Source organism: Exiguobacterium sp. s59 (genome assembly GCF_018617475.1).
Taxonomy (GTDB): Bacteria; Bacillota; Bacilli; order Exiguobacteriales; family Exiguobacteriaceae; genus Exiguobacterium; species Exiguobacterium aestuarii.
The window spans coordinates 1-57,671 of sequence record NZ_JACSKG010000006.1; the positions used below are offsets into that span (position 1 = coordinate 1).

59 protein-coding genes and 1 pseudogene (1 of these 60 running past the window's edge) are annotated in these 57,671 nt (G+C 45.8%); 28 read left to right on the forward strand and 32 right to left on the reverse strand.

Annotated elements, in window-relative coordinates:
• Positions 1–336: 336 nt before the first annotated feature.
• Both KNO91_RS12115 and KNO91_RS12120 read right to left on the reverse strand, forming a co-directional pair.
• Positions 337–1,509, reverse strand: a complete 1,173-nt coding sequence (locus KNO91_RS12115; protein WP_214818186.1) for a PstS family phosphate ABC transporter substrate-binding protein — start codon at positions 1,507–1,509, stop codon at positions 337–339.
• A gap of 38 nt (positions 1,510–1,547) precedes the next feature.
• Positions 1,548–2,486, reverse strand: coding sequence for a nucleotidyltransferase-like protein (locus KNO91_RS12120; protein ID WP_251126198.1), 939 nt, complete (start codon positions 2,484–2,486; stop codon positions 1,548–1,550).
• Positions 2,487–2,589: 103 nt separating this feature from the next.
• Here KNO91_RS12120 and KNO91_RS12125 point away from each other — a divergent pair, with 103 nt between their 5' ends.
• A complete protein-coding gene (locus tag KNO91_RS12125) occupies positions 2,590–2,949 on the forward strand; it encodes a YgzB family protein (protein ID WP_031421140.1) in 360 nt (119 codons plus the stop codon).
• A 36-nt stretch (positions 2,950–2,985) separates the two neighbouring features.
• On the opposite strand, the gene perR is transcribed toward KNO91_RS12125, so the two are convergent.
• Positions 2,986–3,417: a peroxide-responsive transcriptional repressor PerR gene (perR, locus tag KNO91_RS12130; RefSeq protein WP_031421138.1), complete on the reverse strand. Its 432-nt coding sequence runs from the start codon at positions 3,415–3,417 to the stop codon at positions 2,986–2,988.
• Between the two features lie 191 nt (positions 3,418–3,608).
• On the opposite strand from perR, the gene KNO91_RS12135 reads away from it, so the two are divergent.
• The 3 genes from KNO91_RS12135 to KNO91_RS12145 all read left to right on the forward strand — a co-directional run bounded on the left by KNO91_RS12135 (position 3,609) and on the right by KNO91_RS12145 (position 6,707).
• Positions 3,609–4,907, forward strand: coding sequence for a glutamate-1-semialdehyde 2,1-aminomutase (locus KNO91_RS12135; RefSeq protein WP_214818187.1), 1,299 nt, complete (start codon positions 3,609–3,611; stop codon positions 4,905–4,907).
• A 118-nt stretch (positions 4,908–5,025) separates the two neighbouring features.
• Entirely contained in the window at positions 5,026–6,258 is a 1,233-nt protein-coding gene (locus KNO91_RS12140) for an MFS transporter (RefSeq protein WP_214818188.1), read from the forward strand.
• A gap of 53 nt (positions 6,259–6,311) precedes the next feature.
• Positions 6,312–6,707, forward strand: coding sequence for a thiol-disulfide oxidoreductase DCC family protein (locus KNO91_RS12145; protein ID WP_214818189.1), 396 nt, complete (start codon positions 6,312–6,314; stop codon positions 6,705–6,707).
• A gap of 33 nt (positions 6,708–6,740) precedes the next feature.
• On the opposite strand, the gene KNO91_RS12150 is transcribed toward KNO91_RS12145, so the two are convergent.
• The 4 genes from KNO91_RS12150 to mutY form a co-directional block, all read right to left on the reverse strand.
• Positions 6,741–8,489, reverse strand: a complete 1,749-nt coding sequence (locus tag KNO91_RS12150) for an ABC transporter ATP-binding protein (RefSeq protein ID WP_214818190.1) — start codon at positions 8,487–8,489, stop codon at positions 6,741–6,743.
• A 39-nt stretch (positions 8,490–8,528) separates the two neighbouring features.
• The gene (gene ntdP, locus KNO91_RS12155; RefSeq protein ID WP_015880896.1) at positions 8,529–9,071 is read right to left on the reverse strand and encodes a nucleoside tri-diphosphate phosphatase; all 543 of its coding nucleotides are present in this window, start codon (positions 9,069–9,071) and stop codon (positions 8,529–8,531) included.
• Positions 9,072–9,160: 89 nt separating this feature from the next.
• Positions 9,161–9,586: a hypothetical protein gene (locus tag KNO91_RS12160; protein WP_214790484.1), complete on the reverse strand. Its 426-nt coding sequence runs from the start codon at positions 9,584–9,586 to the stop codon at positions 9,161–9,163.
• Positions 9,573–10,607, reverse strand: coding sequence for an A/G-specific adenine glycosylase (gene mutY / locus KNO91_RS12165; RefSeq protein WP_214796454.1), 1,035 nt, complete (start codon positions 10,605–10,607; stop codon positions 9,573–9,575). The genes KNO91_RS12160 and mutY overlap by 14 nt, the downstream gene beginning before the upstream one ends.
• Before the next feature lie 88 nt (positions 10,608–10,695).
• Here mutY and KNO91_RS12170 point away from each other — a divergent pair, with 88 nt between their 5' ends.
• Positions 10,696–11,679: a metal-dependent hydrolase gene (locus KNO91_RS12170; RefSeq protein WP_026826711.1), complete on the forward strand. Its 984-nt coding sequence runs from the start codon at positions 10,696–10,698 to the stop codon at positions 11,677–11,679.
• Between the two features lie 26 nt (positions 11,680–11,705).
• Here KNO91_RS12170 and KNO91_RS12175 read toward each other — a convergent pair whose 3' ends face one another.
• Positions 11,706–12,239 (reverse strand): YceI family protein, encoded by a 534-nt coding sequence (locus tag KNO91_RS12175; RefSeq protein WP_214790487.1) that lies wholly within the window; start codon positions 12,237–12,239, stop codon positions 11,706–11,708.
• 223 nt (positions 12,240–12,462) lie between these two features.
• Between KNO91_RS12175 and adh the strand changes: the two genes are divergently transcribed.
• The 3 genes from adh to KNO91_RS12190 all read left to right on the forward strand — a co-directional run bounded on the left by adh (position 12,463) and on the right by KNO91_RS12190 (position 14,860).
• A complete protein-coding gene (gene adh / locus KNO91_RS12180; RefSeq protein WP_214790489.1) occupies positions 12,463–13,983 on the forward strand; it encodes an aldehyde dehydrogenase in 1,521 nt (506 codons plus the stop codon).
• 1 nt (position 13,984) lies between these two features.
• Positions 13,985–14,347, forward strand: a complete 363-nt coding sequence (locus KNO91_RS12185) for a DUF779 domain-containing protein (RefSeq protein WP_214796452.1) — start codon at positions 13,985–13,987, stop codon at positions 14,345–14,347.
• 177 nt (positions 14,348–14,524) lie between these two features.
• On the forward strand, positions 14,525–14,860 hold the full coding sequence (locus tag KNO91_RS12190) for a transposase (protein ID WP_371816666.1): 336 nt from the start codon (positions 14,525–14,527) through the stop codon (positions 14,858–14,860).
• A 106-nt stretch (positions 14,861–14,966) separates the two neighbouring features.
• On the opposite strand, the gene KNO91_RS12195 is transcribed toward KNO91_RS12190, so the two are convergent.
• From KNO91_RS12195 to recX, 12 genes are all read right to left on the reverse strand, one after another.
• A complete protein-coding gene (locus KNO91_RS12195; RefSeq protein ID WP_214790495.1) occupies positions 14,967–16,037 on the reverse strand; it encodes an ABC transporter substrate-binding protein in 1,071 nt (356 codons plus the stop codon).
• The gene (locus tag KNO91_RS12200) at positions 16,034–16,828 is read right to left on the reverse strand and encodes an ABC transporter permease (RefSeq protein ID WP_214790497.1); all 795 of its coding nucleotides are present in this window, start codon (positions 16,826–16,828) and stop codon (positions 16,034–16,036) included. The genes KNO91_RS12195 and KNO91_RS12200 overlap by 4 nt, the downstream gene beginning before the upstream one ends.
• Positions 16,825–17,646 carry an ABC transporter permease gene (locus KNO91_RS12205; protein ID WP_214790499.1) on the reverse strand — a complete coding sequence of 274 codons (822 nt, stop codon included), beginning with the start codon at positions 17,644–17,646 and terminating at the stop codon, positions 16,825–16,827. The genes KNO91_RS12200 and KNO91_RS12205 overlap by 4 nt, the downstream gene beginning before the upstream one ends.
• Positions 17,633–18,739, reverse strand: coding sequence for an ABC transporter ATP-binding protein (locus KNO91_RS12210; protein ID WP_214796446.1), 1,107 nt, complete (start codon positions 18,737–18,739; stop codon positions 17,633–17,635). Before KNO91_RS12210 ends, KNO91_RS12205 begins: the two co-directional genes overlap by 14 nt.
• A gap of 21 nt (positions 18,740–18,760) precedes the next feature.
• Positions 18,761–19,300, reverse strand: coding sequence for a helix-turn-helix domain-containing protein (locus KNO91_RS12215; protein ID WP_214818192.1), 540 nt, complete (start codon positions 19,298–19,300; stop codon positions 18,761–18,763).
• Between the two features lie 151 nt (positions 19,301–19,451).
• Entirely contained in the window at positions 19,452–19,721 is a 270-nt protein-coding gene (locus tag KNO91_RS12220) for a YfhJ family protein (RefSeq protein WP_214818194.1), read from the reverse strand.
• The gene (locus tag KNO91_RS12225) at positions 19,718–20,032 is read right to left on the reverse strand and encodes a YfhH family protein (RefSeq protein WP_074033104.1); all 315 of its coding nucleotides are present in this window, start codon (positions 20,030–20,032) and stop codon (positions 19,718–19,720) included. Before KNO91_RS12225 ends, KNO91_RS12220 begins: the two co-directional genes overlap by 4 nt.
• 72 nt (positions 20,033–20,104) lie before the next feature.
• Positions 20,105–21,283 (reverse strand): RtcB family protein, encoded by a 1,179-nt coding sequence (locus KNO91_RS12230; protein ID WP_214818197.1) that lies wholly within the window; start codon positions 21,281–21,283, stop codon positions 20,105–20,107.
• 9 nt (positions 21,284–21,292) lie between these two features.
• Positions 21,293–23,338 (reverse strand): ABC transporter ATP-binding protein, encoded by a 2,046-nt coding sequence (locus tag KNO91_RS12235; RefSeq protein WP_214818199.1) that lies wholly within the window; start codon positions 23,336–23,338, stop codon positions 21,293–21,295.
• A gap of 22 nt (positions 23,339–23,360) precedes the next feature.
• On the reverse strand, positions 23,361–25,085 hold the full coding sequence (locus KNO91_RS12240; protein WP_214790512.1) for an ABC transporter ATP-binding protein: 1,725 nt from the start codon (positions 25,083–25,085) through the stop codon (positions 23,361–23,363).
• 320 nt (positions 25,086–25,405) lie between these two features.
• Positions 25,406–27,046 carry an L-lactate permease gene (locus KNO91_RS12245; RefSeq protein ID WP_214790514.1) on the reverse strand — a complete coding sequence of 547 codons (1,641 nt, stop codon included), beginning with the start codon at positions 27,044–27,046 and terminating at the stop codon, positions 25,406–25,408.
• Between the two features lie 48 nt (positions 27,047–27,094).
• Positions 27,095–27,907 carry a recombination regulator RecX gene (recX, locus tag KNO91_RS12250; protein WP_214790516.1) on the reverse strand — a complete coding sequence of 271 codons (813 nt, stop codon included), beginning with the start codon at positions 27,905–27,907 and terminating at the stop codon, positions 27,095–27,097.
• 145 nt (positions 27,908–28,052) lie between these two features.
• Between recX and KNO91_RS12255 the strand changes: the two genes are divergently transcribed.
• The 5 genes from KNO91_RS12255 to KNO91_RS12275 all read left to right on the forward strand — a co-directional run bounded on the left by KNO91_RS12255 (position 28,053) and on the right by KNO91_RS12275 (position 33,118).
• Positions 28,053–28,961 carry a TIGR01777 family oxidoreductase gene (locus KNO91_RS12255; RefSeq protein ID WP_214818201.1) on the forward strand — a complete coding sequence of 303 codons (909 nt, stop codon included), beginning with the start codon at positions 28,053–28,055 and terminating at the stop codon, positions 28,959–28,961.
• A 12-nt stretch (positions 28,962–28,973) separates the two neighbouring features.
• Positions 28,974–30,128 carry an amidohydrolase gene (locus KNO91_RS12260; RefSeq protein WP_214790520.1) on the forward strand — a complete coding sequence of 385 codons (1,155 nt, stop codon included), beginning with the start codon at positions 28,974–28,976 and terminating at the stop codon, positions 30,126–30,128.
• 177 nt (positions 30,129–30,305) lie between these two features.
• Entirely contained in the window at positions 30,306–30,872 is a 567-nt protein-coding gene (locus KNO91_RS12265; RefSeq protein ID WP_214796434.1) for a GNAT family N-acetyltransferase, read from the forward strand.
• A 168-nt stretch (positions 30,873–31,040) separates the two neighbouring features.
• On the forward strand, positions 31,041–31,730 hold the full coding sequence (locus tag KNO91_RS12270; RefSeq protein WP_214796432.1) for a response regulator transcription factor: 690 nt from the start codon (positions 31,041–31,043) through the stop codon (positions 31,728–31,730).
• Complete coding sequence (locus KNO91_RS12275; protein WP_214818203.1) at positions 31,727–33,118, forward strand: sensor histidine kinase; 1,392 nt, start codon at positions 31,727–31,729, stop codon at positions 33,116–33,118. The genes KNO91_RS12270 and KNO91_RS12275 overlap by 4 nt, the downstream gene beginning before the upstream one ends.
• Positions 33,119–33,141: 23 nt before the next feature.
• Here the strand turns inward: KNO91_RS12275 and KNO91_RS12280 are convergent, their stop codons facing one another.
• Complete coding sequence (locus tag KNO91_RS12280; protein WP_214796431.1) at positions 33,142–33,429, reverse strand: hypothetical protein; 288 nt, start codon at positions 33,427–33,429, stop codon at positions 33,142–33,144.
• Positions 33,430–33,547: 118 nt separating this feature from the next.
• On the opposite strand from KNO91_RS12280, the gene KNO91_RS12285 reads away from it, so the two are divergent.
• Complete coding sequence (locus tag KNO91_RS12285) at positions 33,548–33,754, forward strand: hypothetical protein (protein ID WP_214790529.1); 207 nt, start codon at positions 33,548–33,550, stop codon at positions 33,752–33,754.
• Between the two features lie 31 nt (positions 33,755–33,785).
• Here KNO91_RS12285 and KNO91_RS12290 read toward each other — a convergent pair whose 3' ends face one another.
• The 3 genes from KNO91_RS12290 to KNO91_RS12300 form a co-directional block, all read right to left on the reverse strand.
• Positions 33,786–34,193, reverse strand: a complete 408-nt coding sequence (locus KNO91_RS12290; RefSeq protein ID WP_251125702.1) for a cytidine deaminase — start codon at positions 34,191–34,193, stop codon at positions 33,786–33,788.
• Between the two features lie 92 nt (positions 34,194–34,285).
• The gene (gene rlmD / locus KNO91_RS12295; RefSeq protein ID WP_214790532.1) at positions 34,286–35,662 is read right to left on the reverse strand and encodes a 23S rRNA (uracil(1939)-C(5))-methyltransferase RlmD; all 1,377 of its coding nucleotides are present in this window, start codon (positions 35,660–35,662) and stop codon (positions 34,286–34,288) included.
• Positions 35,659–35,868, reverse strand: coding sequence for a hypothetical protein (locus tag KNO91_RS12300; RefSeq protein WP_015880867.1), 210 nt, complete (start codon positions 35,866–35,868; stop codon positions 35,659–35,661). Before KNO91_RS12300 ends, rlmD begins: the two co-directional genes overlap by 4 nt.
• Before the next feature lie 85 nt (positions 35,869–35,953).
• Here KNO91_RS12300 and yfkAB (KNO91_RS12305) point away from each other — a divergent pair.
• A pseudogene (gene yfkAB, locus KNO91_RS12305) lies at positions 35,954–36,598 on the forward strand (radical SAM/CxCxxxxC motif protein YfkAB); the annotation flags it as partial.
• Between the two features lie 58 nt (positions 36,599–36,656).
• On the opposite strand, the gene KNO91_RS12310 reads toward yfkAB (KNO91_RS12305), so the two are convergent.
• Positions 36,657–36,803 carry a hypothetical protein gene (locus tag KNO91_RS12310; RefSeq protein WP_214818205.1) on the reverse strand — a complete coding sequence of 49 codons (147 nt, stop codon included), beginning with the start codon at positions 36,801–36,803 and terminating at the stop codon, positions 36,657–36,659.
• A 150-nt stretch (positions 36,804–36,953) separates the two neighbouring features.
• Between KNO91_RS12310 and KNO91_RS12315 the strand changes: the two genes are divergently transcribed.
• A complete protein-coding gene (locus KNO91_RS12315) occupies positions 36,954–37,463 on the forward strand; it encodes a hypothetical protein (protein ID WP_214818207.1) in 510 nt (169 codons plus the stop codon).
• Between the two features lie 14 nt (positions 37,464–37,477).
• On the opposite strand, the gene KNO91_RS12320 is transcribed toward KNO91_RS12315, so the two are convergent.
• Together KNO91_RS12320 and KNO91_RS12325 are read right to left on the reverse strand one after the other, a co-directional pair.
• Complete coding sequence (locus tag KNO91_RS12320; protein ID WP_214818208.1) at positions 37,478–37,852, reverse strand: hypothetical protein; 375 nt, start codon at positions 37,850–37,852, stop codon at positions 37,478–37,480.
• An 83-nt stretch (positions 37,853–37,935) separates the two neighbouring features.
• Positions 37,936–38,523, reverse strand: a complete 588-nt coding sequence (locus tag KNO91_RS12325; protein ID WP_214818209.1) for a hypothetical protein — start codon at positions 38,521–38,523, stop codon at positions 37,936–37,938.
• Between the two features lie 2,360 nt (positions 38,524–40,883).
• Here KNO91_RS12325 and KNO91_RS12330 point away from each other — a divergent pair.
• Positions 40,884–42,029 carry a Shedu immune nuclease family protein gene (locus KNO91_RS12330; protein WP_214818211.1) on the forward strand — a complete coding sequence of 382 codons (1,146 nt, stop codon included), beginning with the start codon at positions 40,884–40,886 and terminating at the stop codon, positions 42,027–42,029.
• 233 nt (positions 42,030–42,262) lie between these two features.
• Here KNO91_RS12330 and KNO91_RS12335 read toward each other — a convergent pair whose 3' ends face one another.
• Entirely contained in the window at positions 42,263–42,526 is a 264-nt protein-coding gene (locus tag KNO91_RS12335; RefSeq protein WP_214818213.1) for a type II toxin-antitoxin system HicB family antitoxin, read from the reverse strand.
• A 176-nt stretch (positions 42,527–42,702) separates the two neighbouring features.
• Between KNO91_RS12335 and yfkAB (KNO91_RS12340) the strand changes: the two genes are divergently transcribed.
• Genes yfkAB (KNO91_RS12340) through KNO91_RS12350 form a run of 3 tightly spaced genes read left to right on the forward strand, consistent with a single transcriptional unit; the run spans position 42,703 to position 45,323 of the window.
• On the forward strand, positions 42,703–43,890 hold the full coding sequence (yfkAB, locus tag KNO91_RS12340; protein WP_214818345.1) for a radical SAM/CxCxxxxC motif protein YfkAB: 1,188 nt from the start codon (positions 42,703–42,705) through the stop codon (positions 43,888–43,890).
• Between the two features lie 53 nt (positions 43,891–43,943).
• Positions 43,944–44,138, forward strand: coding sequence for a hypothetical protein (locus KNO91_RS12345; RefSeq protein ID WP_214785678.1), 195 nt, complete (start codon positions 43,944–43,946; stop codon positions 44,136–44,138).
• 42 nt (positions 44,139–44,180) lie between these two features.
• Complete coding sequence (locus tag KNO91_RS12350; RefSeq protein ID WP_214818215.1) at positions 44,181–45,323, forward strand: MFS transporter; 1,143 nt, start codon at positions 44,181–44,183, stop codon at positions 45,321–45,323.
• 35 nt (positions 45,324–45,358) lie between these two features.
• On the opposite strand, the gene KNO91_RS12355 is transcribed toward KNO91_RS12350, so the two are convergent.
• Together KNO91_RS12355 and KNO91_RS12360 are read right to left on the reverse strand one after the other, a co-directional pair.
• Positions 45,359–45,661: a hypothetical protein gene (locus KNO91_RS12355; RefSeq protein WP_214790540.1), complete on the reverse strand. Its 303-nt coding sequence runs from the start codon at positions 45,659–45,661 to the stop codon at positions 45,359–45,361.
• Positions 45,662–45,795: 134 nt separating this feature from the next.
• Complete coding sequence (locus KNO91_RS12360; RefSeq protein ID WP_214790542.1) at positions 45,796–46,740, reverse strand: DMT family transporter; 945 nt, start codon at positions 46,738–46,740, stop codon at positions 45,796–45,798.
• Positions 46,741–46,939: 199 nt separating this feature from the next.
• Here KNO91_RS12360 and KNO91_RS12365 point away from each other — a divergent pair, with 199 nt between their 5' ends.
• The 4 genes from KNO91_RS12365 to KNO91_RS12380 all read left to right on the forward strand — a co-directional run bounded on the left by KNO91_RS12365 (position 46,940) and on the right by KNO91_RS12380 (position 51,415).
• Complete coding sequence (locus KNO91_RS12365) at positions 46,940–48,847, forward strand: heavy metal translocating P-type ATPase (RefSeq protein ID WP_214818217.1); 1,908 nt, start codon at positions 46,940–46,942, stop codon at positions 48,845–48,847.
• A 116-nt stretch (positions 48,848–48,963) separates the two neighbouring features.
• Entirely contained in the window at positions 48,964–49,890 is a 927-nt protein-coding gene (locus tag KNO91_RS12370) for a carbohydrate kinase family protein (protein WP_214790546.1), read from the forward strand.
• A 68-nt stretch (positions 49,891–49,958) separates the two neighbouring features.
• On the forward strand, positions 49,959–50,396 hold the full coding sequence (locus tag KNO91_RS12375) for an NUDIX hydrolase (RefSeq protein WP_214818219.1): 438 nt from the start codon (positions 49,959–49,961) through the stop codon (positions 50,394–50,396).
• 65 nt (positions 50,397–50,461) lie between these two features.
• Positions 50,462–51,415 carry a YihY/virulence factor BrkB family protein gene (locus KNO91_RS12380; RefSeq protein ID WP_214790550.1) on the forward strand — a complete coding sequence of 318 codons (954 nt, stop codon included), beginning with the start codon at positions 50,462–50,464 and terminating at the stop codon, positions 51,413–51,415.
• Positions 51,416–51,454: 39 nt separating this feature from the next.
• On the opposite strand, the gene KNO91_RS12385 is transcribed toward KNO91_RS12380, so the two are convergent.
• Together KNO91_RS12385 and KNO91_RS12390 are read right to left on the reverse strand one after the other, a co-directional pair.
• Positions 51,455–51,988, reverse strand: a complete 534-nt coding sequence (locus KNO91_RS12385) for a beta-class carbonic anhydrase (RefSeq protein WP_074033130.1) — start codon at positions 51,986–51,988, stop codon at positions 51,455–51,457.
• Between the two features lie 37 nt (positions 51,989–52,025).
• Positions 52,026–52,925, reverse strand: a complete 900-nt coding sequence (locus KNO91_RS12390; RefSeq protein ID WP_214818222.1) for a 1,4-dihydroxy-2-naphthoate polyprenyltransferase — start codon at positions 52,923–52,925, stop codon at positions 52,026–52,028.
• A 168-nt stretch (positions 52,926–53,093) separates the two neighbouring features.
• Between KNO91_RS12390 and KNO91_RS12395 the strand changes: the two genes are divergently transcribed.
• The 4 genes in view from KNO91_RS12395 to menB are tightly spaced (at most 13 nt apart) and all read left to right on the forward strand, a layout consistent with a single transcriptional unit that may run on beyond the window.
• The gene (locus KNO91_RS12395) at positions 53,094–54,461 is read left to right on the forward strand and encodes an isochorismate synthase (RefSeq protein WP_214790554.1); all 1,368 of its coding nucleotides are present in this window, start codon (positions 53,094–53,096) and stop codon (positions 54,459–54,461) included.
• A 13-nt stretch (positions 54,462–54,474) separates the two neighbouring features.
• Positions 54,475–56,124: a 2-succinyl-5-enolpyruvyl-6-hydroxy-3-cyclohexene-1-carboxylic-acid synthase gene (gene menD, locus KNO91_RS12400; protein WP_214818226.1), complete on the forward strand. Its 1,650-nt coding sequence runs from the start codon at positions 54,475–54,477 to the stop codon at positions 56,122–56,124.
• Positions 56,121–56,900, forward strand: coding sequence for an alpha/beta fold hydrolase (locus KNO91_RS12405; protein ID WP_214818229.1), 780 nt, complete (start codon positions 56,121–56,123; stop codon positions 56,898–56,900). Before menD ends, KNO91_RS12405 begins: the two co-directional genes overlap by 4 nt.
• Position 56,901: 1 nt before the next feature.
• Positions 56,902–57,671, forward strand: the 5' portion of a protein-coding gene (gene menB, locus KNO91_RS12410) for a 1,4-dihydroxy-2-naphthoyl-CoA synthase (RefSeq protein WP_026826750.1). It continues 55 nt past the right edge of the window; only the first 770 of its 825 coding nucleotides appear in the window; the start codon lies at positions 56,902–56,904; its stop codon lies beyond the right edge, outside the window.

Here is a 57,671-nt window from a genome sequence, read left to right on the forward strand (position 1 = left end):
CGTCCTGAGCCAGGATCAAACTCTCCAAAGAATTTGATATAGCTCTTAAATTGACGAAGCTTGCGCTTCATTCAAAAATTGTAAAACTTTTTTTGCCTCATCGTTCAGTTTTCAAAGTTCGTCTGTCGCTCTTGGCGACTTCATTAATCTATCACGTTTCAACCATTTCCGTCAACAACTTTTTTCACAAATTGTTTTTCTGAAATAATCTTTTGCCGTGACAACGTTTATAACTATAATCTCTATTTACCACTTCGTCAATACAAAAAACGATAAAATTTTAAAAAAAATCTACTTTCCGTTTATATGACGAAAAGTAGACCTCTATCACCTAATTTATTTGAGACGGACGTAACCGGTCTTTTCGACCAAAGTCTGCCCATCCTCGCTTCCTAGCCATTCTAGAAATTCAGCAAATTGTTCTGCTTTTTCTTTAGTCGTGACCGCGTAGAATTCAGAGGTCAATGGATATGATCCATCTTGAATCGTTTCAACGGTCGGTTCGATTCCTTCTATACGAAGTAACTTGATCTTATGATCATTGACCATTTCTGTCGCATAGTATCGGAATGAGAACCCAATTGCATTTTTATGGTTTCGATACGATGAAGTTTGTTGAATGATTCCGCCCATTCCTTCAGGGACATCTTCGACTGGCGCCTCCATCAGTTTTCGTTCACCCATCATCTTTTGCAATGCCGTTTGACTACCGCTATCTTCTGGTCGTTGAAAAGCACGAATGGTTTCAGAGTGACCACCGACCTCTTGCCAATTGCGAATGTCCCCCGCATAAATTCCACGGACTTGTTCCATCGTCAAAGACTCGATCGGATTATCTTCATGAACGAAGAAAACAAATGCTTCTCTACCAATCGGTGTCATATGTAGAGATACGTCCTTTTGCTTTGCGACTTGCAATTGACGATCGGACGGACCCGCTACAAAAATCAAGTCAGTTTGATCATTCATCAATCGACTGTACGCTTCTGGCGTTGTCGTCGAGACGACTTTACTCGCCTGATCATTATATGGGTCATATGTTCCCGAGTTCGGATATACCGCTTCTACAAATGAAGCATACATTGGATAGAGGGCTGTCGCACCGTCCAATCGCGGCACACCGTTTACGAATGAAACCGATGTTCGATGATTCAATTTTGCCAATCGCTCCGAATTTGTAAATGGCTGATAATCGATCAACTCTACACCGCGCTCTTCAATTTTCAAATAATCTTGATACATGTAGTACCCTTTGACAGAAGCGAATACAAGCACACCTGACAAAGCCCCCCAACCGAGAATCCGTTTCACTTTCCGATTTGAGAGAGGCGAAAAATCATAAAGCCCCATACACACAATCAACAGGGCAGCCATATACCAAATCGTCCAAAGAATGGGACGTCCTTGCGTGATTGGTTCTCCCATCGTAAAGAGAGCGACAACAACGGAAATCATAAACGTGACAAATAGAATGAAAATCGTTCCGATGCTAAACTTCAAAAATTTCATGCGACGTATCGTCTCCTCATCATGCTTTCGTGTAGGGATTAGGCAATCTCATAAAGTACTGCTTCTACTCCAACTCCCTTTGTCGGTCTCGTGACCGTACGAACATATCCTTTTTTCACTAAAAATCCGATGATACTTCCGAGGTCGACACGAAGTTCATTTAAGTTCGGGTGATCCATCAATTCCGAGAATGTCCAAGCTCCTTCTTTCTCTTGCATCGTCTGAAGTAACAAAAGTGTTCCCGGCAACACTTTTGATTGAATCAAGTGTTCCATTCCAATCACAACAAGGTGGATTCGTTGTTCGAGCGTCTCCTGTCCTCCAACCAGTTCTTCATGCAACTTATAAATCTCAAGGTCGATTGCCCGAACTTGTTCCCACATCACGATTTCAGGATGAATCCCCGCTTCGAGAATCGATAGCCGCGCCAAGTGTGTAAGCGCATGGTGAATCTGTGTAAAGGCGTCTTGGAATTCCCCTTCTAAAAATAAATACCGACCATCTTCAAAACGGCGCAATAGTTTCGCAAATGAAAGTGATAATTGTAGGCGTTGCTCTCTATTCGTCAAATTACGATTCCGTTGTCGTAATTCTAAGATGTATTCATTCCGCTCAAATAGAACAATCCCATCCTCAATCCAATGAATGGCGCGTCGGTTCTCATTTAAAACAATCCATCTGTCCATCATCGAATCACTCACGACGTGCAAGACGATTCTTTCTTGACCAACCTGATAATGCTTCACCGTCCAAAACGGTTCCTGTCTCGCTTCAATTACAATGAGCAGACGGTCTGACTGATCCGTCAAAGGATCACGTGCTCGTTTCTTCTTCACTTCAATAATACCGAGTGTCGTTTTTAGTGCAGCATATTCTGAATAAATAGTGCGAGTCGCATATTCCATCGTCATCTGGACCCCTTCTCTCCCAATCGTAAGTTGACTATATATGACGATTGTCATTTTCGATACGAACAAGATTCGCCCTCTTTTCAAAAAACTCCTGCCGAAAAAGTTCAGGAACTTCTCACTCGTTTGAAGATGAGCTATGATAGAGACAGACTATTGGAGGGATTCACTCATGAAAAAACGGGGGAACAAAATCAACCGCGCACGTAATATAGCATTACTCTTAATCTTCGGCGGGATCGGCGTCATGTATCTCGGACTTCTCGCAAAATCCATCACGTGGCTGATGATCATCTTCATGCTTCTAGGATTTGTTATGGTACTCGCAAGCTCTGCCCTTTACTTCATTGTAGGTATGGCATCTACGAAAGCGATTATCGTGACCTGCCCGAACTGCGAAAAAGAAACGAAGATGCTCGGGCGCGTCGACTTATGTATGCATTGTGACGAACCACTAACGATTGACCGCTCACTCGAAGGTAAAGAGTTCGATGAAAAATACAACAAACGTCAGTCACAACAAACCGACTGACACAAAAAACCACATCCGAGAGCTCGGATGTGGTTTTTAATGTGTCTGCGATTGTTCAGATTGGCAAGATGGGCACGTTCCATACACTTCAAGACGGTGACGATCAACTTTGAATCCAGTCAATTGAGATGCAACCGATTCGATTTCATCTAATACCGGGTAGTTGAAGTCGACGACTTTTCCACACGTGTCACAAATGATGTGATAGTGCTTCGACGTCACAAAGTCAAAGCGACTTGAGGCGTCTCCGTAATTCATCTCTTGAACAAGCCCTACTTCTTTAAAGACGCGCAAGTTGTTGTATACAGTAGCCACACTCATGTTTGGAAACCGTGCGGCAAGTGCCTTATAAATGTCATCCGCTGTTGGGTGACTATGCTCCGTGACGAGGTACTCCAAAATGGCCTGGCGCTGAGGCGTCATTCTGACTCCATGTTCCCGGAGCGACTGAACAGCATGGTCAAGCATTTCGCTTCCCACGTCAATCCCTCATTTCTTCTATAAAATTCATGCGAAATAGTTTTGAACATTAACTTATTTCTTACATAGTAATCTTTATAAATAGTGTACTGATTTCTCAACTACTCGTCAAACACTGAGCTTATGCGGTTGACGGCTATGATACAATAAGTGCGAATTTGAATAAGGAGGCAATACATATGACTACTTCATCAAATCGTCAGTCATCCGATGCATTATATCAAGATGCAATCACTCACATCGTCGGAGGTGTCAACAGCCCATCTCGCTCATTCAAAGCGGTTGGCGGCGGCGCTCCTGTTTATATGGAACGTGGCGAAGGTGCCTATTTCTATGATGTAGACGGCAATCGCTACATCGATTATTTGGCGGCATACGGCCCAATCATTACCGGCCATGCCCACCCTCACATTCATGAAGCACTCATGAACGCTTCTGCTAAAGGCTTACTTTACGGGACACCCCACCGCCTTGAAGTCGAGTTTGCGAAGAAATTAAAACAAGCTATTCCTTCTATGGATAAAGTACGCTTCACCAACTCCGGAACGGAAGCTGTTATGACGACAGTCCGAGTCGCCCGTGCTTACACCGGTCGTGAACTCGTCGTGAAATTCAGTGGCTGTTACCATGGACATTCGGATCTCATGCTGATTGCAGCAGGTAGTGGTCCGGCAACACTCGGTTCTCCTGACTCGGCAGGTGTGACAAAAGCCACAGCTAAAGAAGTCATCACCGTCCCGTTCAACGACGTCGAAGCGTACCGTGAGATGATGAAAGAATGGGGAGACCAGGTCGCATGTGTCCTCGTCGAACCGATTGTCGGGAACTTCGGGATTGTAGAACCGAAGCCAGGCTTCCTTCAGGCCGTCAATGACATCACGCATGAACATGGCGCTCTCGTCATCTATGATGAAGTCATCACTGCATTCCGCTTCACATACGGAAGTGCACAGCAAGTGTATGGCATCGAACCGGATATGACGGCACTCGGAAAGATTATCGGTGGTGGTCTACCAATCGGCGCTTATGGCGGAAAAGCTGAAATCATGGAGACGGTCGCACCACTCGGACCTGCGTATCAAGCAGGCACAATGGCAGGAAACCCTGCCTCGATGGCGACAGGAATCGCTTGTCTCGAAGTACTCGAGCAACCTGGTGTTTATGAAAAATTAGATACGCTTGGTGCACGACTTGAGGCAGGAATTCGTGAAGCGGCAGAGAAACATGACGTGACGATCACGATCAACCGCTTGAAAGGTGCACTCACCGTTTACTTCACGGATGAAATCGTCACTGATTACGATGGTGCAGAAAAATCGGACGGTGAGACATTCGGACGATTCTTCAAGTTGATGCTTGAAAATGGTGTGAACCTGGCTCCATCGAAATATGAAGCTTGGTTCCTGACAACAGAGCATACCGAACAAGATATCGACGAGACAATCGAAGCGGTCAATCGCTCGTTTGCCCAACTTTAAGAAGGAGATGCGCGAGCATCTCTTTTTTATTGTCTAAAAGGGGACATCTTCATCAAAAGTGTCTCTTTTTATCTTGCATCGTCCCCCATTACAGTAGAACCAAGGAGGTGCTCACAATATGAAATTTAAGGATTTTCCATTAAACGTCCGCTTAAGGCTTATTTGCGGATTTTGCATTCGAATCGTTGGCTCTGCCATCTTCCCATTCATGGCGCTCTATTTTTCGGAGGAATTAGGCAAAGTGCCCGCTGGAATCATCATGACCTCATTCGTGATCGTCGGTTACTTGACCGGTCTATTTGGTGGGTACTTTTCCGATCGGTTCAATCGGAAGGTTGTCTTACAAATTGGTCAGGTGATTCAAATCATTTGCTTCCTTGGCATGACTGTTTCCATTCACCCTTCGAACAACTGGGCACTCGTCGTTGCCATCCTTTACTTCGGCCACGCTGTGTCGAATGGTTTGAACTATCCGGCACTCGAAGCCATCGTCATCGATTCGATGGAAGAGTCGAATCGAAAAGCCATCTATGTGTATGACTATTGGCTCGTCAATTTGGCGATTGCCGGAGGTGTCATGCTCGGTGGCGCCTTTTATCGAGATCATCGGTTCGGTCTCTTTATCGGTATGACAATCGTGCTCACGGTTACAACTATCGTACTTCAACGCTATTTGGTCGATACGTATAAGGGTAACCGTTCAACTCCATCAAACCCGATTCACGGAGTCATCGAAAACTATAAAATCGCCTTACGCGACCGACGCTGGATCACGTTCGTCCTCGGAAGTATGCTCGTCTTTTCGACCGAGTTCCATATGGCAAATTATATCGGGGTTCATTTAGCAGAGTCATTTGAAAGTCGTCAACTTCTTGGCATTTCAATTGACGGGGTACGCATGATGGCGTTTATGCAACTCGAAAACACATTACTCGTCGTTGCCATCACGTTCGCCGTCACAGCGTTCGTCAAACGTTTTAAAGAGAAGGCCGTCTTTTTCGTCGGATTATCGTTATACGTGACGGCTTATGCCGCCATCACATCGATGAACTCATTTATCGTTCTCGCCGCGCTCGCAATTGTCTTTACGATTGGTGAGCTTCTCTACTCTCCGATTCGACAAGTGAAACAAGTCGATTTGCTCGATCCTGAACGGCGTGCTTCGTATCTCGCATTCGGTGGACTGACGTTCCATGGAGCCAAACTCGTGGCGGCGGCCGGCATTGTCGTCGGTGCTTTCATCGGTCCTGTTTTGATGAGTGGGTATATCTTTATCTTCGGGGCACTTGGTGCATATTTGTATTATGTTTCCCTCTACAAGATGCAAGCAGCTCGCCAACTTGCGGCTTGAGGTTTACCATGAAGACAAAACGGTAAAACAGTACGATGAAGGAGGCGAAGCACTTGCCTGCGATTGTGTTATTCGATGGAGACTGTAACTTCTGCGACGCCAGTGTCCAGTTCATTATTCGTCATGACCGACATGCCTCGATCCACTTCGCATCACTTCAAAGCGAGGTCGGGCAGTTGTATAGAACACGACACCGGATTCCAGAATCAGTCGACAGTATCGTCTACATTGAAGAAGGTGTTCCTTACTTGAAATCAGATGCAGCGATTCGGATTGCCGAGCACCTTGATGGCCGTTGGCGCCTGCTCCGGTTCATCCGATTCGTACCTAAACTGATTCGTGATCGCGGCTATGATTTCTTCGCCAAACATCGGACGCGTCTATTCGGGAAAAAGGAAGTGTGCACGCTCCCTTCCCCGGATGTTCGTAGACGATTTTTAGACCGCTAAAAAAGTCGAGCCCACAAGGACTCGACTTTTTCGTTATTCCACTACAGCTAAATCTTGAATCATATACAGGTCGTAATACGCTCCACGACGACGCATCAGTTCTTCGTGCGTCCCCGTCTCCATGATTTGACCGTTCTCGACGACAACGATTTGATCGGCGTCGGTGATGGTCGACAAGCGATGGGCAACGATTAACGTCGTCCGCCCCTTCGTCAGACGAGCAAGCGAGTCTTGAATCATCGCTTCACTCTCTAAATCAAGCGCACTCGTCGCTTCATCTAAAATCAGAATCGGAGGATTTTTTAAGAACACACGCGCAATCGCGAGTCGTTGCTTTTGTCCTCCAGATAGTTTGACACCCTTCTCCCCGACCGGCGTCGCATATCCGTCTTGCAGCTTCGAAATAAATTCATGAGCGTTTGCCGCCTTCGCCGCTGCAATGACTTCTTCGTCCGTCGCATCCGGTTTCCCCATGCGGATGTTCATCGCGACCGATTCACTGAAGAGGACTGAGTCCTGCATCACCATTCCGATTTGATCACGAAGTGCACGTAATTTGAAATCGCGCACATCGACCCCGTCGATTTTGATGCTTCCATCCGTCACGTCATAGAAACGAGGAATCAAGCTGACGAGTGTCGACTTTCCACCACCGGACATCCCGACGAACGCCACGCGTTCCCCGGAGCGGATTTGGAGGTTCACGTCGTTCAACGCCCGTGTCCCATCCTGTTCATAAGAAAAACTCACATGCTCAAGGTCGATTTTACCCGCTGTTGATAATGGAACGAATCCGTTCGGTTTCTCCTCGATATCATACGTCTCATCCAAAAACTCAAAGACACGGTCCATCGAAGCGACCGACTGCGTGAGTGTCGTCGCCGAGTTGACGAGACGACCGAGCGGTGCGTAAAGACGATCGATATAAGCGATGAACGCAACGAGCGTCCCGAGCGATACCGCCTCTTGAAGGACGAGCCATGATGCCGTCGTGAAGATCAGAATCGGTGCGATATCGGTGATCGTCGATACGACGACATACGTCTTGGCGTTCCAACTCGTATGTTTTAGTGCCGCATTTAAGAATCCACCGTTCTGTTGTTCGAACGCTTTGTTTTCGTATGGCTCTAGCGCAAAACTCCGAATGACAGCCATCCCGTTCACGCGCTCTGTCAAATGACCTTGAAGGTCAGCGAGCGCCGCTGACCGTTCGCGCGTCAAACGTCGCAACCGTCCATAGAAATAACGGACTGCGATTGCATAAAACGGAAGTGGTAACACGGCAATCAATGTGAGTTGTGGGTCAATCGTATACATGATCCCAATGGCGATGAGGATGGTGACCATGTCTAGCCATATATTCATCAGACCGGTGATGACGAAGTCTTTCGTCTGTTCCACGTCGTTGATAATCCGAGAAATGATTTGCCCCGTCTTATTATTTGAATAATAGCGAAGTGACAACTTCTGGACGTGGTCGAACAATCGGTTCCGCACATCGAACAAAACACGCGTTGCGGCCCACTGTGCCAAATATTGACGCAAGTATTCAATCGGTGGCTTGAAGACCAGGAAAATGAAGAAGACGATGCTGAACAGCCAGACGAGCGTCGTGTAGTCCTGTTTCGGCGCGTCTTCTACCAAATAATTATCGATGACATATTTATAAAGTAACGGTAATCCGAGCGGAATCGAAAACTTTAAAATCCCGACGAAAATCGTTAGGGCAATTTGTTTTTTATACGGCTTAACAAATTGCATATAACGTTTAATACTACCCATAGTGCCTCCTTCTTTAAGAAAAAAAGCGGAGATGAGGAATCATCTCCGGTAACGTGCTTCGTATTCGCGATACCATTCATCGACGAATGTTGGGTTGAACGGCCCTTTCCGTCCTCGAATCCAGTTGATCAGCTCTTGCACGTTCTGCTTCAAGATTCGATCAATCGCTTTCGGATAATTCATCTCGCGACGATGCCGCTCATATTCATCTTCATCTAAAATCGTATACGACATATCCGGGAACACCTTGATGTCCAAATCGTAATCGATGTATTTGATGGCACGTTCATCCCCATCAAATGTAGTCGGCGAACCTAGATTACAGTAGTAGTAAATCCCGTCTTCGCGAATCATACAGATGACATTGAACCAATACTCAGATGAAAAGTAGCAAATTGCCGGCTCTCGCGTTCTCCATTGCCGACCGTCTGACTCGCTGACCATGATGCGGTCATTGAATCCGATCATATCCGTTTTTGACGACTGAAGGACGAGCGTTTCTTCCCAAACGCGATGCAAAGTTCCGTTGTGCTTGTAGCTCTGTATCTCGATTTTGCTACCTGCTTTGGGAAATAAGCTCATAAGCTCCTCCTTTCCGCTATGATGCTATACAATTCTCATATTTAATTATAGCGACTTTCAGAACCAATGAAAAAGGAAATCTCTTATTTTCATGAATTTAGTGTTTTTTGGAAGGCTCGTGCCCGTTCCTGAAACATTGGACGAAGCACGAAATATTCGACGAGTATGTTCGGAACATAGCTATCAAACGTCACTTCGTCAATCATCACCGCTTTTCCGTCACGTGACTCGACCCGGTGCACGTGCGTAAACCGTTTGAACGGAAACGGCAGTCTCTTCCCTTGATCGCAGAATGCCTGTCTTCCTGAAATCGTAATGGCACTATTCCAAGGCAGCTCGATAGGACCGACTCCGACGAACAACTTCACTTCATTGCCTTCGACCGAGGCACCATCCCCTACTAGACGTACTTTAGGAAACTTCGTCAGTTTCGTCAAAAGCGAAGCATCCTGCAATAAATCCCATAGCGTATCGACCGTCGTATCGTATGTCGATTCTACATCAAATCGTCTCACTTTCACCACCTGCCAATCGTTCTAGTTTTTGTTGAGCCACAGAAACCGTCTTCACTTCTCGCTCCGAAGCATCTAACCAGACGACATCATCGTTCGGGAGCGTATCGACTCGATATAAATCGATATACCAGACGATATGGGAGAAGACGTGTTTCACTTGCCCGAGATAAGTTCCGTTTACCTGTTCCCCCGTTCCTCGTTCGGTAAGCGGGTATTGCCACATCCCAGCAAGTAATCCTTTTTCCGGTCGCTGTTCATAGGCGACTTTCCCGTCTTTCTCGATGCATAACGCATCATACATTTCGACACGTGCTGCCCCTTTTTTCGTTTTGACCGGCAGCTCATCTTGTACATGATGGGCATATGCGTAACAGGTGTCTTGAACAGGACAGAGCGAGCACATCGGATTTTTCGGTGTACAGACCGTTGCTCCTAACTCCATGACGCCTTCATTAAAATCAGACGCATGGCGCGGGTCCATCAAGCGCCGAACAACCTGTTCAAACAGTTTACGCGTCTTCGGTACAGCGATGTCGTCATAGATTCCGAATTGACGTGACATCACGCGCATGACGTTTCCATCGACTGCTGGCTCCGGTTGATTGTACGCGATCGACAGCACCGCTCCCGTCGTATACGGACCGACTCCTTTTAATTTTTCAAATCGTTCTTTTTCTTCTGGGACAATCCCATCGTACACGGAAGCGACTTCTTTGACCGCTTCATGTAAGTTTCGGATGCGTGAGTAATAACCGAGCCCTTCCCAATATTTGACGACTTCGTCTGTTTCAGCAGAAGCGAGCGCCTCAAGCGTCGGGAATCGTTCCATAAAACGGTTGTAATAAGGGATGACGGTATCGACTCGCGTCTGTTGTAACATGACCTCACTCACCCAGACGCGATATGGATTTTTCGCATGACGCCAAGGTAAATCACGTTTTTCACGATTGAACCATGTAACCAATTCCTCATTGAATTGATGAATATTATAATTTGTGAACAATTTATCAAGATTAAGCATTGTGTTTCCCCTCGTTTTAAAAATATTGTATGATAAATAGGAATAGATGACGTTATATTGTGTTTATTGATGGAGGTGCTGAAGCACATTGGATACTGCGACACACATTGGTATGGGACTTGGTTTAAGTGCCATCGCGACGCTCAGCCCGGAGGTGTCAGGTGATGCACAGATGTTTCTGGCCATGACAGCCACGGCTCTCGTCGGCTCGCATGCACCAGACTTCGACACCGTCTTTAAGTTAAAAGGAAATAGTACGTATTTACGCCAGCATCGCGGTCGTTCACACGGAATCACCGCACTTCTTGCTTGGCCGATTATCGTCAGCGCCGTCATCGGTACGGTTCTTGGCGTCAATCCCGCCTCCCTATGGGTAATGGCTCAAATCGCCGTCTTGTTACATGTCACGGTCGACTTGTTCAATGCTTACGGGACGCAAGCGCTACAGCCGTTTTCGAAGAAATGGATCGGCTGGGGTGTCATCGGAACGTTTGATCCGTACTTGTTCTCCGCTTATTACGGTGCATATGCATTATGGATGATTACCGGTGCGACTGTCCCTATTTTTGCATTGCTTATTGCGCTTGTCATTAGTTACTATGCAATTCAGTTTAAATTGCGTAACCGTGCGCTCGCCACTGTGGCACGACACTTTGCTGGTGCACACGAATTATTCATCTCACCAGGAATCGGTTGGGATGACTGGCACGTTGCTGTTCGTTTCCGCGATGGGCTCGGAGCGGTGAAAGTGAAGAAAGGGAAAGTCATCGAGTGTGGTCGCTTCCGCGATAAACCGATGCCAGGGGAAGAAGACCTTCATTTCGTCGAAGCTCGGAAAAATGCAGATTTACAGGCGTTCCTCGAGTTTTCCAAAATTCACACGTATACTGTGACACGCCATAACGGAATGATTGAATACCGTTTCACGAACTTACGGTATTTCTCGAAAAATATGTATCCGTTCGTCGCTGTCGTCATCGTAGACGAGCAGTCGAATGAAGTCTTGTCTTCATTCACTGGATGGGTATTCAGCGAAGACAGTCTTCAGAAAAAATTAGTGTATGAACAATAAAAAGTCGCTCTCACGAGCGACTTTTCTTATGCCTCGGATTCAGTGAATTGAAGCTCGAACTCGAATTTGACTTTCTTGTCGACGAGGACGCCCCCCGCTTCGAGCGCTTGGTTCCACGTCAATCCGTAATCTTCCCGGTTGAGAGAGCCTTCTCCAGAGAAAGCATGCTTCATGTTTCCCCACGGATCTTTTGCGCTTCCCTCATACTCCACTTCGAACGTTTCTTCCCGAGTCGTTCCTCGAATCGTTAAATCTCCTGTCAATTCGAACTCTCCGCCCCCTTTGGAATGGAAAGATGTCGATTGAAACACGATATGTGGATATTCTTCCGCATTGAAGAAGTCTCCTGAGCGGAGATGGTTGTCTCGATCTGAATTATTCGTATCCACGGACGCCGCCTGAATCGTCACTTTTACGCTCGCATTTGCCAAGTCGTTCGGATCACCGTTTGCTTCGATATCGAATTCTTTAAATTCACCTTTCACTTTTGAAATCATCATATGCTTGACAGTAAATGTGATGGAACTATGCGCTGGGTCAACTTGATATGTCTTTGCCATCTTGATTCACTCCTTATGCGTAATTGAATAATGTACACAATGTACTGATTACCACAAATCTTGACTTCAAAACGTTTTTACAAAAGATTGACAAATTATTGTCAAAAAATTTTGACTTTTATCACAACATACCGTTACGATGAAAAAAGGGAGTCGTTCGCCTACTGAAAAATGTAAGCGCATACATAACTCCTCTATCTCGTATGAAAAGGGAGGAACGAACATGATTTATGAAGTACCGAACTCAGCAGGAACGAAAGTACAGTTTAAGGACCGTTACGAGAATTTCATTAACGGAAAATGGACCGCACCGGCTGGTGGGGAATACTTTGAAAACACATCTCCTGTAAATGGGAAAGTATTATGTGAAGTCGCCCGCTCAACGAAAGAGGATATTGAACTCGCATTGGATGCTGCACATGCAGCAAAAGACGATTGGGGCAAAACGTCCGTCGCGGAACGTTCTGTCATCTTGAATAAAATTGCAGATCGCATGGAAGAAAATTTAGAGATGCTTGCGTACGCAGAAACGTGGGAAAACGGTAAGGCAGTTCGAGAAACACTGAATGCTGACCTTCCGCTCGCAATTGACCACTTCCGGTACTTCGCCGGTGTGATCCGTTCACAAGAAGGCGGTATCAGTGAACTCGACAACGATACGGTCGCCTATCATTTCCATGAGCCACTCGGCGTTGTCGCTCAAATCATCCCGTGGAACTTCCCGATCTTGATGGCGGTATGGAAACTCGCTCCGGCACTCGCAGCGGGGAACTGTGTCGTCTTAAAACCAGCTGAACAAACACCTTCTTCAATCATGGTCCTCATGGAACTCATTGAAGACTTATTGCCACCAGGTGTCGTCAACATCGTAAACGGTTTCGGTCTTGAAGCGGGTAAACCTCTCGCATCGAGCGACCGTGTCGATAAAGTCGCTTTCACAGGAGAGACGACGACGGGCCGGTTAATCATGCAGTATGCTTCACAAAACATCATCCCGGTCACGCTCGAGCTCGGTGGAAAATCACCGAACATCTTCTTCGCGGACATTATGGAAGCCGATGATGACTTCTTCGACAAAGCAATCGAAGGCCTCGTGATGTTTGCCTTGAACCAAGGGGAAGTATGTACGTGCCCGTCTCGTGCATTGATTCAAGAATCCATCTACGACAAATTTATGGAGCGTGTGCTCGAGCGCGTCAAAGCGATCAAGCTTGGAAACCCGCTCGATGCTGACGTCATGATGGGGGCACAAGCTTCGAACGAACAAATGGAAAAAATCCTCTCTTATCTTGAAATCGGGAAAGAAGAAGGCGCAGAATGCTTAATCGGTGGCGAACGCAACATGTTAGACGGAGACCTAGCGGATGGTTACTACATTCAACCAACTATCTTTAAAGGTCACAACAAGATGCGCATCTTCCAAGAAGAGATTTTTGGACCGGTCTTATCGGTGACGACGTTCAAAGACGATGCGGAAGCACTTGCCATCGCGAATGACACACTTTACGGACTTGGTGCAGGCGTGTGGACGCGAGACATGAACCGCGCGTATCGTTTCGGACGTGAAATCCAAGCGGGTCGCGTCTGGATCAACTGTTACCACTCTTATCCGGCACACGCTGCATTCGGTGGTTACAAAATGTCCGGGATTGGTCGGGAGAACCATAAGATGATGCTCGGTCATTATCAACGGACAAAAAATATGCTCGTCAGCTACAGCGAACAGAAGCTCGGGTTCTTCTAAGATGGTGAAACGAGTCGAGGCCACCCCCGCCGCGCTCGAACTGATCGAACGTCTAAGATCGAAGCACGGCCCGCTTCTATTTCATCAATCTGGAGGTTGCTGTGATGGGAGTTCACCGATGTGCTTTCCTCGCGACGAGTTCATGGTGGGCGATCACGATTTACTCCTTGGTGAAATCGGAGACACGCCGTTCTATATCCACGAGAAACAATATGATTATTGGAAACATACACAGCTGATTATCGATGTGGTTGATGGTCGGGGTGGTATGTTCTCCCTCGAAGGTGTTGAAGGGAAACGATTTTTAGGACGTTCTCGAGTCTTTACAGAAGAAGAGCGTGAAGCGCTAAAGCATGAAATATGATTACGAGGACCCATTTCGGTGGGTCCTTTCTCATTTCATCAGAAAAAACGATTGTCCTCAACTATGAAAAATATATATTAATGATGGGTCACGTTACTTCGTATTAAGAACATTGAATCGGTCTACGACCTTTAGAACGGAACAGACCTCAGCTTGACAGAAAAAAATTCAGAATTCGTGAAATCGATTTATGAAACGGTCATTAAAGAAAGTCTGGCTGAATTAAAAGAAACTTACAGAACATCAGAAATCACTTCGAACATGGAGGAATATTGGAGACAGGCACTTGGTCTATATCAGGGATCTGATAACGAAGGACAAGAGACTCTTTTGAAAATAATGGAACAGACCATGATTGATACGGTTTCTCATATGCTAGGTATTATTGATGGCAGTTCTACTTTGAATGATAGTGAGCTCGAACCGATTCTATTGCTCGACTCTCAGGATACAGAAAACGAGTTGCAGGATACGTTCTTAGAATTTATAGAAGAGAATGAACTTTATCCATAATACGCACACACATTATGCTCTAGTTGAAAAAAAGCGATTGATCCGGAATGAACACCGAATCAATCGCCTCTATCTTTCTAACTCTCAAACAAAATAAAATATTTTATTATTTACTTTGCATTTTAAAGCGTAAATACAATTCGTTATAGTAAGCGTTCATCCGCTTGCCTAAGTTTTCATACACCTCGAGCTCTTGCGTCACTTCGCGAGATGGGTAGAAACGTTCATCTGACGTCACTTCCTCATCTAAAAACTCGAGTGCCGCTTCGTTCGGTGTCGAATAGCCGACATAATCCGTATTACGGGCAGCGATTTCGGCATCTAGCATGAAGTCGATGAACTGATGTGCACCGTCCACATTTTGTGCGGTACTCGGGATGACAAGGTTATCGAACCAGAGATTCGTCCCTTCTTCCGGAATGACATACGTCAGCTCTTCATTTTCATACATGATTTCCGATGCGTCCCCAGACCAGACGACCGCAGCCGCCGCTTCACGGTTTGCCATCAACATTTTAATCTCGTCTCCGACGATGGCTTTAATGTTCGGCCAAAGTGTTTCTAGCTTTTGTTCCGCTTCAATCAACTCATCTTTGTTCGTCGTATTGAGCGAATAGCCAAGCGAGTTCAAACCAAAGCCCATCACTTCTCGTGTTCCGTCCGCAAGGAGGATATCATTTTCAAGCGGCATCTCCCATAAGTCGTTCCACGATGTAATCTCACCATCTACTAGTTCAGGATTATAAACAATCCCGACCGTTCCCCAGAAGTAAGGGACCGAGTATTTGTTACCCGGATCGAACGATTTATCGAGGAAGCGTGGGTCGATATTATCAAAATTCTCAAGTTTGTCGTAATCGATTGGTAGCAATAAGTCGTCTTCAATCATCTTACTAATCGCATAGTCTGATGGGACGGCAACATCGAACGCCGTACCCCCCTGCTCGATTTTCGTGAGCATCGCTTCGTTCGAATCGAATGTTTGATAAACGACCTTCAATCCACTCTGTTCTTCGAACTCACCAATCAAGTCCTCGTCGATATAATCTCCCCAGTTATAGACGACAAGCGTATTGTCGCCACCAAATCCTTGCGCAGCATTTAGCTGCTGAATCCAAAGAAGGAGACCGAAGCTGACAATCAATGGGACAGCCAGCATGATGATTAATTTTTTCATCGTCTAACCTCCTTTGTCCCTCGTTGCGCCAACACATAATATCCGATGACAAGGATGAGAGTGAAGACGAACAAAATTGCAGACAACGCATTGATTTCAAGCGAGATTCCTTGTCGTGCCCGCGAGTAAACTTCTACTGCAAGCGTTGTAAATCCGTTCCCTGTCACGAAGAACGTGACGGCAAAATCATCTAACGAGTACGTGAGTGCCGTGAAGAACCCGGCAAACACACCTGGTGTGATATATGGGAGAATGACTTTCGTCAATACATCCCACGTACTTGCCCCTAAGTCACGCGACGCATCAATCAACGTCGGGCTCATCTCTTGAAGTTTCGGCAACACCAAGATGACAACAATCGGAACCGAGAAGGCGATATGTGACAAGAGAACCGAATAGAAGCCTAACTGAATCCCGAGCATCGTGAAGAGAATCAAAAACGATGCCCCGATGATGACGTCTGGGCTGACAATCAAAACGTTGTTCAACGACAAGAGGGATGTCTTTGTATATTTTTGTTTTGCCGTGTAAATCGCGAGCGCCCCGATGACACCGAGCACGGTCGAAATCGTCGCTGATAAAAGCGCGATGACAATCGTGTTCAAGACGATGACGAGGAGTCTCGTATCGGTGAAGAGGGATTTGTACCATTCAAGTGTAAAGCCTTCGAAGTTACTCATCGTCCCGCCACTATTGAACGAATAGAAGACGAGATATAAGATTGGCGCGTAAAGAATAAAGAATACGGCCGCCAAGTACAGGTTTGATAATTTGAATCGTTTACGTTTCATCGACGGACCGCTCCTTTCGCACCCCAGTCACGCGTAATGACCATGACGAGAACCATCGCCAAGATCAAGAAGACGGCAATCGTTGATCCCATCCCCCAGTTTTGCGTGACAAGGAATTGTTGTTCAATCGCTGTACCGAGCGTGATGACACGGTTCCCTGCGATCAGGCGTGTGATCATGAAGAGTGACAACGCCGGAATAAAGACAATTTGAATCCCTGATTTGACGCCGTCAAGCGTCAGCGGGAAGACGACACGTCGGAACGTCGTCCAGTTCGATGCACCTAAGTCTCGTGATGCATAGACGAGAGATGGTGGTAATTTTTCAATCGCGTTGTAGATCGGCAAAATCATGAACGGGATGAAAATGTAGACGGATACGAAGACGAAACTGAAGTCTGTAAAGAGAATCTGTTTCGTTCCAATCCCGATCGCCTCTAAAAACTGATTCGTGATGCCGTACGTTCCAAAAATCCCAAGGAACGCGTACGCTTTTAATAACAAGTTAATCCATGATGGAAGTAAGATGAGTAAAAGCCAAAGCTGTTTATGCTTCGTCTTCGTCAACAAGTACGCTGTCGGGTATCCGACGAGTAGCGAGAAGAACGTAATGAGGAACGCGTACCAAAACGACGAGAGCGTCATCGACAAGTATGTCGAAGAGAAGAACGTCTGATAGTTCTCTAAGCTCAAGTTCCCATCGATATCAAAAAACGAGTAATAGACGACAAGGACAAGTGGTGCGACGACGAATAAGGCAATCCAAATCCAATATGTCGTCAAATATACCGTCTTTGCGGTCTGGTTAGTTTGATTCATGAGAGACCTCCTCATAGGATTCGAGACGACGGTCAAACTCTTCTTCCGTCTCCCCTAATCGCATGACATGAATCGCTTCTTCGTCAAACGTCAATCCGATTTTTGATCCGACTGTCGACTTCTTCGTCGAGTGAACGAGCCATTCGTTCCCTTCCTCGTCATAACAGCAAATCTCATAGTGAACGCCTCGGAACAATTGTGAATCGACATCCACGACAAGTTTTGCCGCGTCGACCGATGTCATCTCCAAGTCTTCCGGACGAATGATGACCTCGACTTTTTCATTACGATCGAATCCTTGGTCCACACAGTCAAATGTTTTGCCAGCGAACGTGACGACGTTGTCTTCCGGCATGACGCCCGGTACAATATTTGACTCTCCGATGAAGTCTGCGACGAAACGGTTGATCGGTTCATCGTAAATATCAGTCGGTGTTCCACTCTGAACAATTTTCCCGTTGTTCATAACGAAAATCTCATCGGACATCGCGAGCGCCTCTTCCTGGTCGTGTGTGACAAAGATGAAGGTGATGCCAAGGCGTTGTTGCAATTCACGAAGTTCGTATTGCATCTCCGTCCGAAGTTTTAAATCTAGGGCAGACAATGGTTCATCAAGGAGGATGACCTCTGGCTCGTTCACGATTGCGCGAGCGATGGCGACACGTTGACGTTGTCCACCTGACATCTCATCGATTTCGCGTGAACCGTATCCTTCTAAGTTAACGAACTTGAGAGCTTGCTCTACTTTTGATTTTATCTCTGCTTCTTTTAACTTTTTAATCCGAAGACCGAACGCGACATTTTCAAATACGTTTAGATGAGGAAACAGCGCATAATCTTGAAACACGGTGTTCACTTGTCGTTTGTTGGCCGGTACATCGTTGATTCGTTTCCCACTGAAGTGGATATCACCTTCAGTCGCGTCTGTAAATCCTGCGATAAGACGTAAGATTGTCGTCTTCCCACATCCCGATGGACCGAGCAGCGTATAAAACTTTCCACGCTCAATCTCAAAACTGATATCTTCTAGGACGACGGTGTCGTCGTAACGCTTTGACACGTGGTCAAAACGAATAATTGTCTCTGTATTCATGCTGTTTCCTCCTCTATTGACTTATAAATATGAATGGGTCGCTACGATGAGACATTCACTCTCGCCATCGTGATCGTTGACGAGTTGGTGTGAATCCGAGGCGACATAATACATCGTTTCCCCTGCCTTGGCGAAATACGTGTGATGACCTAACTTCAGAGCCACTTTGCCGGACAAGACGTAAACCAATGTCTCGGAACGGGAAGGTTCATATTGCTTGAATTCTCCGTTTTTGAAAAACGTGACGAGAATCGGTTCCATCTCTTTTTCATTCGATTCCGGAATGAGCCACTCCGTCCGATATTTTCGTTCCTCATCCGTATATGTGGTGCGATCATCGACGGTGTATATGACTTTTTGATTCAAGTCTTCATCGAAGAATTCTTTTGGTGAACTTCCAAGGACGCTCAACAAATCAAATAACGTCTCTAATGAAGGAGAGCTTAAATCACGTTCAATTTGAGAGATATATCCTTTACTCAAATCCGTGCGCTCCGCTAACTCCTCTTGAGTCAATCCTTTTTTAATCCGGAGTCGCTTAATGTTTTGACCTACTTCCAACGACTGAACGCCTCCTTCTAGTTTAGTGAAACATGATTTCAACTAAAGAAAGTTTATCTATACTATACTTACAAGCGAACTATTAGCGACCTTCATTATAACGAACTGAATGAGAATTGCAAATAAAAAATCACGCCGCAACGGACGTGATTTAATGTAAATTTCGTTTTGACATCAAGTGCTTAAACTTCTCGTTCTTCGTTTGGAACAAATGGAGCTGTGCGCCGTATGCATCAATCTGTTGAATAACGTATTGGAACGCCTTCGCCTCCCCAGGGTACGGTTCGCCTGCCTTGGCGAGTGACGTCTCAAAGTCTTCCCACAACACTTCGACCCATGTGATGGCTTCCGAATCGTTTAGCACGTCGTTCTTCTCTTTCAAAATAGACGCGAGTCGCTCGTATTGTTCGTTTCGGTTCATCGTTTCACCTCCGACAGTTCAGAGAGCGGAATGGCCCGTTCTGTCATGTCCCCTTCAAACGTACCCCAACCCATGACACCATTGACGAATTTCAAGCGAAACGGTTGGTCGTTGTAGTTGACGACATATGTTTCACCGGGACGAAACGATGTCGGGTCGACCAAATAACTTTCGGCAATCGCAATGCGTCGAAGGACAACTTCGATTTCGCTGACCATGCCCATTTGTTCTGCCTTACGCTTTCTCTCATGTAATGCTTGAATCTCCTGCTCTAACTCATATTTTGATAAATCACTTAATCGCTTTTCCATTTCGTTCACCTCGATGTAAGCGTATCAGATTTTCCGAAAAAAAGAAAAAGGCGGAACTGAGTGAAAACCCACTCAGTTCGCCTTGAAGTTGTACAATGGTTTGATGACTTGGTCGATACTGACCGCCGGTTCGATGTAACGAACAATCTCTTTCATCGATTTGTAGACGAATGGTGACTCATCCACCGTAGACGGTCGAACCGATGTCGACCATACGCCTTCCATCGTACGTTTGAACTCTTTGAAATCGACGCGTTTGCGCGCGGCCGAACGGGACATGATCCGACCTGCTCCGTGAGGACCAGAGAAGTTCCAGTCCGGGTTCCCTTTCCCCGTACAAATGAGCGAACCGTCTCGCATGTTCATCGGAATGATGACACGCTCTCCTTCTTGCGCGGAGATGGCACCTTTACGTAGGATCATCGCATCGTGGTCGATATAGTTATGAACGGTGTCGAATTGATCGACAACGTTCCACTTCATCGCTTCCACAATCACATCCGTCATCGCTCGACGGTTCGCCGCTGCGTATTGTTGGGCGATTCGTACGTCGTGCATGTAATCGTCCATGTCCTCCCCTTCGACATAAGCCAAATCCCGGAATGGTTTCCGTGCTTCTCGTTCCGTCTCGAGATAAGTCGAAATCTCCTGCTGTCGTCCAACTGCTTTCAACCGCTCGATTTCTTCTGTTATATCTTTTGTTTCCATCATGTGTTGGATTGCTCGCTCTTGATAATGATCGGCAATCTGTACCCCGAGATGGCGTGAACCCGAATGGATGACGAGAAACGTTCGCCCCTCTTCATCCCGGTTCACTTCAATGAAATGGTTCCCCGAGCCGAGCGACCCGACCGAACGCAAGGCGCGGTCGAGTTTATACGGCGCTCGAACCGCTTCAAGCGGAAGTTCAGACGCATACGGATGAACCGTCTCGCGAATGTTCATCCCGCTCGGTACCAGTTCACGGATCACGTCATCGAGTCGCTGAAAGTCGATTCGTTTTACTTTGATTTCAGTACAAAGCATCCCACATCCTAAATCGACACCGACCAAGTTCGGTACGACTTTATCGTGAATCGTCATCGTCGTGCCAACGACCGACCCTTTCCCAGTATGCATATCCGGCATGATACGAATCGATGCCCCTTTGGTGAACGGTTGGTCAAGAAGGGTTTGAATCTGATTCCGCGTCATATCGTCGATTCTTTCATTGAATACTTTGGCGCGGTTATATTTCCCCGTGATTTCCATGTGACCTCCTTAGCTGATCGCTTGTTGCTTACTTTGTAATTCGTGCATTCGGGCATAGACACCACCGAATTCGATGAGCGACTGATGATTCCCGCGCTCGATAATCCGACCATGGTCGAGAACGAGAATCTGGTCCGCTTCCCGAATCGTAGAGAGTCGGTGGGCGATGACAAACGTCGTTCGACCGTACGTGAGTGTTTTGAGTGCCTCTTGAATCAGCGCCTCGGTCTCCGAGTCGACACTCGCTGTCGCCTCATCGAGCACGAGGATGGCCGGGTCAAAGACGAGGGCGCGAGCGAAGCTGATCAACTGTCGTTCCCCACTCGACAGGGAAGCACCACGTTCAATCACCGGTTCGTCGATTCCTTTTGGCAACTGTTTCACGAAACGATCCGCCCCTACAGCCGTCAACGCTTTCCACACCTGTTCGTCCGTGATGGTCTCGTCACCTAGCGTGACGTTCGTACGAATCGTTCCGGTGAATAGGAACGGGTCTTGCAAGACGATCCCGAGATGGTCTCGAACCGCCTGCGTCGGAAGTGTCGTCACGTCCATTCCATCGATGCGGAGAACGCCTTTCGACGGGTCATAAAAACGCATGAGCAAGTTCATGATCGAACTCTTCCCGCTGCCGGTATGTCCGACAAGGGCAACCGTTTCACCTGGTGCTGCATGTAACTCAATTTGTTGTAACACCGGTTTCCCTGCCTCATAACTGAATGTCACATCATCAAAGACGACTTCCCCTTTAAAGCGTGGAATACGATCCGATGAGACCGGCTCTCCTTTTTCATCGAGCAACTGGAACATCCGATCGGCCGAGACGAGCGCCTGTTGAAGTGGCGACAACTGGTTCATGATTTGTGTCACCGGCTCAAAAATCCGTGAGACGTAATCGATATAGGCATACAAAATCCCGAGTGTCAGGATGCTTCCCCCACCGAGTGTTTGCGCCCCGACGAACCAGATGAGTAATGCGAGCGCCATGTTTCGGAAGAAGTTGACCAAGTTATGACTCATCAATGCATCTAATTTCAACAGTTTTCTTCTCGTTTGGAAGTTGTCACTGTTCTTCTCATTAAACTCGTCGTAAACGAGATCTTCGCGAACGTACGATTGAATGATTGGCATCGTCTGAATGCTTTCATTCAACTGTGCATTCATATCCGCGACGAGTGCGCGGACACGGAAGTTATTTTTTGTCGAGAAGCGCTGGAACAACTTGATCCAGACGATGACGACCGGGATGATGATGAGTGAGACGAATCCAAGACGTACGTCTAGGAAGAACATCGCAATGAGTACTCCAATCATCATGACGACACTTTGGAAGACACGGGCAAGTACTCCTAAATAAAGGTCCCGAATCGTTTCCGTGTCGTTTGTGACACGGCTGACAATCTTCCCGATCGGCGTCTGGTCAAAATAACGTACCGGAATCGTTTGCAGATGCCTCATCACGTCGAGACGCATTGTCTTGACGATACTATGAGCCGAACGCTGCAAGAGCATCTGTTGTCCCCAGTTCAATCCGGCTGCGAGTAGCAACAGGACGACATAGAGACCAGACAGCATGAGCACTGCTCTTAAATCTGTCTGATAAAACTGGAACACGTCAGTCGATGAGAGTGAGACGATATTGTCATATGTCGCCGTCTCATCACCTCGTGTAATCGTCAGCACGTCTCCTTCGACATCTCGGATCCCCCCGCTCATCACTGCCTCAGGTACGAGATAGTATCCGTCCGTCGTTTGCACGATGGAGACGGGCTGAACCACGTCTTGCCCGTCAAGCCTCGTTTCTTTCTCGTACGAGTTTCCATCAAAGGAAACGCTACCGCCAGACTCGACTTGAACCCAATCACGTTCGATGGCAACGATATGCTCATCGATAATGATTTTGGCGATATACGGCCCGGCAAGTTCTGCGCCGACCGCTAAAAAGAGTAATGTCAATCCGAGGAAGATCGAGCGTTTCACTTGTTTGGCATACCCAACAAGTGAACGGATCGTTTTCTTCCGACGGACTGGATCTAATTCATATTGATCGATCATGAGAGATTCCCCCTTTCCCGGATTACTCCGACTCTCCTTGTCGAATAAATTGTTCATAATACCAACCGTGACGTTCCATCAGTTGGTCATGTGTGCCACGTTCTGTGACACGCCCGTCTTGAAGGACGAGAATTTGGTCAGCGTGTGCCACCGCAGAAAGACGGTGCGCGACGATAAACGTCGTTTTCGCCTCACGGCTCGTGCGAACCGAATCGATGATGCGTGATTCTGTCTTCGCATCGACCGCCGAGAGCGAATCATCAAGGAGTAAAATCTCAGGATTTTTTAATAATGCTCGTGCAATCGATAAACGTTGTTTCTGTCCACCCGATAGCATGACACCTTGTTCTCCGACAACCGTATCTAAACCATTCTCTAAATGCTCGATATCCGTATCAAACGCCGCAAGATGGATTGCCATCTCAAGCGCTTCATCCGATACATCATCTACGCCGAAGCGAATGTTATCGCGGACCGTCTTCGAGAACAGGAGATGTTCTTGTGATACATATCCGCTCCAACCCCGTACGGTTTCGAGTTTGATGTCCGAAATCGGTACGCCGTTCACGAGAAGTGAATCGTCGATTGGATACTCTCGAAGCAACTGGCGCAATAACGTCGTCTTCCCGGCCCCGGTCGGTCCGACGACCCCAATCGTCTCACCACGCGAGACGTGTAGCACGATGTCTTCTAACGCATCACGATTCGCGTTCGGGTAACGGAACGAGAGCGATTTGAATGTGATTTTCTCTGGAACGTCGATTTGGATCGTACCCGTAGAGGCAACGTCCGGCACCTCGTTCATCGTCGATTCGATCCGCTCCAAACTTGCCGTCCCCCGTTGTACGACGTTGATGAGTTCACCAAACGCATACATCGGCCAAATGAGCATCCCTAAATAAATGTTGAACGAGACGAGTTGACCGAGCGTGATGTCGTTCGTAAAGACGAGATACGTCCCAAATGAGAGCCCGATCAAATAACTGAGTCCGACGAGTAGTTTGATGACCGGCTCAAACAATACATCGATTTTTGCGACGTGCATGTTTTTCGCCATGACATCGTCTGTGATGTCATCAAACTTTTTCGTGTCCGCTTCTTCTTGAACGAATGAACGGACGACGCGAAGACCTGAGATCGACTCGACGACTTGGTCGTTCATCACCCCAAATGAATCCTGGGCTGCCGTGAAGCGTGTATGGATTTGACTTCCCAGTTTATTCATCGACCAGGCGAGAATCGGCATCGGCAAGAGTGCCGCGAGCGTCAACTTCCAATCGATGAACACACCCATGATTGTTAACGCAATGAGTGTCATGTTGAACGAATCAACCAATGTCATGACCCCAAACCCGGCTGTCCGTTCAACCGCTTTCAAATCATTCGTCGCGAGTGCCATCAAGTCACCCGTACGATGTTGTTGATAAAAGCGCGGCGTCTGTTTGAGGAGGTGACCGAAAAAGCGACCTCTCAATTTCTTTTCAAGTAAAAAGGCTGTCCCGAATAGTCGGGCAATCCACAAATACGACATCACATAAGATAACACCATGATGCCTAGAAGCGATGACACGATGAGAATCAATCGTTCTGTCGTCAAGCTTCCTTCACGAATCGCATCGATCGCCTGTCCGATGATCCACGGCGGTAGCATATCCACGACCCCCGTGATGATGAGTAAGATGATGGCGATCAAATACGTCCGTTTCTGTCTTTTAATAAACCAATCCAATTGTTTAATCAGTTTCATGACTGATTTCCCCCTTTCGTCCAATCCATCTAAGCACGCAAAAAAGCGCACTCCACCTGATTGTGCAACCAATCAAATGAAGCGCGCTTGAAGTAGTCTTCAATCTTTTGCATGGTCAGGGAAAGGACACTACCCCTATCCAGCTGCCAAAGTCACGCAGTTAAATACGAGTAGCCATATGATGTTTTGAGTGTGTTTGTGAGTGCAATGTTGTTCATCATTCTGGCTCCTCTCGTTTCATAGTTTTAAAATCTACTCAAACCTTAGCAGACTGTTCTGAAAATTGTCAATATTATTTTGTAAAAAAATTGTAACTTGATTTAGTTTAAGAAAAACATGCCCAAAATGAGACCAATGACCCCTGTTGCCGTGACGTAATAAATCATCGGCATGAGCGTGTAACGAATGATGGTCCCTTCTTTACCGAGCAGTCCGGCAACGGATGCGACCGCTACGACGTTTAACACACAGATCATATTCCCCGCATTCGCCCCGGCCATCTGCATCGATAAGGCGAGCGTATTATCGAGTCCGACAGACTCCGCTACGTTCGTCGTCAAACTCGAGAACATCATGTTCGAGAAGGTTGCTGAGCCTGAGACGAAGGCGCCGAGGGCCCCAATCCACGGTGCAACGAGTGGCCATACTCCCCCGAACGTGTCGGCAGCTGCCGTCGCGAGTTCGACCGGCATAGACGCAAGTCCAGCACCTCCATTTTCGGAGTGAATGAAAATACGAACCATCGGAACAGAAGCCGCTAATGTGATGACTGTACCGACGATTCCAAACGTCGTCGCTTTAAAGACCGACGTCACTTGCGACCAACTCATATTGTGCAGGAAGAATGTTGCGATGATCGTCAAGATGAACATGAATCCTGGTGAATAGAACGGTTCCCAAGACGTTGAAATCCCTTCTACCCCTAAAATATTCGGTAGATTGATTCGTACACTGCGAGACAGTTCATTCAAGAACGGTACCGTACGAGTGAGAACTAAGAAAATCGTCAAGATGAGATAAGGTGCCCACGCTTTCCATTGCGGTAGTTCACGCGTGTTCGATTTTATCGTTACTTTTTCAGTAGATGGTTCAAGTTCATCCGCATACCCATCGAACGTCCATACGCGCTTCGGCATGAGAATCCCTTTACGAGCCATTGCGACGAGTATGACGAGACCCGTTAGTCCACCGAGCATCCCACCGAATTCAAATCCAAGGATGAGTGTCCAAATGTAGGCCGGTACACTGTATAACAGTGCTGCAACAATCGCAATTGGAAATACTTCGAGTGCCGGCTTGATCGATTTTTCCTTACTGAAGAAGCGCGTTAACATCAAAATCAGAATGAACGGGATGAATAGACCGACGACCATATCAATCAATACGGTCTGTAAAACAACCTCTGTCAAAAAGGCGATCGACTCAGGTTGGTTCACGTCTAGCGAAAGACCATTCCCAATCCCGATGAGTGCCGGTGTCCCGACTGCACCGAACGTGACGGCGGATACGTCCGCAGACAGTGCGATGACGACAGCGGCAATCGGTGGAAAGCCGAGCGCAATCAAGAGTGGTGCCGCAACCGTTGCCGGTGTCCCAAATCCTGATGCCCCTTCAATGAATGAAACGAACAACCAACCGACAATCAAGACTTGAATACGCGGATCGGGTGTGATGTTGACGAATCCAGAGCGGATCGCGTTCATGCCGCCCCCCTCTTTCATCGTATTCATCATTCCAATCGCACCATAGACAATCCAAACTGTCGTCACAGCAATGACGAGTCCTTGTAGTGTCGCTGCCATGATTCGAGTCGCATCCAATTGCCAAACGAAGAACGCTAAAATTGCCGTCGTCACGAGTGACAAGGGCATGGCTACCGATGCAGGTAAACGCATAATTACCAATAAGATGAGCACGGCCACAATCGGTGTCAGTGCTGTAATCCATTCTAAAATCGTCAATGTAGACCCACCTTTTCGTGTTTTCCCCTACCGTAAACAGATGTCCCATCACGATTCTTGTTCAGCGATCCGATCTAACGTACGTTCAATCACATCATACGGAAATCCTTTACGCCGAAGCTGCATCTTCATGCGCTGTTTGCGTTCGAACGCATCATACCCGCTGAACTTCCGATTCAACTTTTCAGCCTGCTTTAAACACGCCGCAATTTCGACATCTTCGTCCTCTTCTTCCCAAAAAGTTTGAATCGCCTCTGAAATAATATCAAAGGTAAACCCCCTTTGCATCAGGGTTTGTTGAATTCTTTGTTGCACTTCTGTGGCAGAACGACGATTTGTTTCCATTTGTTTCCGTTTTACGAACTTTCCGGCCTTTTCCACGAGTTCTTCGTGTGTGATGGATGTCAATACCGACTCAACGACGTCGGGTGGAATGCGGAGCTGTTCGAGCTCACGTTTGATTTTGATTGGCCCACTTGGACTAGTGTTGAATTTGGTTTGGACATAAGCTTTCGCAAATTCCGCATCATTCAAATAACGTTGCTCTTTCAGTCGTGTGATGGCATGTTTGATGGCAGTCTCGCTTAACTCCTTCTTCATCAGGTAGTCTTGTACCTCTGAAATCGCACGCATTCGATACGATAAATAATTGACGGCCAACTTATAAGCCTTCTGTGACTCTTCCGCCTCGAGCACGTCTTGTACAAAATCGTCTTCGAGTTCCATCCCTTTTGTGAGTCCATACTTAATGAACACGTCGACATCGATGGCGAACGCAAACTCTTCTTTCCCCTCTCGTTCAATGAATACGTTCAATCGGTCTTTATTTTTTTGTTGGGTCGTGAACTTCGCAATTTTCATAACGACTCCCCTCCATTCTATGTTTCTAACATATCACGTTCAGGAAACGTAAAGGATTTTTGATAAGTTAGAAGAAAGGGTATTCATCTGGATATACTGACTTATACCCATTTTAGAAACAACACATGATATCGGAGGGAATTTCATGAAAATCGCAATCACTGGCGGAACCGGACTGATCGGTCAACCGCTCGTCCGTGCATTGGCTGATGCCGGTCATCAAGTCGTCGTGTTGACACGTCATCCACGCCCCCGCCATCGCGGGGTATCATTCATCGAATGGTTGACACCGAACAGCAAGCCCGAAGAAGAGCTCGAAGGAACGGACGCGTTCATCCATTTAGCCGGGGCGTCAATCAATGACGGACGCTGGACCCATAAACAGAAACAAGCGATCCTTCAAAGCCGAATCGAAGGGACAAAAGAAGTCGTCCGCATCATTCAACAGTTAAAACAAAAGCCACAAGTCGTCGTGAGCGGCTCGGCGATCGGCATATACGGTGAAGATCGCTCGATCACCTATTCAGAGGAAACCCCATTACCGACACGAACCAATTTCCTAGGGAATGTTTGCGTTCTCTGGGAACAGGAGGCTGAACCGATTCGCGATTTAGGAGTACGTCTCGTGACGATGCGTACTGGCGTCGTTTTATCAAATGACGGAGGTGCCTTTCCATTAATGAAACTCCCCTATCAGTTCGGGGTCGGTGGTAAAATCGGATCAGGAGAGCAGTGGGTCCCATGGATTCATCTAGATGATCTCGTTCGGTTATTCGTGCATATCATCGAAACGGACACAATCGAAGGTCCTGTAAACGGGACTGCCCCTATGCCGGTGACAATGAATGAGTTCGGGAAGACGATTGCGAAAGTGATGCATCGTCCTCACTGGATTCCCGCACCAGCCCCAATGATGAAACTCGCACTCGGTGAAAAGAGCGTCATCGTCCTAGAAGGTGCGAAAGTCGTTCCGACAAAAGCGCTGCAACATGGCTTCGATTTCCGATATGACACGTTAGAACCCGCACTAAAAAACCTATTACAAGATGCTTAAGGAGAATGAATCGTGAGTCACTTACTTATTCGAAACGCCCATATTTATCCGATTACCGCCCCCCACTTTTACGGAGACCTCCGTGTTCGTGATGGCAAGATTGTCGAAATGGCCGAATTACTCGACCCAATGGACAATGAGAACGTCATCGAGGCGGAAGGAAACTTTTTATTCCCTGGTTTTATTGATGCCCATACCCACCTCGGTTTATATGATGAAGGGACCGGCTCTGTCGGAAACGACGCAAACGAAACGGTCGAAGCAATGACACCTCACGCTCGTGCAATTGATGGCGTCTATCCGCTCGACGAAGGATTTCAAGAAGCACTGATGGCTGGCGTGACCGCTGTTCAGGTCATGCCTGGAAGCATGAACGTCATCGGTGGTGTGACAAGTGTCATCAAAACGCACGGTCGCTACATTGACGATATGATTGTCCGCCGTCACGCAGGACTGAAGATGGCGCTCGGTGAAAACCCGAAACGCATTCACAGTATGGGGAAAACGGGTGACTTGACGCGGATGGGAATCATGGGCTTGCTCCGCGAGGCGTTTCGCACGGTTGGGTCGACGAAGACGATTGGTACGTTCGGGAGTCAGATGATTCAACTCGCCCTCGACCGCGAAATGCCAATTCGTGTGCACGCGCACCGCGCTGATGACATCCTATCTGTCGTACGCTTTGCAAAAGAGTTCAACCTCGACTATCGAATCGAGCATTGTACGGAAGGTCACCTCGTCGCGGAAAAATTACAGGAACTCGGTGTGAAACACGTCACCGTCGGCCCGACGTTTACGAGAAAGTCGAAAATCGAACTTCAAAATAAGACGTGGGAGACGTATCGCATCCTCCATGAGCACGACATGATCGTCTCGATTACGACTGACCATCCGTATACGCCGGTCCAATATTTGAACTTGTGCGCTGGACTTGCTGCGCGTGAAGGGCTACCCGTCGACATCGCGTTACGCGGGATCACCATCAATCCCGCCGAATCGTTGGGTGTCGCCGACCGAATCGGCTCCCTCGAAGTCGGAAAAGATGCTGATCTCGTGTTGTGGAATCACTTCCCACTCGACTACTTAGCGAAGCCGATTATGACGATCGTGAACGGTGAAGTTGTCTATAAAACAGACCGTGCCGAAACGCATCATGAGGTCGAATAATTTTCATTATTTTTCATAAGCGTTTTTACGCATAATTTACTTGCTTTTTTAAAAATACTATATAAAATTATCTTGTAACTTCATAAAGCAGCCAAGGCGGTTCGAACAGCGAAGCCAGAAGTATGCTTTCGTTACGACTATTCTTCAGCGGTCTGAAATAGGAGGAGGAATGTAAAGGTGCTCAAATTTCGTGAGCTAACCGACTGCGCGGAGTTGTTCGAACTGATGCAACACCCAGATGTCTTTCCGTATGTCCGTCAAAAGACGGTCCACTTTGACGAGTTTTTATTTAGCACGAAGCAAATCATCGAGCTAGAGGAGCAAGGAAATATCATCTCACGTACCATCACGAACGAGTATGGCACCCCGATTGGGACAATCAGCTTGTTCGATGTCGAATCCGGTTATGGATTCCTCGGCACGTGGCTTGGCAAGCCGTATCACGGCAAAGGTTATAATCAAGTTGCGAAAGAAGCGTTCTTCTCAGAACTGTTCTTCGAGCTTGACATTGAAAGTGTGTTCTTAAAGATTCGCAAATCAAATGAACGTTCGATTGCTGCAGCAGAGAAACTCCCGTACGCGTTTTGCGCGAACGAGATTCGTTCTGAACTGCTCGCCGAAATCAACCAAGGTGATGTTGAATATGTTTTATATGAAGTATCCAAGTCGAGCTTTCAGCTTTACTTGCATGCCCTTCACATCCCAGAATACGAAGTCCCTTACGAGGCACAACTCGAAGCATGAGCCAATTCTGTCAAAGAATTGGCTTTTTTGTGGCGTTTTTGTGTGGATTTGATGGAGGTAACTTGTCGGAGCCGAATAAATCTGTTCTAATTCGAAGAGATAGGTATGATAAAGGTATGAGGGATTCATCACAACTCTCGTTAACCGTTTCGTAAAGGAGAATGGCATATGTCAGAATCAATGTTTCGTATCCTCGTAACTGATGACGAAGAACAAATGCGAGATTTACTTGTATCAAATTTAGAAAAAGAAGGGTATGAGACGGTCACCGCCTCAAACGGTCTTGAAGCGATCGCACGCTTAAAAGAAGAGACGTTCCACCTTGTCTTACTAGACGTCATGATGCCGGAACTTGATGGATTGACGGCCTGCATGCGCATCCGTGAGTTTTCGAACGTTCCGATCATTCTCTTGACAGCACGCTCGGAAGAACTCGACCGCATCCATGGTTTAAAAATCGGGGCAGACGACTACATCACAAAACCGTTTAGTCCACGCGAGCTACTCGCTCGCATCGAAGCGACGTTACGTCGTACACACAGCTTTTCAAAAGAACAAGAAGCGACGTTTGACGTCGGGATTCTCTCCATCGATATCGAAGGTCGCGCCGTCAGCGTGAAAGGGAAAACGGTCAACTTGACTCGAAAAGAGTTTGATTTACTCTACCTCTTCATCACAAACGACGAAAAAGTGTTCTCTCGTGAACAGCTACTCGATCAAATTTGGGGAACCGAATACCACGGCAATCTCCGCACAGTCGATACGCATATCAAGACGCTACGCCTAAAACTCGGTGAGGCTGGAGGTTACATTCAAACAGTATGGGGCATCGGATATAAATTCGAGGCAAACGTATGAAGCGATACACGATCCGGAAGCGGATTTGGATTACCATCTGGACAGCCAGCCTCTTCTCAGCGTTCGTGTTTCTGATCATGACGTTCTATTTGTACGACAAATTTTATATTCAAACGCAAGAAGAACTGCTCATCAATCGCGGAGAGAAACTCGTCACGATTTATAAGGCCGACGGTTTCTCTGACGCGTTCGCCGACAGCATGACATATACGAACGAACTGACCGAAACGAAAGTGTTTCTCTCCTCGGTTCGAGAGGATACACTCGGCTCCGGTAAGACGTTTCTACGGCAACAAGATCTCGAACGCCTCCAGGACGGGTATGCGATTTCTGTCACGCGAAAGCACCCGACCGAGGACGTCGACATTTTGATGACCGCTTTCCCACTCATACGAGACGGGGAGCTCGATAATGCGCTGATCCTCTACATGGAACTCAGTAAAATCAGTGAGCCATTCCAACCGATTCGGCTCATGATCACGTTTTTACTCGTCCTCATGATTGTGAACTTGCTCATTTTCGGTAAACAGATTATCGATACGATCATCCAACCGCTCATTCAGATGAAACGCGCCTCTCAAGTGTATGCACAAGGTGATTTTTCACACCGCATCCCGATTGTGTACGATGATGAGATCGGTGAGTTGGCAGATACGCTCAACTCGATGGCGGAATCGCTCGGACTCGTCGAAGAACAGCGAAAAGAATTTCTCGCTAACGTCAGTCACGAACTCCGTACCCCACTCTCCTACATTCGCGGGTACACCGAGATGCTTCAAGATGATACGTTGGATGAAAAAACACGGGCCCAATATTATGACATTATCGAAAACGAGACGAACCGACTTCAGCGCCTTGTCACGGATTTACTCGACCTCGCACAGTTAGAGCGCGATTCCTATCCAATGACAAAAGAACCTGTCGTTTATTCACAAGTGCTCGAAGACGTCCTCTATCGTCTCGAACCGATTGCTCGGGCAAAAGGTGTGACGATCGAATCTGATTTAGACTTTGATTTGATTATTCTGGGTGACCATGACCGACTCGAACAAGTCATCGGTAACCTTCTCGATAATGCCCTCCGCTACACAGAGGCGGGCAAGACGATTTATGTGAAGACGTTTGCCGAAACGGACTATGCGATCACGGAAATACGCGATGAAGGTCGGGGTATCCCGAAAGAAGATTTAGACAAATTGACGGAGCGTTTCTATCGCGTTAATAAATCACGGACACGACAAGATGGTGGGACCGGTCTCGGTTTGGCCATTGCGAAGCATATCATCGAACGACATGAAGGATCGCTTCACTTCAGCTCAGAAGTTGGACAAGGAACGACTGTTACGGTCGGCTTACCTCTATTACCAGAAGAAGCGTTCGATATGTAAAAAGGCAGCCCCGAGGCTGCCTTTTAAATGTCTTTTCCTTTATATTGATTGGCCGACTCTTGTTCAAGCCGCTCTCGTTCTGCATGTGTCTGCGGGTATCCGTTCGCCTGCCATTCGGCACGATGACTCGAATCAAGTTGTGTGAGACCTTGCTCCGCTTCATCCTGATCCGCATCCACACTCTCCCGCTCGTCCATCTTTTGCCACGTGTCTTCTTCCTCACGTTGCGATAGCAGTGCCGCCACTTTTGGTGCAACGAGTGCTGCGCCTGCGACACCAAGTACAATCCCCATCAATACTTTACGATCCATCCTGTCCCCTCCTTCACTATGAAGTCTTCATTCCACCATTTCATCATCTTAAAACCCAAACCGAAAACGTTTACAACATTTCAAGGAGTGGAATCCTTAGGGGGAAGGAGGCGATTGGATGGAAAAGAAACGACCTACCTCGAAGCGTCCGTTCGATAATCCGGACGCTGTCGATACGGACAAAGAGAGTATTTTCGATGAGGACGGCATGCAAACCGTCGACCCGATTCCCGTCGAAGAGTTGAATGAACGGATGAAGGACGAGAAGAACAAACGTCACTCCAAAGATGACTCGGTGAGTGAAAAGAAATATAAAGACAAGTAAACAAGCTGCGGACGAATCGTCCGCAGCTTGTTTACGTTAAGTCCTTCGGTGAAAATCCGTAAGGTAGCATTTCTTCTTTTGTCATCACTTTTGTGTCACCGTTCAAGTTTGCGAGAATTAAGGTGAAATCCTCTCCCGCGAATTCGGCGATGACTTGACGGCAAGCCCCGCATGGTGAAATCGGACCTTCCGTGTCTCCGACAACCACAACTGTCTCAATCGAGTCACTACCTTCCGAGACTGCTTTGAAAATGGCTGTTCGTTCAGCACACATCGATAGTCCGTACGAAGCATTCTCTACGTTACAGCCTGTGATTTCTTTACCCGATGCATCGATGACAACGGCACCGACGTTAAATTTAGAATACGGTGTATAGGCGCGTTTGCGCGCTTCAATGGCTTTATGCACGAGTTCTTGTACGCGTTCTTGTGAAATCATTGGATGTTCCTCCACTTCTATATTTGAGAAGAAGTCTGACATCTGAACTATAACGTGAAAACGCTTACTTGACAAGCCTTTTCACGGACTCGTCAATATTTTTTCTTTTTCTTTTTCTCGAACACGACGACCGATTCGACGTGAGACGTCTGTGGGAACATATCATACGGTTGAACATAATTGACCTTGTATCCCGCTTTCATCAACTGATCGGCATCTCGCGCGAGCGTCTGTGGGTTACATGACACGTAAACGATTCGTTTCGTCTTCGACGAGATAATCGAGTTGATCAATTGATGATCCATACCCGTACGCGGCGGATCGACGACAACAACGTCAGGAATCCAGCCATCTTTCACCCAACGTGGGATCCAATGCTCGGCACGTCCTTCGACGTATGTGACATGGTTATAGCCATTTTCACGCATATGATCATTCGCATCTTCAACCGCTTCTGGGACGACTTCCATCCCGCGAATTTCTTTCGCGTATGGCGCCAACCAAAGACCGATTGAACCGACACCTGCATAGGCGTCGATGACACGTTCTTCACCCGTAAGCCCTGCAGCTTCAACGACTTCACGATACATCTTTTCTGTTTGTGCCGGATTTAACTGGAAGAATGCGCGTGGTGACAGATGGTAATGAACGTCATCGAGCTGTTCATCCATTTTCTCTTGACCTGCGATATGGACCGTCCGATATCCGAAAATCACACCTGAGCGATTTGCGTTGATGTTGATATGGAATGAGACGACGTTGGGCAATGCCATGATCCGATCACTTAATTCATCTAAGTCCGGCACATCTTCGTGTCCGACGACCAATACGACTTGTACGTCATTCGTTTTGTAACCTGAACGCACGACGACCGTCCGAGCATAACCCGTGTCACGGCGTGCATCGTAGACGGGGATGTCGAGTTCGTTTAAAATACGGACAATCGCATTGTTGATGTTCGTCGTGTCACGTTGTTGAACCATACAGTGCTCGATTGGCACGAGATGGTTCGAGTTCGGTTTGTAAAGTCCAGATACAATCTCCCCACGGCGTGTGCCGAGCGGGAATTGTGATTTATTGCGATAGTACCACGGGTCATCCATGCCGATTGTCGGACGGATATCCGATTTCTCCACGTTCAGTTTTGTCTTTTGACGGAAGGCGTTTCGAACGATTTCTTCCTTATACTCCATCTGTAGACGTGAACTCATATGTTGGATTTGACACCCACCACACTCGTCGTAAATCGGACAAGGTGCTTTGACGCGGTCCTTTGAGTCGTTATCACGCTTGACGACGCGTGCCTCCGCGTAGTTTTTCTCGACACGTGTGATTTCGACTTTTGCTCGTTCTCCCGGCAATAAGTTTGGAATGAAGATGACCATGCGATTGATCGTCGCGATGCCCTCTCCATTTATGCCAAGTCGTTCGACTGTGACATCTTTAAAATCTCCTGTAATTAATTTCAATCTGATTCATCCTTTCGAGACGATTGTTCTAGGTCTTTGGCGTAACGCACAACTTTGGCGCGCAACGAATCAATGTCGGCTAACAGGCGATGTAAATCTTCAGGTGTCGTATGCTCGTCTAGCGTATTGACTGATAGACATAGCAATTCCGTTCTCGATTTTAGGACGTTCATCTTTCCGGCGGTATCTGTACGTGATTTACCCATCTTGTAATCGCTCCTTTGGTTCGTGACAAAGAGTTGCTATTATAGCATACTATTTCGTGTAACTTGATGAAAAGGTGGAATCCACATGCAAAACATCTCCCCAACCTTCGACCCTTGGGAAGCCTATCTCGACCAAGTCGAACATGGTCGACTCGTCTTATCCAACGTCGAAGTGACAACAACAAAACTGTGTAATATGCGCTGCGAGCATTGTGCGGTCGGTTATATGCTCGATCAAACAGAAGAACCGGAAGTCCCGCTCGAACTGTTGATTCAACGATTAGATGAAATCGAACATTTACGCGCCTTCTCCATCACAGGTGGTGAACCGATGTTATCGATGAAATCGGTCCGCAACTATGTCGTTCCGTTATTACGCTATGCGAAAGAACGTGGGGCACGTACGCAAATCAACTCGAACTTGACGCTACCGTTATCTCGCTATCATCTTATTACCCCTTACTTGGACGTTTTGCACATTTCGCATAACTGGGGCACCGATGCCGATTTCCTCGAAGGTGGGTTCGCGATGATGGATCGGAAACCGAGTGAAGAGGCGCGGTTAAAAATGCTTCAAACGATGAAAGATAACGCCCGTGCCTTAACGGCTGAAGGAATCATCGTGTCAGCAGAGACGATGATCAACAAACGGACGATTCCTCACCTAAAAGAAATTCACGAAGAAATCGTCTCACTCGGTTGCCAACGTCATGAAGTGCACCCCATGTACCTGATGACAGGAATATCATGTCATTAAAAAAGCCTAAAAAATAAGGCAGTGAAGCCATTTATAGCCTCTCTGCCAACTGGATAAACTTCTTAATATTCAGTTCCCCTTCTTCCACTACAGTAACTCCATTTATGATCTGAATCTTCTCAGGCTGTTCTTCTCCCAACAATTCAGCAATCTTACTATAAGGCTTTTGATTCTCCATATCTGATTCCTCCCTGATTATTCTCAGGACTATAATTAGAGAGATAGAGGTTTTTTATGCTATTAAAGCTAATATATTATATGTGTTTATTTATGAAGTAATATCGAAAATTTTACTATTATATACTTTATGAAAATGAGGGTGAGACAAATGTTATTTTCTACAGAATTTTTATCAGGGTTAATAGGAGCTATAGTTGGAGGAGTCTTCTCTTTACTCGGTTCGCATTACGAAGTAAAGAGGCAATCTGAAAATCAGAAGTTAATTGACGCTGAGAATAAATTAGAAGCAAGATTATTAGCTTTGAACTCAATTAAAATGGAGATAACCCACAATATAAATCAAGCTGAAATGTTTCGGATATTCTTAGAGGAAGAGGAAGTAGATAGGCTAGTTTTCAGCGAAGTAAAATTTATTTCAAATTTCCATTCATATAAGTGGAGTCGGCATTCTGATATTATTGGTATGATTAATTATCCAACACTTGTAGAAAAAGCAGAATCTTTCTATGCAAATGTCCATTTGACTAATGCTACAAATACTATTTTTATAGAGGGTGCAATTAATTTATCTGAAAAAGGAAATGAAGTAGTCATTCTTATTAATGATACAATTAAAATTCTTCAAGAAAATTGTAACGATTTTGAAGTATCTTCGTAAAATGAAGATACTTTTTAATTACTTTTATTTGAATCTAAAAAGATATTGTACAAGGCTTCAATCTGTTCAGGATAGTTCTCTCTCAACCACTTATACAAGTGTACAGCCTCTAGATTAATCCTGCCTGATACAATGCTCTTATAAACTGACAACGGGATTCCAGGGATTATTTTTTTGATTTGATTAAACCTCATTTCATGCTCATGCATATACATAACTGCACCAATATTAAAGCCACTAATTGTGCTTCCAACTCTATCCCTGAGTAAGGAGTAAAGTTCTTGAGGATATTTCTCTGCTTTATCCCCTGAATCCATCCACTTATCAAATTCAATATTCATATTTCTGTTGTATTCAATATCATTCACAATAATATCCTTATCTTCCATCATAACTTCTCCTTTTTTGAGTTTTATATGTAAAACAAAAAGGAGAGCTGCTAAGCCCTCCTTAAAAGAATAATTAATATCTCTTAAACCATTGTTTTGAGTCTGCTGATTACTTTCTGATAGCTAGAATAAGCATTTAAAGGAGCTTGTGATAGATGCAACCCTTTATAGAGTACATCTCCTTGTTTAATGATTCCCTGCCTAATAAGTGTCCTATTGAAATCCCTTAGTACATTGCCAGCCCTGCTACTAATCTGCTTCATTAATTCTTCTGTCTCTTTAAGTGTCCTAAGGTTAATAGTCTGGGAAACTTCTGTATCAAGTGCTGTATATGCTTTTTGGACTAAGTAAAAAGCATTTCTAAAATCCTCTGTTAAATCATCAATACCATGTACAGCAGTCCTAATCTTGTTATCATTGATTGCTTTTTGAAGTGTAATGTCTTTTTCAATGCTCTCTTTTACAGCTTGAATCTCTCTTGCAGTCTTCAGATCAGGAGCAGTTTCTAAAAGATTTTGTTGACTATGCCATTCAGCAGATAGTTCTGCAAGTTCTTGTTTGCCTTGTTGGACCAACTGTTCAATTTCCTCTTCCTGCGTTTGAATAGCTTTTGCTACAGCCTCAAGAGCCTCTAATTTCACTTCTACTTCTTCAACTAATTTTTCTTTCATTTATAGTTCCCTCCAAAAAGATTCTAAGGCTAAATCCCCCCCTCAATGTGAGGGTCTTTTTTAGCAGTTACTAGATTAGCTAAGAGCAGGGATATCAAGTGCTTTAATTCATTTTCTTGTGCAAATTACCTCAAATTTTTTTAGGGAGAAGAATTGATGGGATGAGTAGAATGGAGTAAAAGATTCGCTCTGTAAAAGTTACATTGTAACCATTCGAATAAAATCACTTAAGAATCATTTGCAATCCTGTATGTCTCAAAATGATACTGTAAATAGATTATGTATCAATATGATACAGTCGAACCATTTAACTAAGAATTTTACAAAAATCTTTAAAGTATTTTGGTGTCATCAGTGGCAAAGTATCAACACACTGAAATTGGCTTTAATAAGCCATTTGTAAGCCTTTATAAAAAATGTAACAAAATTTTAAACTTTGATTTACTTTAATAGCACCCTTTTAGCCAGACATATATATGAGAAAAACAGTTAATAACAGTTATAACTAAAAGTTAAAAAAGAAATAAGTTAAATAAAAATAGGTATGTAATAAAGGATAAGTCTATTCTGTTTCCAGAATCATGATACAGTTAAAAACAATGATGAGCTAAAGCTCATGGGCTAAAGCCCCTAATAATAAATACATTGTTAAAGATATATATATTTATAAACAACAAAAATAACAAAGAAATTAATTAAACCTCCTTACATAATCTTGTCTCTCACCCCTGCTCTATTCTAGAAATTGAGCGGGGGCTTTTTTTTATATCTATATCCTGCTCAAAAATGTTTTAGACTCTTGTTTCATCATGAAACTATTGGTAGATCACTGTCATATTGTCCACTTGAATATTTTTGTTTCAGATGCCTATAAGAATGAGCAGGTAACTGCTTAAACAATTTAATATAGATGCCCTTACAACTAACTTTTATTAGACAGTCAGTTCTCTCCAAGTCTAGTTTGTTCTGCCCACCCCTTCCTTGTCCTGTTTTGTACATCGGGATAAAGGAGGGGGTTTTCAGGTTAAAAAGGGTTCGAGAAGCATTCACAGACTAGCTAAGTCATGTCAGATTCTTTTTCAAATCATGTGTAAAGCCTGTATAGATGGAATACAGCAATGCTATGATCTAGACAATTAATTACTCTCGATATAGTTATACATAATTGTGAGCAGATTAATGCTCAAACTAAATTAAATACTCTTATAGACCGCTCTCAAAGTACTTTATCTGTCTCCCCCTTCTTTATCCTTTGCTGGATAGAGGAGGGCTTTTTTTGTGTCTAAAGAGGGCTATCACCATACCAAGTTATAAGGCTGTAGAAGGCGATATAAGGCTGTCCAAATGGAGATGATACATAGATGTATAACATTGAATTATAGAAGGTTTAAGAATGTGTGAGATGCCCTGGGAAGTTGTAATAAACTATAGTTATTCACCTGCCTGACTGTTGTAAATTAGATAAGAATTTAAACTGAACCTATCTGAAAAAGACAATAATCAAAGTAGGACTTGGATTTTCTGTGTTTTGCTTTATTGAAGTAAAGTGCTGGTAAATGGCTTTATATAGCCAAAAATTAAGAGTTTGATTATGTGGAAATAGTTCGAAAATCCCAAGAAATCAGGAGTATGTACAATATAAAAATTATTGAATTACCCTATATTGGTTGATGCAAGAGTAGTTACTGGGGACATCATTTTAAACAGATGCAGGTTAAGTCAGTTCCAAACCTCGCCTCACTTCATAGCCCCTGAGTGAATTGGTTTCTACTTTGCACTTTACTGTAAACAGCCTTAGAAATAACAAGGTTATCAACAGCAACAAAGTAAATGCTGGGAACAAACTAAAAGCTATTGAGTTAGTGTTGAAGAACCAAGGCAGACTTAAAGATGTTCAAGAAGTTAATCAGACTGTTGAGGACAAATCACTTACTGATCTGCTTGCTGAATTGAATAAAGAATAATCACAGGCAGAGTCTCAGCACTCTGTCTGTTTTTCTTTTTGTGTTCTGTTTATTTAAAGAGACAAGATTTTGAGACTGCTTGAACACTGATTGTTGTGTCTGCACTCAGACTAGATTCTGTTGTCTCTTTTTCGGGTGATTTTGAGACAGACCCTCCCTCCCCATGGGGGAACAGGGGGTAGGAGAGTGGGGAGAGAGATGTACAAAAAATTTCTACAACAAAAAATACTTTGAGGTTTCCACTGATCTTTGCAGCTCTCAAAAAATATTTCTGTATTCTGCTGAACTTTTGACAATTTAGCTGTTAAACTGTATTCCATAAGGAAATACTTGTAATTCTCAGTCAATAACTTAATCATTCAGTCACTCAGTCAAACAACCTTATGGAGGTATCTAATGGACACTATTGAATTTACTCAGAAATCCTTATCTATTGCTGATGGAAGCGAGATAGTCCTGCGAGAAAACAGCAAATTTAAATTAGTCTTTCTTCCAAAATTAATTGATGACAAAGTTACAGGTGACTATGGAGTCAATGGAAGAATTGTCTGCCTCAGAAAAAAGCCTAATGAAGATTGGGAAAGATACACTGAATTGAATAGTAATAGTCTGAGAGCTGGCGAGTGGACTCAGATGAAATTAAGTACTTCTGAAACTAAAAAACTTATTGATGGGATACAACAATGCAATATAGTTCTAAATGACTTTGGGGTAGAGAGCTCAAGATATAGTTTCTTTGGACATAGAGAAAAAGTTGAACAACTACTTACAATGTTTTCTGATAATGAATACTTGATAGATGACTTACTTGAAATCGAGAAGAGTGGGCTGATTGAAAAGGTATTGAAGTGGATTTCTGGAAAAGATGACATTGAACAAGTGGTAGGAAAGTTAGATAGTCTCAATGTTACTGATCTGGACAGAATCAATAGTGTAGTAGGACTGGCGAAATTGAAAAAAGTATACACCATTTGGGAAGAAAACAAAGATGAAGATCAGTTAGAGAAGTTTTGGCAGGATGTCTTGAAGGAACACTCTTGGATACTCACTCAGATATTCTCTACTCCTACAGTGATGATTGACTCTGAGGTATATGTAGGTGGAAAAGGGTTTGATAACAAAGGTGGGAAAGTAGTGGATTTCTTACTAGCAAACCCTTTCTCTGATGATTCTGTTCTAATAGAGATCAAAACTCCTCAAGAAAAACTTTTATCTAGTAAAGAGTACAGAAATAATATTTACCCAATCAATCCACACATAGCAGGTGCAGTGTCACAGGTCTTGCAATACAAACATAAGTTACAAAGAACTTATAGAGATATTAGAGATGATATGCGAGAACAAGGGAAGGATGTAAAATTCGATTCAATCAGTCCTTGCTGTGTTGTTATAGCAGGAAGATTAGACTCACTTACAACAGTCCCTCAGAAGCATTCATTTGAGTTTTATAGAAAAGAATTAGGAAGTGTTGTTTTGATGACCTTTGATGAACTATTTGAGAAAGTTAAAAACTTCATCGACTTATTAGAACAAGACAAATAACTTTAGGGTAGAGGAGAAATCCTCTGCTCTTTTATACTTAGGAATTACTCAGATTCCCCTTAAAAAATAGAATAACTGATTTTCTATTACCACTAGTAAAAAGCAAATAATTAAAAATCAGTGAGCCTACATGATGCAGACCCACTCCTTATCTACATCTTATTCATAATGAGTAGAGATTTGAAAATATTTTTGATAAACAACTGAACACTTAGTACAGTCTTATTAAGAGATTAAGTATCAACCTCTACCAACACTAAACTAGCTCCCTCAGGAACTTTAATTTTGTTCACAGGGCTTGCAGGTGGGATTACATCCCCATCCTCTTCCATGACTCTCAACATGCCAATTAAAACATCATGAGCATTTTGTACCGCTCCTAACAAGCTTTCTGAATCAGTAAATACATTTTCCAAGTCAGGAAAATCCACAATGAAATCTCCTGATTGGTCAAGTTTCTCTTTTTCAATCAATGCATAATATTTGTACACTGTCATAAGTTAAACCTCCCTAAAAAGTTAACTATTCATATTATATTCAACTGAGTAAAGGAGAGCAGATCAATCAACAATATTCTAGCATTTTATTATTACTAAAATTATCTTTACTATCCTTTGTTGACATTAGAATATGCAAATACCCATAATTGTTGAGTATCTAAAATAAAGGAGTAATAAAAATGTCATCAGTTAAACAAAAACAAACACCAAAGACAGATGCTTGGGAGTCCTACATTGATGTTGTAAAGTATGGAAAGCCTGTCTTATCCAGTATCGAGTTCACTACTACTAACCTCTGTAACATGAGATGCGCTCACTGTGCTGTAGGGTACAATCTTGCCCTTAAAGACCCTGACCCTATCCCTTTAGAGTTCATGTTGAAAAAGCTAGATGAGGTTGAGACTCTGAGAACAATCAGTATCACAGGTGGAGAACCAATGCTGAACATGAAACTGGTTAGAAACTATGTACTCCCTCTATTGAAGTATGCACATGAAAGAGGCATCTACACTCAGATCAACAGTAACCTTACATTAGACATTGAAAGATACAAGATGATTGCTCCATATCTTGATGTACTACATATTTCACACAACTGGACAACTGTTGATGAGTTTGTTGATGTTGGTTTTGCTGTAATGGACAGAAAGCCATCTAGAGAACAGCGAGAGGCATTGTTCCATAGAATGATAAGCAACTCTAAAACATTATCTGAAATGGGAGTAATGGTATCTGCTGAGACTATGCTGAACAAGAGAACCATTCCCCACCTTGCCAAAATCCATAAGCAAGTTGTAGAGGAAATGGGCTGTACAAGGCACGAAATCCACCCTATGTATGATTCAGGGTTTGCTAAAAGTGCCTTTTCAGAGTCGCAAGATCCCTTACATCAGATGTACCCAGCAGACTTCGCTAGCGCCCTCGAATCGGCGTCACTCGCTGATACGCGACAAGCGATCCACGATTTGCTCGATGTCCGAGACGAAAACGTCTGGATGTTGTTCGGCACATTACCGTTCTATGCATGTTCTGACCTACCAGAAGATCGCGCTTTATTGAAACGACTTCATGAATCGAAAAACGTGACGGTCCGCAACGACCCGGATGGCCGTTCGCGCCTCAACACAAACATCTTCGACGGTCAGATTATCGTGACCGACTTTGGCGACGAACTCGGTACGCTTGGTACCGTCTACGATACGTCATTCCAAGAAGCGTACGATACGTGGTCGAACAGTCAATTGAACGCCACTCTTTCTTGCCATTGCCCAGCCGTCAAATGTCTCGGACCGAACGCACTCGTCAAACAAGCGTATTATCCGACGGTTGATTTCCAATCTCGCAAAGCGACCTCGTTTTAATTATTTCGATTCGGGAAATGTTCTGTATATTAACTGAATCGAGGTGTGTATAGATGACAGCGATTTATGTATTCATGATCACTGTAATGGCCATCATCATTTTCGGTGGCGTGCTTAGCATCTTATTGACAGCCGCATTCGTTTCAGACAAAGTAGAGCATGATGAAATGTTTAGTCAAGGCAGTTGGGACGATGAGTTGCTACACTTAAATCACTCTCCACAACCGATTGACGACACGAAAAGCTGAGAACCTTCTCGGCTTTTTACTTTGACTTCATGAGGTGAATCCATGCTCCGCTTTCGTTTTATGATTTTATTATTGATCGTCTTTATTTCTGGCTTGATTCAAGGCGCGCTCATTCCACTTTTATCCACGCTCATTGAGCGTGACGGGGCTCCGGCCTGGGTGAACGGCTTGAATGCGACGATGCTCTATGTTGGAGTCATCGTCTCTGCTCCACTCCTTGAGCGGTTCGTCCGAAAATACGGATTCCGACCGACGATTGTCCTCGGAATTTTATTAACCGCCTTTGCGACCTTCGCTTTGCCGATTTGGCCATCACTACTCGTTTGGGCGATGATGCGTTTCTTTATCGGATTTGGAGACTCCGCCCTCCACTACGGTTCACAAGTGTGGGTAACCTCCTCTACCGACAAACGTAGTCTCGGTCGAGCGATGGCGTATTACGGGATGTCGTTCAGTCTCGGTTTCGCCGTCGGTCCGTTACTCGCACCACTTGTTGATGTATGGTTCTGGTTACCGTTTCTAATCATCGTCTTCTTCTGCCTCGCTTCACTGATGCTCGTCTTTAAAGTCGAGAATGAGTTCCCCGAAGTCGAGAAAGTGAAGACGGACTCGAAGGGACGCATTCGGTTGATCCTAGTCGGCGCAGGATACACGCTTCTCCCCGCATTTACATACGGCTTTCTTGAAGCGAGCTTAAATGCCAACTTTCCGATCTTCACGTCACGGAACGGAATGAGTCTAACAGAGACGAGTACATTGATTACGACATTTATCGTCATGTCAATCGTCGTTCAACTCCCTCTTGGTCGACTCGCTGACTTGTATGGGAAGAAACGAATTTTGCAAATCGTCCTGACATTCGGAACACTCGTGTTCGCTTTGGCAAATGTTGTCGTCGATCACTATGTCGGACTGCTCCTTCTATTCGCGCTAGCCGGCGCGGGGCTAGGGTCGACGTATTCACTCGGATTAGCGCACATGACAGAGGTACTCCCTCGAGCCTTGCTCCCGACCGGAAATATGCTGTATAGCATCTCTTTCAGTATCGGTTCGATTTCTGGACCGATGATCGGCGCATACTGGTTATCGCTTCCGAAAGAGGTTTACTTCCTCATGTACACGTTAATCTTAGGCATTCTCGCATTACGGCTCTTCACATCAACGTCGAAGCCAATCGATATATAAAGAGGCAGATGGTTCCCATGAACCATCTGCCCTTTTTACTCTACAACTCGATCCATTTCATCATCGTTCAACTGTAAAGCTTGGATGAACACCTCATCTAGTGCGAACGGCTCCGTGTCCAGGGAGGCGAGCACTTCTGATTTCAACGTCACCTCTACGACACGATCTTCGAACTGCCATCTCGTCTGAATGTCATCCCCTTGTCTCGTTGCGCGGGTCGCCACCGGACCGTGACGTTCTTTTAAACTTTGACTCACGCACTTCATCACGTACTTGACGTACTCATCTTTCGGTTGACGCGAGATGAGGATATTACGGACGATTCGATTTCTAGTCATTGCTTTTCCTCCTTCCTTTGAATGATTGCGTACGCAAGTCTTTGCAAACGAAGACCGATTTTTCGAACTTTAAAATTCAGAATTTTTAATATATTTTGTCATGGGATTTCAATTCCGTCAACCGCGTCTCTTTTTCAATGACTTATGCGTTGTTTTTTAGCACGCTTTCCTTGAAAGTAAGTCGATAAATAAATCCCTACGATAACGAACATGAGTCCGACAATCGCGTTCCACGGAATCGTTTCGCCGAGTAAAATACCTGACAACATGACACCAAATAAGGGAACTAAGAAAATATAGAGTGAAATCCGACTGACGGGATTGTATTTCATCAACGTGTTCCACAGTGTAAACCCAATCGCCGACAGCATTGCCAAATAGAAGAGGAACGCAATCGTTTGGCCGGTGTACGGCATCGAGACTCCACTTGGGTCTAACAAGTAACCGATGACGAGTAATCCAATCGAACCTGTAACCATCGCCCAAGCTGTCATTGGAGCAACGTCATATTCTTTCGAATAATCCTTCGCAATCAAGTTCCCGAACGCACCCGACACCATCGCTAAGATTAGTAAAATCTCACCTAACCCAAAACCAAACTCCGAACCGGTTGCTGGCCAGTTTGCGATGACAATTCCAGAAAACCCAAACGTTAAGGCAAGCCCCTTCAAACGATTCAACTTATCATCTTCATAACGGATGTGGGCGAGTGCCATTTGGAAGAACGATGTCGATCCGGCGATAATCGATCCTTGTACGCCAGTCGAAATCGAGAGCCCGATATAAAAGAACAAGTATTGAAGGAACGTTAAAAAAGAACCGAGATGCGCATACGCCTTAAACTTCTTAGGCGTCAATCGAATCGATCGCTTCAACACTGTCTGACTGATAATCAGTAGAAGAACTCCGGCGAGTAAGAAACGTTCGCCTGCGAACAGTAGCTGTTGACCATATTCGTTCGACTGGATGTCCAACTTTTCATAGCTCAGTTTGATGAACGGGAACGCACTCCCCCATAACAACGTATTAAAAATCGCCAAAAACGCCACTGTCCATGGGCGCTGGAATATATTTTGCATGACACAAAAACTCCTTAATCTTTTTATTTGTGAGTCGAAGATGAGCGTGTTAAAATAAACCTAGATAATAATTATTATAAATAAACAAAACGCATCATCTAAAGGTTAAATCCATATTTTAAGCCAATTGAAGATGATAATCATCATCAATCATTATCATTTAATCGAGACTTATTCTCAATTAGAAAGAAGGGATTCTATGAACGTCCAATCGGTTACACACGAAAAAAGCCACGTATTCAAACGGGCTAGCTGGTACGAACATATCGAATTGATTATGGCGCTCATTAGCGGTGTATTGATTGTACTCGCTTATATCGCCGAAACACAAGGCGGAACTCCTTGGATTCACGTCACGCTTTACTTAACCGCCTTTCTCATCGGCGGATACGCAAAAGCGAAAGAAGGAATCACGGACACGATTGAAACAAAATCTCTGAACGTGGAACTACTCATGATTATTGCCGCCATCGGTGCCGCATCGATTGGCTATTGGATGGAAGGCGCCATTTTAATTTTCATCTTCGCCTTATCCGGTGCACTCGAGACGTATACGATGAATAAAAATGAGCGTGCACTCGAATCTTTGATGGAACTACAACCTGAACAGGCAACTCGCCTCACTGCTTCTGACGAACTTGAAGTCGTCCACATTGACGACTTGAAAGTCGGGGATCGTATCTACGTCCGCCCTGGCGAACGCATCCCGGTTGACGGACGCATTTTGAAAGGTAGCGCATCTGTGGAAGAGGCTGCAATCACAGGAGAATCTGTGCCGGTCGACCGACAAATTGGAGATGACGTGTTCGGCTCAAGCGTCAACTTAAACGGTGTGTTGACGCTTGAAGTGACAAAGCTCGCAACCGAGACGTTGTTCCAAAAAATTATTCAAATGGTTCAGCAAGCACAAGAAGAAAAATCACCTTCTGCACAATTTATCGATCGTTATGAAGGACGATACGTTCAAATTGTACTCCTATCCGTCACGGCCATCATCTTACTGGGACCGTTTTTCACGTCATGGTCTCTTGAAACGAGCATCTATCGAGGAATGATCCTTCTTGTCGTCGCATCTCCTTGTGCCCTCGTTGCCGCGATCACCCCTGCCGCACTAGCAGCAATTGCCTCATCCGCAAAACACGGAATCCTTTTTAAAGGCGGTGCGCACATCGAGAACATGGGGCGCCTGAAAGCAATCGCCTTTGATAAAACAGGAACGCTCACCATCGGGAAGCCGATCGTTCAAGAAGCGCTCATCACCCCTGTTTTACAAGAAGTCGACGTCAATCGAATCGTCAGTTTGATTGAAGAACATTCAATGCACCCTCTCGCAGAGGCCCTCGTCTCTTATACAGGAAAACATACCGGAGAGATGACGCACTTTAAAGACATCACTGGTTCCGGTATCGAGGCAACGATTGACGGAACGACGTATCGCGTCGGTAAGCAGAAGTTCGCTGACCGAAGTGGTGACTTCTTTAAAGAAGATGTGGAACGATTGAAAGAAGCCGGCCACACGCTCGTCTTTATTAGTGATGACTCTCGTACAATCGGGGCATATGCCCTCCGTGACACGTTGCGCTCCGAGGCAAAAGGTGCAATCCAACGTCTAAATGACCTTGGGATCGCGACAATCATGATTACCGGAGACAATGAGGCGACTGCCCGTGCCATCGCAAATGAGGCTGGATTGACGCGCTATATTGCCGAATGTTTACCAGAAGAGAAAGTCTCACAAATCAAGGCATTACGTGAAGAGTACGGTTCAATCGGGATGATTGGTGACGGTATTAACGACGCCCCAGCACTCGCGACCGCTGACGTTGGAATCGCCATGGGCGAAGGAACCGATGCGGCTCTTGAAACAGCCGATGTCGTCTTGATGAAAAACGACCTCATGCGCTTGAGCGACGCCATTCGCCAATCACGCAAGCTGAACCGAATCGTTCTACAAAACGTCGTCTTTGCGCTCGGTGTCATTCTCGTCCTCATCGCCACAAACATTTTCGAGTTGCTGATCATGCCGTTCGCAGTTGTCGGGCACGAAGGTTCTACTATCCTGGTCATTTTGAATGGACTTCGCCTTCTCACCTCTTCATGGGAATGACTCATTCGACAAAATGGAATCGATGATTGAAACGATATGTCGATTTCGTTATAATTGAAACAATGTGTCTAATTGACTGAAACAAATCGAAAGATTGGCTAAAGGTGGTACAAGATATGAATACGATTGCAGTCATCGGCAAAGTGTTTGTCGATATTAAAGGAACGTCTTTCGCACCGCTTCATAAAGATGCGAAAAATGTTGGCGACATCACTTTTTCCAATGGCGGAACAGGTCGAAACGTTGCTCAAAACTTAGGTGTACTCGGTAATGACGTTCGCTTCGTCTCAACTGTTACGAACGACCAGATCGGTGTCGGTGTTCTCGAAGAGTTACGTGGTTTACAAGTCAACGTCGATGGTGTCGATATGCTAGAAGACAACGGGATGGGCATGTGGCTCGCCGTCATGGATAACAATGGCGATCTACAGACTTCGATTTCAAAACAACCTGACGAAGCACGAATGGAAGAAGCCATTCTACGTCAAATCGACACGGTCTTTAAAGAGAGCGACGCTGTCGCAATCGACTTAGACTTATCGGTGAACGTCTTGAATGAAACGATTGAACTGTGCCGTGAGATGGACTTACCACTATACGGCGTGTGCGGCCACCTTTCAGTCATTGAACGGAACCGTCATCTCCTCCAAGGCTTCACCGGATTCATCTGTAGCCGGGAAGAAGCGGAGATCTTGTCCGATATGTCAATCGTCACGGTAGACGACGCGCTACGTGTCGCCGAAGTACTCGCCATGAAAGGTGCTCCGCTCACCATCGTCACGATGAGCGAGCTCGGTGCGGTTTATGTCGACCTTCGTACGAATGAACAAGGTCATGTCCCGACAACGAAAGTGAAAGTAGCCGACTCCACTGGAGCCGGTGACTCATTCTTCTCCGCTGTCATCTCGGAACTGATGAAGCAGCATCCAATCGAGGATGCACTCCGTCTTGGAATGCGTGTCGCAGGAAAAGTCATCGCGTCACACGAAAATGGGTTGACGCAAGACATGTATGATTCTTTAGAACAACCTACGCAAAAATGAGTTGGAACGCATCGGCGAATCGTCGATGCGTTTTGTGCAAAATTATAGGAGTGAAAGGAACGATTTCAGTGGTTCGAACGAAATTAAGAAGTGCGATCATTCTAATGAATGACAAAGACGAAGTCGCTTTGATTCGTCGCGAAAAAGAAGACGTCTTGTATTATGTATTCCCCGGGGGCGGAGTCGAATACGGCCATACGACTGAAGAAACGGCCGTCCGTGAAGCGTATGAAGAACTCGGCGTTCACGTCGAGCTAGAAGGAGTTGCTGCCTACGTCGCCTTTAATAATGAGTTGAACCCTTACTATTGGGCGAAGATGACAGGCGGCAAATTCGGTACCGGAACGGGCGAAGAGTTTCAAGAAGAACAGACAAACGGATCGTATACCCCGATGTGGATCAAGCGATCGGCGTTACCTCATCTTCCGGTCCGCCCCCCATCACTCGCTGAAAAACTTGCCTCAAATGAGACTCGCTTTTACGATTTGACGTTAGCCGAGGATTAATCATGTGTATCCTCGACCGAATTCGGGAAATGTTTTTCTAACGATCGAGTCAGGAGGGTTTCATGATGGCAATGACAGAAGTAAAGGAAAAAAAGAATTGGTTCGGGTTTGGAAAAGAGTTATTCCGTCGTTTTAAAGAGCATGACGTACAAGATTACGGGGCCACACTCGCATTTTTTTGGTTTTTATCGATTTTCCCCGGCATCATCTTCATTTTGGCACTCTTATCATTTTTTGATATCTCACAAGATTCATTCCAAAATCAATTAAATGATTTGGCACCAGGATCCGCCGCTTCCGAATTTTTGACGAGTATTTTTGACGCAATCGGGGAGCCACGGGGCGGTCTCTTATCACTCGGTGCGATTTTAGCCATTTGGTCCGCCGCAAAAGGGGTCGACCGCCTCATCACGACTTCCCTACACGCGTATGGCGAGGACAATGAACGTAATTTCTTTGTCAAAAAAGGATTGGCGCTTGGAATGACGATTTTACTCGGAATCGGGATGTTACTCCTCATTATCTCAAACGTGTTCGGGGCGCAAATCATCTCATTCGTCACCGAATATCTACCCGTAAATATTACCGGGGCCGAGGAGATGATGATCAACGTCTTCCGTTACGTTCTGACAACAGTCGTGCTGATTTTGACGCTTTCGATTTTTTATAAAGTATCACCACAACAACATGTATTCTGGAAAAGTACGATTCCCGGAGCCATCTTCGGTGTGATTGGATGGCAGCTTGTTTCCTTCGGGTTCAGTCTATACGTCTCGAACTTCGGAAGTTACGATTCTACTTATGGATCGCTCGGTGGGATCATCGTCACGTTGCTCTGGTTACAACTGACCGGAATGATCATTTTAATCGGATCTGAAATTAACGCGACGTGGATGCGTTTCTTTAAAACGCCAAGCGAACAAGAATATGAACGTGATTTTAAGAAGAACAAAAAGAAAGCGAAACAAAAACAAGAAGAGGATGACTATAAAGACATCCCGACGAATACGTATGGGTAATGTTAAAAGGAGCGCGTTCAAGTTGAACGCGCTCCTTTCTTATGCTTCTACCGGGTCAAGACGCCCCGTCGCCGGGTCAATCACGAATCCATGCACGTTCGTGCCTGGTGGTAACAATGGATGATTGTTAATCAGGTTAATCGAATGAACGACGTTCTCTTCGACCGAATCAAAACCATGAAGCCATTGCTCCAAATCCATCCCTGACGACTTCAATGTCTTCAATGTCTGAGGATCAATCCCCCGTCTTTCCATCTCTTCAATCACGACGGACGGTTCAATCGCCGCCATCCCACAATCGTAATGACCGACCACGACAACTTCTTCCGCGCCTAATGCATAAAGCGCCACTAAAATCGAACGCATGGCTGAACCGAATGGATGCGACAAGACGGCACCCGCATTTTTGATGATTTTAGCGTCTCCGTTTTTAAGTCCTAGCGCTTGAGGTAACAGTTCCGTCAAACGTGTGTCCATACACGTTAAAATCACAATTTTCTTATCTGGAAATTTATCAGATACGAACGGTTCGTACTGTTTTTCCTCTACGAAACGTTTATTGAATTCAAGCATTTCTTTTACGACTGACACGTTAACGCCTCCCCTTTTCTCACATCACAAATCTTGAAACAATTAGTCCGACGACCATCCATGCCCCGAACAACGTATTCACTTTTGCCGTCATCGCCATCGCAGACATCAATGCGGCCGGTTCTGCTTTTTGCCAAAACCGTTGAATCGCCTGAACCATCACTGGCACGGTGAGGAGCGATAACAAGACCCATGGTGTGACTCCATAATACATCACGGCGACGATGATGCCGACTAATGCGGCGACAAAGAATGCTGCGAGCACATACACCGCACGTCGATGTCCGACTAGGCAAGCAATCGTTTTTCGGCCGTTCTCTTTATCGTTATCAAGGTCACGAATATTGTTCGCAAGTAAAATCGCTCCAATTAGCAACGCCATTGGGAACGATACGAGCAATAGCTCCGTCGTCACCGTATTGATTTGGATGTAGCCAGCAATTCCAATGATGACATACCCCATGAATAGACCGGCGACAATTTCACCAAACGGCGTATACGCAATCGGTAACGGTCCTCCGGTATATAAGTATCCAACGAGCATAGATAGTGCACCGACCCAAAGCAAATGCCAACTCGTAGACGCTGCGATGTAAAGTCCAAGCATTGCTGAGACAGCATACATGCCTAGGGCGATTGAAAGGATCTGTTTCGGCGTAAATCCGTCACGCACGATTGACCCACCAATCCCAATCGACCCTTCATGGTCTAGCCCACGCTTATAATCATAATACTCGTTAAATAAGTTCGTCGCGATTTGAATGAGGACTGACGCGACCAGCATCGCAAGAAAGAGCCCCCATTTCAGTTCGGTTTGATCGAGGACGATGAACGTCCCGAGCAAGACCGGAATAAAGCTTGCTGTCAGGGTATGCGGGCGAATCATTCGCCAATATGCCCCTTTTGATTTCTGTTTCATTTCGTTCCCTCCCTTCGTTAGTTTACGTCTCGATGAAAAAATCTGTCAACGCCAGCCGTCCATCTCACATCCCTTACAATTTCTCGAGCATTTCATAGGCAGGTGGATTGCGAACTCATGATACACTAAAGAGTGAGAATTCTATCGGATTGAGGAGGCTTTTCTTTTATGCCAGATACTCAAACACATATAAAACAACGAATCGAGCAAGCCCATAAACGGGCGCGAGCTTGGCAACGGCCTGTCCTCGCATCATATACATGGGAAATTTCTGCGTTCGATGCGTTTCAAATCATTCAAAACACGGATACGTCCCACTATTATTTCATGACACCAGACCGGACGCTTGAAATGCTCGGTTGCGGAGATGCGCTCGTTTTGAGTGCTTCTGGAACAGAACGATTTCAGCGGCTCCAGTATGACTGGAGCCTCCACCGGCGAGATGTCGATGCAACCATTCATGCGTTTGCCGGCTTTTCGTTCGATACTTTCATGCGACCACAAAAGAGTATGTGGGATGCCTTTGGGGAGGCATCACTCGTCGTCCCAAAATTTTTATACCGTCGTTATAAAGACCGACATACACTGACAGTCGCGACGCTCGTCTCTTCAAAACAATCGGTGGAACAGTATTTGATTCAATTGGCTGACCAATTGGCTCAATTCAGCTCACTTCACCCTACAGAAGAATCGACACCGACCTATTCGAAAGTAAAAGATGGCGTGGACCACTTTAAATCGAGTTTCCAACAGGCGAAGCAGTTAATTGAGGAAGAGCGCGTCGAAAAAATCGTCATCGCACGAGAAGAAATTTATCAACGTTCCGACGACGCATTCCCTTTCGCGAAAAGCTTAAAGCATTTGGCGGACCATCAAGAGTCGAGTTATATCTACTTATATCAACCAAAACGTGACGTCGGATTCTTTGGAGCGACGCCTGAGCGACTGATTCAAAAAGAAGGCATGCAGCTGAACACGGCTGCCATCGCCGGAACGACCAAACGTCCTAAAACTGAGATTGAAGCAGAACTCGCGAAAGAACAGCTACTGAATGATACGAAAAATCGTGAAGAGCATCAAATTGTTGTAAAAGACATTAAGCAAGCTTTGACACCATACACTGCACCGATTCATACGAGCGAGACACCACAAATTTTAGCGAATCGTTCGGTATTCCATCTGCATACGCCTATCCAAGCGACACTCGAAACGAACGCTTCCTTGATGTCGTTAGCGGAGTCCTTACACCCAACACCAGCACTCGGCGGCTCACCGAAGCGGACATCGGTCCGATTGCTTCGTGAAATCGAGCGTTTCGACCGCGGATGGTACGGTTCTCCATTTGGTTGGGTCGACAACGAAGGTGATGGCGAGTTTGTCGTCGCCATTCGCTCGGCACTCGTTCAACATCAATTCGTTGCACTCTATGCAGGATGTGGCATCGTCAAAGACTCTGCACTCGAGCAAGAACTCGAAGAAACCGAAATGAAAATGAGTCCAATCAAACAAGCTTTGCAGTTTGATTCGCACGATTAAGGAGGCACCCCACATGAATAAGATGTTGACCGACTGGGTAGCATCCATGGTGAATCGACTTGTTGAATCTGGCGTGACAGACGTGGTTATCAGTCCAGGTTCTCGTTCGACCCCACTCGCGATGGCGGCTTATTTGCATCCGCAAATTCGTCACCACATCATTGTCGACGAGCGCTCCGCCGCATTTTACGCCCTCGGTTTGACGCGTTCGACGGACACCATTCGTCCTGTCGCACTCATCTGCACGAGCGGGACGGCTGCGACAAACTATTATTCTGCCGTGACAGAAGCATTCATTTCGCAGTTGCCACTCATCGTCTTAACGACCGATCGCCCACATGAACTCCGGAATGTCGGGGCACCTCAAGCGATTAATCAAGTCCGGTTATACGGTGAACAAGTAAAGATGAGTCTCGACTTGCCCGTACCCGAAGAAGCAACGCTTTCATTCATGCAACAGACGGTGACTCGGTTCACGAACCTCGCCATGCAGGCCCCGATTGGACCGGTTCACTTGAATGTTCCATTCCGAGAACCGTTACTTCCAGACCTTGAACAGTTAAAGCGACTTCTGAAAGGTGAACCGACTAAACCGGAAAGACAGAGCATTCGCCCAACACGTGCCGACCGAGAACTCTTTTCGGAACGAACGAATCACAAACAACTCGCTTTCGTTGTCGGACCTTACACTCCGGTTACATGGCAGAACACCATTTACGAATTTGCGATCGAACGCAATATTCCGATATTTGCCGATCCACTCAGTGGGATGCGTCGCTTCGACGGCGTGTTAACGAACTATGACACGTGGCTCGCAAGCGAGTACCGCACTGACTGGTTACCTGAGGTGTTCATCCGCTTCGGTGCCGCACCCGTCTCAAAACGGTTCAATCAATGGATATCGACGACGGAACAACTCGTGATTGAAGAGCCAGGCTCTTATCGCGATCCGAGTAGCCGCGCGACCATCTGTTACGGAGACGCACTCGACTTTTTACCACTCATTGAATCGATCAATGAACCGCGCTACGTCGAACGACTACGCTTCTTCGAAGATGTCGCAGAGTCGGCAAAACCTTCACTTCAAGGCGAAGCCGAATTGACGAAACGACTACTCGATACGTCAATCGAACGTCTTTTCGTTAGCAACAGTATGCCGATTCGTGATGTCGATACGTCATTATCAGCCGGAACAGCCGTACAAGTTCTCGCCAATCGAGGCGCAAACGGGATTGACGGCGTCCTATCGAGCGCACTCGGCAGCTGTTACGATACGTCTCACGCCGCTCTATTGATTGGCGATTTGGCATTCTACCACGATAGCAACGCCTTACAACTGTTGAAGGGACACCCTGAAAAGTTTTCAGTCGTGATTTCGAATAATAACGGCGGAGGGATTTTCTCATTCTTACCTCAAGCTTCCATCGATGCCCAACTATTCGAAGACTTGTTCGGAACACCGCTCGATTTAAACATTCGTGGATTTGCTGAGACATACGGGTTGTCCTATCGTTTGATTGAACGACCGGATGAGATTCAAAAAGCGATTGAAGATGGCATTCACTTGATTGAGTTCCCATCGAATCGTGAGCAAAACGTGGCGATCCACCGAGAGTGGACGCAGTCTGTCTGCGCTCGCCTCATCACGGAGAATGAAGCATGAACATCGGCTTGCGAGGGATCCAGTATGAGGTGAGCGTTCGAGGGGCAGGAAGACCGGTGTTGTTCTTACACGGGTTCACGGGAAATGCCCATTGGATTGATTCGCTACCCGCGATGCCAGTCCGACACGTGTCACCTTCCCTTCTTCAACACGCCGCAACTGAACATCCTACCGTCAATCGGTCGACGATGAGTCAACAAATCAAAGATTTGTCATGCTTACTCGATTTGGACGAACGCCCTTGGACGGTCGTCGGTTATTCACTCGGCGGGCGAATTGGATTGACACTCGCCGCATGTGACAAGCGCGTCGAACATGTCATCGGAATCAGCACGACACCTGGTCTTCGCTTTTCAAGAGAGCGGGCAACTCGTCGACGTCAAGACGAAGAACTTGCCCGATTCATCGAAACCGAAGGACTCGCCACATTCGTCAAGAGATGGGAGAACCTTCCGCTTTGGCGACAGACGGAGGACATGAAGCGTTCACTCAGGGAGGATCGACTTGCACAACACCCCACTGCGCTTGCGAACAGTTTGCGGGCGATTGGAACAGGTCACATGCCTTCGCTATGGGGCGCACTGCACCACCTCCCTCGCATCGACTTGATTGTCGGAGCAGAAGATTCTAAGTTCAAAGCAATTGCAAAAGACATGCAGCAAGAACGGTCCGATATTAAAATCTATGAAATTTCAGATGCTGGGCATGCTCCTCATATCGAGAATGCACCAGAGTTTGGTACAATAATAAAGAAATTGATTTTAGGGGGTATTTAAAATGGAATCAGTAGCGAACTGGACATCGGTCCGTACGTATGAAGACATTAAATATGAAACATGGAATGGGATTGCTAAAATCACCATCAACCGCCCAGAGGTACGCAACGCGTTCCGTCCGTTGACGGTTAATGAATTGATCGATGCATTCGCTCGTGCACGCGATGATAAAGAAGTCGGCGTCATCATCTTGACGGGTGAAGGCGAAAAGGCATTCTGTTCAGGCGGAGACCAAAAAGTTCGTGGTCATGGCGGATACGTTGGAGAAGATGAAATCCCACGCTTGAACGTCCTCGACCTTCAACGCCTCATTCGCGTCATTCCAAAACCGGTCATCGCAATGGTCGCAGGATTTGCAATCGGCGGTGGACATGTCCTTCACGTCGTATGTGACTTGACGATCGCAGCGGACAACGCTCGCTTTGGACAAACAGGTCCTAAAGTCGGTTCGTTCGATGCAGGATATGGTTCTGGTTACTTAGCTCGCATCATCGGTCATAAGAAAGCTCGTGAAATCTGGTACCTTTGCCGTCAGTACGATGCACAAGAAGCACTCGAGATGGGACTCGTCAACACGGTCGTACCACTCGAACAACTCGAAGCAGAAACAGTCAAGTGGTGCCAAGAAATCTTACAACATTCACCGACTGCGCTTCGTTTCTTGAAAGCAGCGATGAACGCGGATACAGACGGTCTTGCTGGACTTCAGCAACTCGCTGGAGACGCAACGCTTCTCTACTACACGACAGATGAAGCGAAAGAAGGACGCGA

Coding starts and splice junctions, on each gene's coding strand:
- KNO91_RS12115 (WP_214818186.1), bottom strand. CDS start 1,509: ATGAAATTTTTGAAGTTTAGCATCGGAACGATTTTCATTCTATTTGTC.
- KNO91_RS12125 (WP_031421140.1), top strand. CDS start 2,590: ATGAAAAAACGGGGGAACAAAATCAACCGCGCACGTAATATAGCATTA.
- perR (WP_031421138.1), bottom strand. CDS start 3,417: ATGCTTGACCATGCTGTTCAGTCGCTCCGGGAACATGGAGTCAGAATG.
- KNO91_RS12135 (WP_214818187.1), top strand. CDS start 3,609: ATGACTACTTCATCAAATCGTCAGTCATCCGATGCATTATATCAAGAT.
- KNO91_RS12140 (WP_214818188.1), top strand. CDS start 5,026: ATGAAATTTAAGGATTTTCCATTAAACGTCCGCTTAAGGCTTATTTGC.
- KNO91_RS12150 (WP_214818190.1), bottom strand. CDS start 8,489: ATGGGTAGTATTAAACGTTATATGCAATTTGTTAAGCCGTATAAAAAA.
- ntdP (WP_015880896.1), bottom strand. CDS start 9,071: ATGAGCTTATTTCCCAAAGCAGGTAGCAAAATCGAGATACAGAGCTAC.
- mutY (WP_214796454.1), bottom strand. CDS start 10,607: ATGCTTAATCTTGATAAATTGTTCACAAATTATAATATTCATCAATTC.
- KNO91_RS12175 (WP_214790487.1), bottom strand. CDS start 12,239: ATGGCAAAGACATATCAAGTTGACCCAGCGCATAGTTCCATCACATTT.
- adh (WP_214790489.1), top strand. CDS start 12,463: ATGATTTATGAAGTACCGAACTCAGCAGGAACGAAAGTACAGTTTAAG.
- KNO91_RS12185 (WP_214796452.1), top strand. CDS start 13,985: ATGGTGAAACGAGTCGAGGCCACCCCCGCCGCGCTCGAACTGATCGAA.
- KNO91_RS12195 (WP_214790495.1), bottom strand. CDS start 16,037: ATGAAAAAATTAATCATCATGCTGGCTGTCCCATTGATTGTCAGCTTC.
- KNO91_RS12200 (WP_214790497.1), bottom strand. CDS start 16,828: ATGAAACGTAAACGATTCAAATTATCAAACCTGTACTTGGCGGCCGTA.
- KNO91_RS12205 (WP_214790499.1), bottom strand. CDS start 17,646: ATGAATCAAACTAACCAGACCGCAAAGACGGTATATTTGACGACATAT.
- KNO91_RS12210 (WP_214796446.1), bottom strand. CDS start 18,739: ATGAATACAGAGACAATTATTCGTTTTGACCACGTGTCAAAGCGTTAC.
- KNO91_RS12220 (WP_214818194.1), bottom strand. CDS start 19,721: ATGAACCGAAACGAACAATACGAGCGACTCGCGTCTATTTTGAAAGAG.
- KNO91_RS12225 (WP_074033104.1), bottom strand. CDS start 20,032: ATGGAAAAGCGATTAAGTGATTTATCAAAATATGAGTTAGAGCAGGAG.
- KNO91_RS12230 (WP_214818197.1), bottom strand. CDS start 21,283: ATGGAAATCACGGGGAAATATAACCGCGCCAAAGTATTCAATGAAAGA.
- KNO91_RS12235 (WP_214818199.1), bottom strand. CDS start 23,338: ATGATCGATCAATATGAATTAGATCCAGTCCGTCGGAAGAAAACGATC.
- KNO91_RS12240 (WP_214790512.1), bottom strand. CDS start 25,085: ATGAAACTGATTAAACAATTGGATTGGTTTATTAAAAGACAGAAACGG.
- recX (WP_214790516.1), bottom strand. CDS start 27,907: ATGAAAATTGCGAAGTTCACGACCCAACAAAAAAATAAAGACCGATTG.
- KNO91_RS12255 (WP_214818201.1), top strand. CDS start 28,053: ATGAAAATCGCAATCACTGGCGGAACCGGACTGATCGGTCAACCGCTC.
- KNO91_RS12270 (WP_214796432.1), top strand. CDS start 31,041: ATGTCAGAATCAATGTTTCGTATCCTCGTAACTGATGACGAAGAACAA.
- KNO91_RS12275 (WP_214818203.1), top strand. CDS start 31,727: ATGAAGCGATACACGATCCGGAAGCGGATTTGGATTACCATCTGGACA.
- KNO91_RS12280 (WP_214796431.1), bottom strand. CDS start 33,429: ATGGATCGTAAAGTATTGATGGGGATTGTACTTGGTGTCGCAGGCGCA.
- KNO91_RS12285 (WP_214790529.1), top strand. CDS start 33,548: ATGGAAAAGAAACGACCTACCTCGAAGCGTCCGTTCGATAATCCGGAC.
- KNO91_RS12290 (WP_251125702.1), bottom strand. CDS start 34,193: ATGATTTCACAAGAACGCGTACAAGAACTCGTGCATAAAGCCATTGAA.
- KNO91_RS12300 (WP_015880867.1), bottom strand. CDS start 35,868: ATGGGTAAATCACGTACAGATACCGCCGGAAAGATGAACGTCCTAAAA.
- KNO91_RS12310 (WP_214818205.1), bottom strand. CDS start 36,803: ATGGAGAATCAAAAGCCTTATAGTAAGATTGCTGAATTGTTGGGAGAA.
- KNO91_RS12315 (WP_214818207.1), top strand. CDS start 36,954: ATGTTATTTTCTACAGAATTTTTATCAGGGTTAATAGGAGCTATAGTT.
- KNO91_RS12320 (WP_214818208.1), bottom strand. CDS start 37,852: ATGGAAGATAAGGATATTATTGTGAATGATATTGAATACAACAGAAAT.
- KNO91_RS12325 (WP_214818209.1), bottom strand. CDS start 38,523: ATGAAAGAAAAATTAGTTGAAGAAGTAGAAGTGAAATTAGAGGCTCTT.
- KNO91_RS12330 (WP_214818211.1), top strand. CDS start 40,884: ATGGACACTATTGAATTTACTCAGAAATCCTTATCTATTGCTGATGGA.
- KNO91_RS12335 (WP_214818213.1), bottom strand. CDS start 42,526: ATGACAGTGTACAAATATTATGCATTGATTGAAAAAGAGAAACTTGAC.
- KNO91_RS12345 (WP_214785678.1), top strand. CDS start 43,944: ATGACAGCGATTTATGTATTCATGATCACTGTAATGGCCATCATCATT.
- KNO91_RS12350 (WP_214818215.1), top strand. CDS start 44,181: ATGCTCCGCTTTCGTTTTATGATTTTATTATTGATCGTCTTTATTTCT.
- KNO91_RS12355 (WP_214790540.1), bottom strand. CDS start 45,661: ATGACTAGAAATCGAATCGTCCGTAATATCCTCATCTCGCGTCAACCG.
- KNO91_RS12360 (WP_214790542.1), bottom strand. CDS start 46,740: ATGCAAAATATATTCCAGCGCCCATGGACAGTGGCGTTTTTGGCGATT.
- KNO91_RS12365 (WP_214818217.1), top strand. CDS start 46,940: ATGAACGTCCAATCGGTTACACACGAAAAAAGCCACGTATTCAAACGG.
- KNO91_RS12370 (WP_214790546.1), top strand. CDS start 48,964: ATGAATACGATTGCAGTCATCGGCAAAGTGTTTGTCGATATTAAAGGA.
- KNO91_RS12380 (WP_214790550.1), top strand. CDS start 50,462: ATGGCAATGACAGAAGTAAAGGAAAAAAAGAATTGGTTCGGGTTTGGA.
- KNO91_RS12385 (WP_074033130.1), bottom strand. CDS start 51,988: ATGCTTGAATTCAATAAACGTTTCGTAGAGGAAAAACAGTACGAACCG.
- KNO91_RS12390 (WP_214818222.1), bottom strand. CDS start 52,925: ATGAAACAGAAATCAAAAGGGGCATATTGGCGAATGATTCGCCCGCAT.
- KNO91_RS12395 (WP_214790554.1), top strand. CDS start 53,094: ATGCCAGATACTCAAACACATATAAAACAACGAATCGAGCAAGCCCAT.
- menD (WP_214818226.1), top strand. CDS start 54,475: ATGAATAAGATGTTGACCGACTGGGTAGCATCCATGGTGAATCGACTT.
- KNO91_RS12405 (WP_214818229.1), top strand. CDS start 56,121: ATGAACATCGGCTTGCGAGGGATCCAGTATGAGGTGAGCGTTCGAGGG.